The 56,634-nt window shown below is 54.7% G+C and carries 58 protein-coding genes and 3 pseudogenes (2 of these 61 running past the window's edge); 40 read left to right on the forward strand and 21 right to left on the reverse strand.

The window, feature by feature from the left end:
- The 9 genes from RHN82_RS19295 to RHN82_RS19335 form a co-directional block, all read left to right on the forward strand.
- Positions 1-151: the final stretch of a phage minor tail protein L gene (locus RHN82_RS19295; protein WP_022648881.1), read on the forward strand. 608 nt of this gene lie to the left of the window's left edge; 151 of the gene's 759 nt are visible here — the last part of the coding sequence; the start codon falls outside the window, past its left edge; the stop codon is at positions 149-151.
- Positions 152-153: 2 nt separating this feature from the next.
- Positions 154-864, forward strand: a complete 711-nt coding sequence (locus RHN82_RS19300) for a C40 family peptidase (RefSeq protein ID WP_022648880.1) — start codon at positions 154-156, stop codon at positions 862-864.
- Entirely contained in the window at positions 864-1,451 is a 588-nt protein-coding gene (locus RHN82_RS19305; protein WP_032648711.1) for a tail assembly protein, read from the forward strand. The genes RHN82_RS19300 and RHN82_RS19305 overlap by 1 nt, the downstream gene beginning before the upstream one ends.
- A 52-nt stretch (positions 1,452-1,503) precedes the next feature.
- Positions 1,504-5,352 carry a DUF1983 domain-containing protein gene (locus tag RHN82_RS19310; RefSeq protein WP_047051609.1) on the forward strand — a complete coding sequence of 1,283 codons (3,849 nt, stop codon included), beginning with the start codon at positions 1,504-1,506 and terminating at the stop codon, positions 5,350-5,352.
- A gap of 43 nt (positions 5,353-5,395) precedes the next feature.
- Complete coding sequence (locus tag RHN82_RS19315) at positions 5,396-5,710, forward strand: hypothetical protein (RefSeq protein WP_017382568.1); 315 nt, start codon at positions 5,396-5,398, stop codon at positions 5,708-5,710.
- Positions 5,711-6,382, forward strand: a complete 672-nt coding sequence (locus RHN82_RS19320; protein ID WP_006809145.1) for a hypothetical protein — start codon at positions 5,711-5,713, stop codon at positions 6,380-6,382.
- A gap of 107 nt (positions 6,383-6,489) precedes the next feature.
- On the forward strand, positions 6,490-6,723 hold the full coding sequence (locus tag RHN82_RS19325) for a hypothetical protein (protein WP_017382566.1): 234 nt from the start codon (positions 6,490-6,492) through the stop codon (positions 6,721-6,723).
- Between the two features lie 58 nt (positions 6,724-6,781).
- Positions 6,782-8,074 carry a hypothetical protein gene (locus tag RHN82_RS19330; protein WP_047051608.1) on the forward strand — a complete coding sequence of 431 codons (1,293 nt, stop codon included), beginning with the start codon at positions 6,782-6,784 and terminating at the stop codon, positions 8,072-8,074.
- Between the two features lie 8 nt (positions 8,075-8,082).
- Positions 8,083-8,892 (forward strand): tail fiber domain-containing protein, encoded by an 810-nt coding sequence (locus tag RHN82_RS19335; RefSeq protein ID WP_131701136.1) that lies wholly within the window; start codon positions 8,083-8,085, stop codon positions 8,890-8,892.
- On the opposite strand, the gene RHN82_RS19340 is transcribed toward RHN82_RS19335, so the two are convergent.
- Positions 8,889-9,569, reverse strand: coding sequence for a hypothetical protein (locus tag RHN82_RS19340; RefSeq protein WP_227788463.1), 681 nt, complete (start codon positions 9,567-9,569; stop codon positions 8,889-8,891). The genes RHN82_RS19335 and RHN82_RS19340 overlap by 4 nt on opposite strands.
- Positions 9,570-9,717: 148 nt before the next feature.
- On the opposite strand from RHN82_RS19340, the gene RHN82_RS19345 reads away from it, so the two are divergent.
- A complete protein-coding gene (locus RHN82_RS19345; RefSeq protein ID WP_047051635.1) occupies positions 9,718-10,293 on the forward strand; it encodes a recombinase family protein in 576 nt (191 codons plus the stop codon).
- On the opposite strand, the gene RHN82_RS24575 is transcribed toward RHN82_RS19345, so the two are convergent.
- Complete coding sequence (locus tag RHN82_RS24575) at positions 10,290-10,397, reverse strand: YnaM/YnfT family protein (protein WP_350223618.1); 108 nt, start codon at positions 10,395-10,397, stop codon at positions 10,290-10,292. The two genes, RHN82_RS19345 and RHN82_RS24575, sit on opposite strands and share 4 nt — an antisense overlap.
- A gap of 226 nt (positions 10,398-10,623) precedes the next feature.
- Here RHN82_RS24575 and RHN82_RS19350 point away from each other — a divergent pair, with 226 nt between their 5' ends.
- Complete coding sequence (locus RHN82_RS19350) at positions 10,624-11,049, forward strand: hypothetical protein (RefSeq protein ID WP_123906383.1); 426 nt, start codon at positions 10,624-10,626, stop codon at positions 11,047-11,049.
- A gap of 86 nt (positions 11,050-11,135) precedes the next feature.
- On the opposite strand, the gene RHN82_RS19355 is transcribed toward RHN82_RS19350, so the two are convergent.
- From RHN82_RS19355 to RHN82_RS19365, 3 genes and pseudogenes are all read right to left on the reverse strand, one after another.
- Complete coding sequence (locus RHN82_RS19355; RefSeq protein ID WP_017384354.1) at positions 11,136-11,375, reverse strand: DinI family protein; 240 nt, start codon at positions 11,373-11,375, stop codon at positions 11,136-11,138.
- 272 nt (positions 11,376-11,647) lie between these two features.
- Positions 11,648-11,743 (reverse strand): annotated as a pseudogene (locus tag RHN82_RS19360) (hypothetical protein); the annotation flags it as partial.
- Positions 11,740-12,306 carry a hydrolase gene (locus RHN82_RS19365; RefSeq protein WP_017384353.1) on the reverse strand — a complete coding sequence of 189 codons (567 nt, stop codon included), beginning with the start codon at positions 12,304-12,306 and terminating at the stop codon, positions 11,740-11,742. The gene RHN82_RS19365 and the pseudogene RHN82_RS19360, both read right to left, overlap by 4 nt.
- Positions 12,307-12,569: 263 nt before the next feature.
- Between RHN82_RS19365 and aspS the strand changes: the two genes are divergently transcribed.
- The 6 genes from aspS to ruvB all read left to right on the forward strand — a co-directional run bounded on the left by aspS (position 12,570) and on the right by ruvB (position 17,825).
- On the forward strand, positions 12,570-14,342 hold the full coding sequence (gene aspS / locus RHN82_RS19370; protein WP_017384352.1) for an aspartate--tRNA ligase: 1,773 nt from the start codon (positions 12,570-12,572) through the stop codon (positions 14,340-14,342).
- A gap of 1 nt (position 14,343) precedes the next feature.
- The gene (gene nudB / locus RHN82_RS19375) at positions 14,344-14,787 is read left to right on the forward strand and encodes a dihydroneopterin triphosphate diphosphatase (RefSeq protein WP_032653994.1); all 444 of its coding nucleotides are present in this window, start codon (positions 14,344-14,346) and stop codon (positions 14,785-14,787) included.
- A 27-nt stretch (positions 14,788-14,814) separates the two neighbouring features.
- The gene (locus RHN82_RS19380) at positions 14,815-15,555 is read left to right on the forward strand and encodes a YebC/PmpR family DNA-binding transcriptional regulator (RefSeq protein WP_003859747.1); all 741 of its coding nucleotides are present in this window, start codon (positions 14,815-14,817) and stop codon (positions 15,553-15,555) included.
- Between the two features lie 34 nt (positions 15,556-15,589).
- A complete protein-coding gene (gene ruvC / locus RHN82_RS19385; RefSeq protein ID WP_047051606.1) occupies positions 15,590-16,111 on the forward strand; it encodes a crossover junction endodeoxyribonuclease RuvC in 522 nt (173 codons plus the stop codon).
- An 80-nt stretch (positions 16,112-16,191) separates the two neighbouring features.
- The gene (gene ruvA / locus RHN82_RS19390; RefSeq protein ID WP_003859751.1) at positions 16,192-16,806 is read left to right on the forward strand and encodes a Holliday junction branch migration protein RuvA; all 615 of its coding nucleotides are present in this window, start codon (positions 16,192-16,194) and stop codon (positions 16,804-16,806) included.
- 8 nt (positions 16,807-16,814) lie between these two features.
- Positions 16,815-17,825, forward strand: coding sequence for a Holliday junction branch migration DNA helicase RuvB (gene ruvB / locus RHN82_RS19395; protein WP_003859753.1), 1,011 nt, complete (start codon positions 16,815-16,817; stop codon positions 17,823-17,825).
- 59 nt (positions 17,826-17,884) lie between these two features.
- On the opposite strand, the gene znuB is transcribed toward ruvB, so the two are convergent.
- Positions 17,885-18,670 (reverse strand): zinc ABC transporter permease subunit ZnuB, encoded by a 786-nt coding sequence (gene znuB / locus RHN82_RS19400; RefSeq protein WP_006811034.1) that lies wholly within the window; start codon positions 18,668-18,670, stop codon positions 17,885-17,887.
- Positions 18,667-19,422 (reverse strand): zinc ABC transporter ATP-binding protein ZnuC, encoded by a 756-nt coding sequence (znuC, locus tag RHN82_RS19405; protein WP_017384350.1) that lies wholly within the window; start codon positions 19,420-19,422, stop codon positions 18,667-18,669. Before znuC ends, znuB begins: the two co-directional genes overlap by 4 nt.
- A gap of 77 nt (positions 19,423-19,499) precedes the next feature.
- Here znuC and znuA point away from each other — a divergent pair, with 77 nt between their 5' ends.
- The 3 genes from znuA (at position 19,500) to lpxM (ending at position 22,868) form a co-directional block, all read left to right on the forward strand.
- Positions 19,500-20,444 (forward strand): zinc ABC transporter substrate-binding protein ZnuA, encoded by a 945-nt coding sequence (gene znuA, locus RHN82_RS19410; RefSeq protein WP_003859760.1) that lies wholly within the window; start codon positions 19,500-19,502, stop codon positions 20,442-20,444.
- Between the two features lie 15 nt (positions 20,445-20,459).
- Positions 20,460-21,779 (forward strand): murein DD-endopeptidase MepM, encoded by a 1,320-nt coding sequence (mepM, locus tag RHN82_RS19415; RefSeq protein WP_003859762.1) that lies wholly within the window; start codon positions 20,460-20,462, stop codon positions 21,777-21,779.
- A 117-nt stretch (positions 21,780-21,896) separates the two neighbouring features.
- On the forward strand, positions 21,897-22,868 hold the full coding sequence (gene lpxM / locus RHN82_RS19420) for a lauroyl-Kdo(2)-lipid IV(A) myristoyltransferase (RefSeq protein WP_047051605.1): 972 nt from the start codon (positions 21,897-21,899) through the stop codon (positions 22,866-22,868).
- A gap of 43 nt (positions 22,869-22,911) precedes the next feature.
- Here the strand turns inward: lpxM and pyk are convergent, their stop codons facing one another.
- Together pyk and RHN82_RS19430 are read right to left on the reverse strand one after the other, a co-directional pair.
- Entirely contained in the window at positions 22,912-24,354 is a 1,443-nt protein-coding gene (gene pyk / locus RHN82_RS19425) for a pyruvate kinase (protein WP_003859767.1), read from the reverse strand.
- A 114-nt stretch (positions 24,355-24,468) separates the two neighbouring features.
- Entirely contained in the window at positions 24,469-25,338 is an 870-nt protein-coding gene (locus tag RHN82_RS19430; protein ID WP_003859769.1) for a MurR/RpiR family transcriptional regulator, read from the reverse strand.
- Positions 25,339-25,694: 356 nt separating this feature from the next.
- Here RHN82_RS19430 and zwf point away from each other — a divergent pair, with 356 nt between their 5' ends.
- From zwf to kdgA, 3 genes are all read left to right on the forward strand, one after another.
- Positions 25,695-27,170 carry a glucose-6-phosphate dehydrogenase gene (zwf, locus tag RHN82_RS19435; protein WP_045328651.1) on the forward strand — a complete coding sequence of 492 codons (1,476 nt, stop codon included), beginning with the start codon at positions 25,695-25,697 and terminating at the stop codon, positions 27,168-27,170.
- Positions 27,171-27,403: 233 nt separating this feature from the next.
- Positions 27,404-29,215, forward strand: coding sequence for a phosphogluconate dehydratase (edd, locus tag RHN82_RS19440; RefSeq protein WP_047051603.1), 1,812 nt, complete (start codon positions 27,404-27,406; stop codon positions 29,213-29,215).
- A gap of 39 nt (positions 29,216-29,254) precedes the next feature.
- Positions 29,255-29,896 (forward strand): bifunctional 4-hydroxy-2-oxoglutarate aldolase/2-dehydro-3-deoxy-phosphogluconate aldolase, encoded by a 642-nt coding sequence (gene kdgA / locus RHN82_RS19445; RefSeq protein ID WP_003859774.1) that lies wholly within the window; start codon positions 29,255-29,257, stop codon positions 29,894-29,896.
- A 74-nt stretch (positions 29,897-29,970) separates the two neighbouring features.
- Here the strand turns inward: kdgA and purT are convergent, their stop codons facing one another.
- Entirely contained in the window at positions 29,971-31,149 is a 1,179-nt protein-coding gene (gene purT, locus RHN82_RS19450; protein ID WP_047051602.1) for a formate-dependent phosphoribosylglycinamide formyltransferase, read from the reverse strand.
- A 171-nt stretch (positions 31,150-31,320) separates the two neighbouring features.
- On the opposite strand from purT, the gene RHN82_RS19455 reads away from it, so the two are divergent.
- A complete protein-coding gene (locus RHN82_RS19455) occupies positions 31,321-31,971 on the forward strand; it encodes a tellurite resistance TerB family protein (protein WP_032609515.1) in 651 nt (216 codons plus the stop codon).
- A gap of 75 nt (positions 31,972-32,046) precedes the next feature.
- Entirely contained in the window at positions 32,047-34,122 is a 2,076-nt protein-coding gene (ptrB, locus tag RHN82_RS19460) for an oligopeptidase B (protein ID WP_047051601.1), read from the forward strand.
- On the opposite strand, the gene exoX is transcribed toward ptrB, so the two are convergent.
- The 3 genes from exoX to RHN82_RS19475 all read right to left on the reverse strand — a co-directional run bounded on the left by exoX (position 34,104) and on the right by RHN82_RS19475 (position 35,783).
- Entirely contained in the window at positions 34,104-34,766 is a 663-nt protein-coding gene (gene exoX / locus RHN82_RS19465) for an exodeoxyribonuclease X (protein ID WP_047051600.1), read from the reverse strand. The two genes, ptrB and exoX, sit on opposite strands and share 19 nt — an antisense overlap.
- A 24-nt stretch (positions 34,767-34,790) precedes the next feature.
- Positions 34,791-35,441 (reverse strand): carbon-nitrogen hydrolase family protein, encoded by a 651-nt coding sequence (locus RHN82_RS19470; RefSeq protein ID WP_048982489.1) that lies wholly within the window; start codon positions 35,439-35,441, stop codon positions 34,791-34,793.
- Positions 35,442-35,552: 111 nt separating this feature from the next.
- Positions 35,553-35,783 carry a DNA polymerase III subunit theta gene (locus tag RHN82_RS19475; RefSeq protein WP_003859784.1) on the reverse strand — a complete coding sequence of 77 codons (231 nt, stop codon included), beginning with the start codon at positions 35,781-35,783 and terminating at the stop codon, positions 35,553-35,555.
- Between the two features lie 137 nt (positions 35,784-35,920).
- Between RHN82_RS19475 and yobA the strand changes: the two genes are divergently transcribed.
- The 3 genes and pseudogenes from yobA (at position 35,921) to RHN82_RS19490 (ending at position 37,495) form a co-directional block, all read left to right on the forward strand.
- Complete coding sequence (gene yobA, locus RHN82_RS19480; protein ID WP_047051768.1) at positions 35,921-36,292, forward strand: CopC domain-containing protein YobA; 372 nt, start codon at positions 35,921-35,923, stop codon at positions 36,290-36,292.
- Between the two features lies 1 nt (position 36,293).
- A pseudogene (copD, locus tag RHN82_RS19485) lies at positions 36,294-37,140 on the forward strand (copper homeostasis membrane protein CopD).
- Positions 37,141-37,156: 16 nt separating this feature from the next.
- The gene (locus RHN82_RS19490) at positions 37,157-37,495 is read left to right on the forward strand and encodes a YebY family protein (protein ID WP_003859787.1); all 339 of its coding nucleotides are present in this window, start codon (positions 37,157-37,159) and stop codon (positions 37,493-37,495) included.
- Between the two features lie 124 nt (positions 37,496-37,619).
- On the opposite strand, the gene RHN82_RS19495 is transcribed toward RHN82_RS19490, so the two are convergent.
- Positions 37,620-37,817 (reverse strand): hypothetical protein, encoded by a 198-nt coding sequence (locus tag RHN82_RS19495; protein ID WP_032609507.1) that lies wholly within the window; start codon positions 37,815-37,817, stop codon positions 37,620-37,622.
- Between the two features lie 45 nt (positions 37,818-37,862).
- Entirely contained in the window at positions 37,863-38,843 is a 981-nt protein-coding gene (locus RHN82_RS19500; protein WP_047051764.1) for a VirK/YbjX family protein, read from the reverse strand.
- A gap of 167 nt (positions 38,844-39,010) precedes the next feature.
- On the opposite strand from RHN82_RS19500, the gene pphA reads away from it, so the two are divergent.
- A complete protein-coding gene (gene pphA / locus RHN82_RS19505) occupies positions 39,011-39,655 on the forward strand; it encodes a protein-serine/threonine phosphatase (protein WP_047051763.1) in 645 nt (214 codons plus the stop codon).
- 34 nt (positions 39,656-39,689) lie between these two features.
- On the opposite strand, the gene RHN82_RS19510 is transcribed toward pphA, so the two are convergent.
- The 4 genes from RHN82_RS19510 to yebS form a co-directional block, all read right to left on the reverse strand.
- A complete protein-coding gene (locus RHN82_RS19510) occupies positions 39,690-39,929 on the reverse strand; it encodes a YebV family protein (RefSeq protein WP_006811010.1) in 240 nt (79 codons plus the stop codon).
- 106 nt (positions 39,930-40,035) lie between these two features.
- On the reverse strand, positions 40,036-41,499 hold the full coding sequence (rsmF, locus tag RHN82_RS19515; protein WP_047051762.1) for a 16S rRNA (cytosine(1407)-C(5))-methyltransferase RsmF: 1,464 nt from the start codon (positions 41,497-41,499) through the stop codon (positions 40,036-40,038).
- Between the two features lie 56 nt (positions 41,500-41,555).
- The gene (locus RHN82_RS19520) at positions 41,556-44,189 is read right to left on the reverse strand and encodes a PqiB family protein (protein ID WP_047051761.1); all 2,634 of its coding nucleotides are present in this window, start codon (positions 44,187-44,189) and stop codon (positions 41,556-41,558) included.
- Positions 44,158-45,441, reverse strand: a complete 1,284-nt coding sequence (gene yebS / locus RHN82_RS19525; RefSeq protein WP_047051767.1) for a membrane integrity lipid transport subunit YebS — start codon at positions 45,439-45,441, stop codon at positions 44,158-44,160. The genes RHN82_RS19520 and yebS overlap by 32 nt, the downstream gene beginning before the upstream one ends.
- 132 nt (positions 45,442-45,573) lie before the next feature.
- Between yebS and RHN82_RS19530 the strand changes: the two genes are divergently transcribed.
- The 4 genes from RHN82_RS19530 (at position 45,574) to htpX (ending at position 49,997) form a co-directional block, all read left to right on the forward strand.
- On the forward strand, positions 45,574-46,071 hold the full coding sequence (locus RHN82_RS19530; RefSeq protein WP_006811006.1) for a GAF domain-containing protein: 498 nt from the start codon (positions 45,574-45,576) through the stop codon (positions 46,069-46,071).
- Between the two features lie 96 nt (positions 46,072-46,167).
- A complete protein-coding gene (gene proQ / locus RHN82_RS19535) occupies positions 46,168-46,854 on the forward strand; it encodes an RNA chaperone ProQ (protein ID WP_003859895.1) in 687 nt (228 codons plus the stop codon).
- Between the two features lie 19 nt (positions 46,855-46,873).
- Positions 46,874-48,922, forward strand: a complete 2,049-nt coding sequence (prc, locus tag RHN82_RS19540) for a carboxy terminal-processing peptidase (protein ID WP_015570296.1) — start codon at positions 46,874-46,876, stop codon at positions 48,920-48,922.
- A 193-nt stretch (positions 48,923-49,115) separates the two neighbouring features.
- A complete protein-coding gene (htpX, locus tag RHN82_RS19545) occupies positions 49,116-49,997 on the forward strand; it encodes a protease HtpX (RefSeq protein WP_003859899.1) in 882 nt (293 codons plus the stop codon).
- Between the two features lie 51 nt (positions 49,998-50,048).
- On the opposite strand, the gene RHN82_RS19550 is transcribed toward htpX, so the two are convergent.
- On the reverse strand, positions 50,049-51,422 hold the full coding sequence (locus RHN82_RS19550; RefSeq protein ID WP_047051760.1) for an MFS transporter: 1,374 nt from the start codon (positions 51,420-51,422) through the stop codon (positions 50,049-50,051).
- Between the two features lie 178 nt (positions 51,423-51,600).
- On the opposite strand from RHN82_RS19550, the gene kdgR reads away from it, so the two are divergent.
- Complete coding sequence (gene kdgR, locus RHN82_RS19555) at positions 51,601-52,392, forward strand: DNA-binding transcriptional regulator KdgR (protein ID WP_003859903.1); 792 nt, start codon at positions 51,601-51,603, stop codon at positions 52,390-52,392.
- Between the two features lie 63 nt (positions 52,393-52,455).
- Here the strand turns inward: kdgR and RHN82_RS19560 are convergent, their stop codons facing one another.
- A complete protein-coding gene (locus RHN82_RS19560) occupies positions 52,456-52,695 on the reverse strand; it encodes a YobH family protein (RefSeq protein WP_003859905.1) in 240 nt (79 codons plus the stop codon).
- A 160-nt stretch (positions 52,696-52,855) separates the two neighbouring features.
- On the opposite strand from RHN82_RS19560, the gene mgrB reads away from it, so the two are divergent.
- The 6 genes and pseudogenes from mgrB to rlmA form a co-directional block, all read left to right on the forward strand.
- Entirely contained in the window at positions 52,856-52,999 is a 144-nt protein-coding gene (gene mgrB / locus RHN82_RS19565) for a PhoP/PhoQ regulator MgrB (RefSeq protein ID WP_003859906.1), read from the forward strand.
- Between the two features lie 74 nt (positions 53,000-53,073).
- On the forward strand, positions 53,074-53,361 hold the full coding sequence (locus tag RHN82_RS19570) for a YebO family protein (protein WP_017693259.1): 288 nt from the start codon (positions 53,074-53,076) through the stop codon (positions 53,359-53,361).
- 669 nt (positions 53,362-54,030) lie between these two features.
- Positions 54,031-54,175 (forward strand): annotated as a pseudogene (locus RHN82_RS19575) (DUF2627 domain-containing protein).
- A gap of 12 nt (positions 54,176-54,187) precedes the next feature.
- Positions 54,188-54,397: a transcription antiterminator/RNA stability regulator CspE gene (gene cspE, locus RHN82_RS19580; RefSeq protein ID WP_001062678.1), complete on the forward strand. Its 210-nt coding sequence runs from the start codon at positions 54,188-54,190 to the stop codon at positions 54,395-54,397.
- A 216-nt stretch (positions 54,398-54,613) separates the two neighbouring features.
- Positions 54,614-56,359, forward strand: a complete 1,746-nt coding sequence (ftsI, locus tag RHN82_RS19585) for a peptidoglycan glycosyltransferase FtsI (protein WP_047051759.1) — start codon at positions 54,614-54,616, stop codon at positions 56,357-56,359.
- A 39-nt stretch (positions 56,360-56,398) separates the two neighbouring features.
- On the forward strand, positions 56,399-56,634 hold the 5' end (the start) of the coding sequence (gene rlmA, locus RHN82_RS19590; protein WP_047051758.1) for a 23S rRNA (guanine(745)-N(1))-methyltransferase. 580 nt of this gene lie beyond the right edge of the window; 236 of the gene's 816 nt are visible here — the first part of the coding sequence; its start codon is at positions 56,399-56,401; its stop codon lies beyond the right edge, outside the window.

The following is a 56,634-nucleotide window of genomic DNA, read 5'->3' on the forward strand; positions in this document are numbered from 1 at the left end:
CGGCTGGTTCGATAAAGACGGCAACCGGGTGGATGATCCTTCACAGGATGTTTGCTCCGGACTGCTGTCAACGGGCTGCAAACCTCGTTTCGGAGAGAATGAGCAGCTGGATTATGGCGGGTTCCCCGGGGCTTCACTTCTGAGAGGATAATCATGCGCGACAAAACAGTTAGCGCCATTCTGGCGCATGCCGCCGCATCCTTCCCCGAGGAGTGCTGTGGCGTGGTTATTCAGAAGGGGCGGGTGGAGAAATACATCCCCTGCAAAAATAATGCTGAGTCGCCGACTGAGCAATTTGAACTCAATCATGAGGATTATGCGGCCGCCGAAGAGCAGGGAACTGTGGTGGCGATCGTCCACAGTCACCCCGGCGACGGGGCAACAACCCAACCGAGCGAGCTCGACATGCTGATGTGTGATGCCACGGAACTGCCGTGGATTATTGCATCGTGGCCGGAGGGCGACATTCGCACCGTCATGCCTCGCGGAGACCGACCCCTCACAGGGCGCCAGTTTGTTCTCGGATATGCAGACTGCTGGTCTCTCATCATGGACTATTTCCGCATCGAACACGGCATTGAACTGCCCAACTACAGCGTAGATCGCCACTGGTGGGAGCAGGGTGAAAACCTCTATATGGACAACTGGCAGGAATGCGGTTTTCGTGAGTACGACGGTCCCGCTCAGCCAGGTGACATGGTTATCATGCAGGTTCAGTCCACCGTCCCGAACCATGCCGGGATTTTGCTTGATGGCAACATGCTACTGCATCACATGTATGGCCAGCTAAGCCAGCGTATTCCCTACGGTGGCTATTACCGTGACCGTACCATCAAAATTCTGCGTTATAAGGATTTGATGTAATGGAAAGAAAAACCGTTATCAAACTCAGCGGCTCAATGGCTCAGCGATTTGGCAGGACACATCGCCGCGCACTAACGTCGGCCAGCGAAGTGTTCAGGGCACTTTCTAACACCATTGACGGATTTGATGCCTACCTGCGAGAGACCAGAGCGAAAGGGCTGGACTTTGTCATCTTCCGAAACCAAATAAACATAGGCAAGGAAGAGTTTGATCTTCTTGGGCCTGGTGATGAGCTCCGTATTATCCCTGTCATACGCGGTAGTAAAAGGGCGGGGCTCTTTCAAATTGTTACTGCCGCCGCAATTGCGGCCTTTACCTGGTGGAACCCAATAGGATGGGCAGCAAGCACACAAATGGCACTATATGCCGCAGCTGGTTCTATGGCCGTTGGTGGTGTAGTGCAGATGCTCTCTCCTCAGGTTTCAGGTCTGCGAATGCGTCAGGAACCTGATAACAAACCCTCCTATGCGTTTGGTGGTCCCGTTAACACGACAGCATCTGGCAATCCCGTTCCCCTGCTTTATGGGCAACGGGAAATTGGCGGCGCCATTATATCCGCCGGGGTTTATGCAGAAGATCAGCAATAAACCAAACCACGTACTGCAAGCCACCTGACGGTGGCTTTTTTATGGACGCGATATGACGACGACAATCATCAAAGGCCGCGGTAAAGGTGGCAGCAATCAGACCCGAACACCCATTGAAGCACCGGACAGCATTCAGTCCATTGCAAGGGCAAAGGTGCTGATTGCGCTTGGAGAGGGTGAGTTCGCTGGCGGGCTTGATGGTAAAAACATTTTTCTTGGTGACTCATCTTCCTACACGCCTCTTCAGAACGCCGACGGAAGTTATAACTTCAATAATGTGAAATATGAGTTCCGTTCCGGTACTCAGGACCAGGACTACATTCAGGGCTTCCCCGGCATTGAAAACGAACTTCAGGTTTCATACGAGCTGAAACAGGCTGTGCCGTACGTGCGCGCGGTATCCAACACGCAGCTCTCTGCGCTGCGAATTCGCCTGGGATGGCCAACTCTTTTACTCCAGAAAAACAACGGCGATAAAGTCGGCACCCGCGTAGAGTATGCTATCGATCTGTCGGTCGATGGCGGGCCGTATGAAACGGTGGTTAACGGTGCTGTTGATGACAAAACCACGTCGCTTTATGAGCGCAGTCACCGCGTCAATCTTCCGAAAGCCTCGACTGGATGGCAGTTGCGGGTTCGCAGAATCACGCCGGATTCCACGAGCGTGAATATCGTCGACACCATGCGCGTTGTGGCCGTTACTGAAATTATTGACGCCAAACTTCGCTACGTTAACACAGCGCTGCTGTATGTAGAGTTTGACGCAACGCAGTTCCCTAATGGCATTCCTCAGGTTGTGTGTAATCCGAAAGGGCGAATCATCCGTGTACCTGATACTTATGATCCCGAAACCCGCACTTATTCTGGTACATGGGAGGGCGTATTTAAATGGGCATGGACGGATAATCCTGCCTGGATTTATTACGACATCATTCTGAACGAGCGCTTCGGGCTGGGTCAAAGAATTGATGCGACTCAGATAGACAAATGGGAGCTTTATCGCATCGCCCAGTATTGCGATCAACTGGTACCAGATGGCAAGGGCGGAAGTGGGACGGAGCCTCGTTTTCGTTGCAACGTTTATATCCAGGACCGTAATGACGCCTGGACTGTACTTCGTGATCTGGCGGGTATATTTCGCGGCATGACGTACTGGGGCGACAATAAGATGTATGTCCTGGCTGATATGCCACGGGATGTGTGGCACATCTATAACCACGCCAGCGTTGTTGAAGGAAAATTTACCTTTGCGGATCCGAGTGAAACCACCCGAAACACTGCCGCGCTGGTGAACTGGTCAGACCCTGCCAACCACTATAAAGACACGCCTGAGCCTGTTTACGATAACGATCTGGCCATGCGCTTCGATTATCGTCAGCTCGAAATGACTGCGATCGGCTGCACCAGGCAGTCAGAGGCAAACCGGCGGGGGCGCTGGGCGCTGCTCACTAACGGTATCGGCGAGGTGGTGACCTTCAGCACGGGCATGGACGTTCCACCTGTCGGGGAGGTGATCGGCGTGGCTGCTAACGAGCTGGCCGGAAGAACTATCGGCGGCAGGGTGAGTGGGGTTAACGGCCGCAACATAACCCTCGATCGCGCCGCTGATGTGAAGGCCGGGAACCGGCTGTTTTTGAATCTTCCATCAGGCACAGCTCAGGCCAGAACCGTCCAGGCCGTTAACGGAAACACAGTCACTGTCACCACACCCTACAGCGAAACGCCGGAGGCTGAATGTAACTGGGGTGTGGACTCTGACGATCTGTTTATAGCGCTTTTCCGTGTTACGGGAACGCGGGACAACAACGACGGCACTTTCGAGGTCACCGGGACGACTTACAACCCTGATATCTATTCCGCTGTTGATACCGGCGCAAGACTGGACGAGCGGCCAGTCAGTGTCATTCCACCGGGGGTTCAGGCTCCCCCAGGAAATATTGTCGTAGACAGTTACTCTACGGTTAACCAGAACATTGCGATTACCACTATGCGCGTTGCCTGGGATTCTGTTCAGGGTGCAGTTGCGTACGAGGCGGAATGGCGGCGTGACAGCGGCAACTGGATTAGTGTGCCCCGAACGTCTTCTCTCGGCTTTGAAGTGCAGGGTATCTACTCGGGTCGCTATCTGGTCCGTGTCAGGGCGGTGAACGCCAGCGACGTTTCATCAGTATGGGTGACATCATCAGAAGTAAATCTTACGGGTAAAGTGGGCAATCCGCCGAAACCGGTCGGCTTCATCGCTTCTGATAATGTGGTTTTCGGTATCGAGCTTAGCTGGGGATTCCCGGCGAACACCGACGACACGCTGAAGACGGAAATTCAGTACAGCCTGACCGGGACGGAAGACGATGCGATGCTGCTGGCAGACGTACCCTATCCGCAGCGCAAGTATCAGCAGATGGGCCTTAAGGCAGGGCAGACTTTCTGGTACCGGGCGCAGCTCGTAGATCGAAGCGGAAACGAATCAGGGTATACAGACTTTGTGCGCGGGCAGGCCAGCATTGATGTATCCGATATCACCGATGCGATCCTGGAGGAGATTAAAGATTCCGAGGTATTTAAGGATCTGATTGAAAGTGCTGTAGACAGTAACGAGAAACTGGCCGAGCTTTCTGATGCAATTAAGGAGAACGCCGATGGGCTGGCTGCCGCCGTAGGTTCGAATAAGCAGACAGCAGAAGCAATCATCGGCAACGCGCTGGCTATTGCCGATGTTATCGTGCGCCAGACAGCCCAACAGGGCGCTAACTCTGCGACATTCGAACAGCTCCGGGAGGTGATCGCTACTGAAACGGAGGCGCGCGTAACGGATGTTACCCGTCTTGAGGCAAAAACTGCGCAGAACGAGGCAGGAGTTACCGAGGTAAGGCAGGCTCTGTCAGATGAAGCTCAGGCAAGGGCTACTGCTGTTGACCAGCTCACTGCGAGTACTCAGGTCATTTCTGATAAAGCTGATTCGGCTTCGAGTAAAGCTGACGCTGCATCAGGTAAGGCAGATGCGGCCGAGCAAGCCAGCTCGCAAAATACTGCTGATATCACCACGTTGCGACAGGTTGTCACCGACACGACTTCATCAATGGCATCCCGTCTGGAGGAACTGGGAGCAAGAACCGATACTGCCAGCGGCGGCATCCAGAATAACGCTATCGCGCTAATAACGAGTACGCTGGCGCAGGTTGATCAGCGGGTGAGACTCAGCGCGCAGTACGGTGACAGCAAGGCCAGCATCGATCGTCTTGATAACGTCATGGCAAGCGACAGGGAGGCAACGGCGCGTTCGCTGCTGAGTTTGCAGACTGACGTGAACGGCAACAAGGCATCCATCAACAGCCTGAACCAGACCTTCTCCGATTACCAGCAGGCCACCGCCACGCAGATAAACGGCATCACGGCGACCATCAACGGACATACCTCAGCGATCACCACCAACGCGCAGGCCATTGCGAACGTCAATGGCGACCTGAAGGCGATGTACAGCATCAAGGTCGGGTTATCCAGCAATGGCCAGTATTATGCGGCAGGGATGGGGATCGGTGTAGAGAATACGCCGTCCGGCATGCAGTCGCAGGTCATCTTCCTGGCTGACCGCTTCGCCGTCACTCACCAGGCCGGAGCCACGGTGACCTTACCGTTCGTTATCCAGAACGGGCAGGTAATTATCAGGGATACGGTAATAGGTGATGCCACTATCACCCGAGCGAAACTGGCTGAAACAATCAGCTCGGTTAATTACGTTCAGAACCAGGCTGGGCTGTCCATAAACTTCAGAACGGGCACGCTTGAGAACTACGGTTCAACCGCTGGGGAAGGGGCGATGAAGCAGACTAATCAAACGATCAGTGTCAAGGATGCCAACAATGTGTTGAGGGTTCAGATCGGGAGAATCACGGGAACATGGTAACGGGAGGCCTCTTACGGAGCCTCTTTTTTTTCAGGAGGACTGGATGGCGGAATATGGAGTTCAGACATGGGACGCCTCAGGCAAGGTAAACAACTATGGCGTTAAGCCTGTCAGCGTTTGTGGCTATCTCCAGCTGGCCCAGAACCAGAAAACAGGCTCTTACACCGTAGCGCTTCCACCGGGTTGCAGGCTGACCTATTTTCAGAGCATGAACGGCGATCAGTTTGGTACGAGTCGGAGGAAGATCACCATTTCGGGGGGAACAGCAACAGTGTCAGCAGCAGGTGATACCGACTACTCAGCAGGTACTGAGCCTGCGGCGGCGGCTTATCTCATTTTCCAGATCGAGAGGGCATAAATGGCGGAGTATGGCGTTTTACTGACGACCACGAGCGGGGAAGTATGGGTGACCGCTAACAGCTCGCCAATCGCTCTACAGGCGCGAAAGACAGCGGCACTTCAGGGAACATCGGGGTTTAATACCAAAGTGACGCACACATTCCCCGCAGGTCAGCCTGTTGTCGCGTTCGTTCATTGTACGGTTGAGGTCGAAATCACCCAGACGATAAGCGGTAACACCATCACGATTGATTTTCTCAGACCGAATGCAACCGGCACAGCGTACGTTTATTTTTTCTCTATTTTCCCGCAGACAAAGCCAGACTACGGGCTGGCCGTGTGGGATGCTTCAGGGACGCTGATTTTAACAAACGAAACGCGCACGCTGAGCGATGTTGTCACCCTCGGTACCGCCGGGGTGGATGCCAGCTCAGGATACAACATCAATACAACTCTGGCGGGGAAGTGGGCCTGTATGCCTGCCATGCTGGGGCTAATTACCGGGGTTGTATCCGCCGGCGGTCAGCCGCAACCCTACTCGGCCATATACAAGAGCATGGCAAAGCTTGAGGGAAGCAATACGCGGATATTCGCCAGGCCGCAGACAACCCCCGGCGGCAACCTTCAGAACGTTGCGTATTCGAATCTGAGGAACGTGATTATGGCCATTAACTGCGCCAACTATGATTGATCGTTTTGAACGATCAATTTCGAATAATTGATCTACCAAATCAATTATATCCCGTTGATTCATATTGTTATTGTGTAGTTTCATGAATGCCCTGGGATATAACCACTATGAAAAATATGATTCTTTGCCTGGCGGTAGCGGTATTGCTCTCCGGTTGCGCTGGCGTTATTGAGAAGCAGCAACCCGTATGCACCGGAACAGCCCTGGTCGGCGGACAGGAAAGCAGCGTCCAGATCTACGGAGTCCGCAAGCAAAACAATCAGACGCAGTACCGCGCCGGTTATCCCTTTAACTGGTCATGGGTGAGCGCCAACACGTTCACCAGCACCACCTGCCACTAACCCATTCAATTTTGAACAAACCCCGCTCCGGCGGGGTTTTTTATTGCCTGGAGAAAATATGCTTTATAACACCGGCACTATCGCCATTAACGGAAACACCGCAACCGGCACCGGCACAAACTTCACTGCTGCTGGTTCTCTTATTCGTAACGGCTGTACCGTTATTGCAATGACCAGCCCTGTGCAGGTATTTCAGATTACCACCATCGGCAGCGCAACAAGTCTCACCGTAACGCCAGCGGCTAACCCAGCAGTTCCCGCCGGAACCCGATTTGCCATTCTTCTGAGTGACAGTCTGAGCGTGGATGGTCTGGCGCAGGATATTGCTGAAACCTTCACGATGTACCAGCGCTACATGAGCGGGTTCGCTGATGTAATGAACGGGACATCTGATGTCACCATCACTATCAACGGCACTGTCGTTACCGTGCCGGGTCAAAAATCTCTGGCGAAGAAAGGGGCTAACAGCGACATTACCAGCCTTTCTGGGCTGAAAACAGCTCTCAGCATTGGGCAGGGCGGGACCGGGGCAACGAATGCCGCTGACGCTCGCACAAACCTCGGTTTGGGAACATCAGCCATACTTAATGCGCGGTCCAACGAGACTTACCCAGCTGATGGTGTGCTAACTGTAGGACAGTTTGGGATAGGCGCGGATTGGTTGCCCCTGACTACTGATTTTAAGACTATTGAAAAAGGTGGCATTTATGCTGGCGGTGGCGCTACAGGAGTTAATTTCTTTAACCCGTACGCGCCTGTTCTCGTCATGTGCAGATATGCCACCTCCGCAATGCAAGCTCTACAGGCTGATAACACTACCCTTGCATTCAACGTGAAGGATGCAAATGGCTGGAGGGGTTGGGTTAAGCTTTATAGCGAATACAATACAATTCGCGCCAGCGACGGAACGCTCAAGGCTGCATCGCCGGTGATCAAAGTATTTTCAGATGGAACATACCAGACTAACGATGAATCTGAGGGCTGCACTGTAACCCGTCTGGCCACAGGCCAATATCTGGTGGAAGGGTGTCAGGGGCTGAACTCAGACGCAGCATGGGGCGGCATCGATGGAGGTTTTGACATCCCTACCGATCGCAACAAGCAACCGCTTATCTGGCTGGATTATGAGGTTAACGCCGTTGGTTCGGTACTGGTGAAAACCTATCACCGTACTCACCCTGATGCGCCTGCATTCGCCAGAAACGAACTGGAAGGCGTGGGTGACGGTGATCCTGTCGACATTCCCCGTGACCAGTTTGTGTCGGTACGTGTCGAAATGCCAGCCGATTCTTTATACAACCAAAAAATCAGAGCAGCAGAGCTGGCCATGACTGCTGATGCGGGTGAATAAAGGTCGGTTTGGGAGATGAGGTTACAGCAAACTTTGCAAGCCTCGAAATTGGAGCCAAAAAACCCTCTTCTGCAAGCTTTGTTGATTTCCATTTTCTGGGTACGAACGACTACGATGGACGAATTTTGTGTAGCTCTGGTATCTCAGGAACCGCAGGCGCCGGAGCAATGACATATTACGGGGGATCTCACCGCTTTGTAGGTTCCGTCTCGTTCGATCACTCTGCCACCTTCAATTCTTCTGTTGACGCAAAAGGGATCGTTGCAGGTGTAACGTCCCTTAACGTACGAGCTTCGAGCGACACCCAATATTCTCACGTCTGGTTCTATGGTGCGTCAGGTCCATCACGTGGGGTTATCTATGCTGTCAAGGATGGTTCTATCCGACTCAGGCCCGATAACAACGATAATGGTGGCGCGAATGGCTATAGCTTCAGTTTCGGAGCTGATGGTAAGTTTACCTGCGTCACGATGAATCAGACCTCAGACGAGCGCGTGAAATTCGATAAAGAGCCCGTCAGTAAAGCACTGGAGAAGATTTGTTCCCTGACGGGTTATACGTTCGGCATTCAGCTCACAGAATCGGAGTCGGTACGCAGCGCAGGCATCATCGCCCAGGATCTGGAAAAGGTTCTGCCCGTTGCTGTAAGTTCTGGCGGGACTGGCACTACGCCAGCAGGAGAGGAAATTAACGACCTTAAAACCGTGGACTACAGTGCTATGAGCGCCCTGTATGTTGAGGCCATCAAGGAGCTGACCGAACGGTTAAAAATCATCGAAAAAGAACTGGCCGACCTTCGCGGTGCGACAGTTGTCTAACTCTCTTCATCACTTTGCAGACGCTGCTGTGAACGTTTGAAAACTGAATCCGTCGGCATATCCAGGCGAACATCGATCCAGCTACTCACCGGCACGTCCATTGGTTCTCCTTTCGTTTTGACGATCTCGCCGCCATCGCTCAGCATGTATTTCTGCTTATACAGGCGGATAATTAGTCCGCCGCTTTCAGTTTGCTCCGCTTCAACAACCCCCATCTCGCCCATGCCGCCAGGGTCCATTGGCGGCAGTAACTGCCATCCATCAGACGCCAGGCCTGCCGAACCGGTGAGTTCGTAAACCCCCGTGTCAAGGCGAGAAATAGATACTCCCTCTGCCTCGGCGTTAACCGTGCCGCAGCCGCACCATGTGAATCCATCATTTTCAACATCCGTACGCCGGTTCTCTTCCTGAGACTTAACGATTCTGGCAATGGGAGAAGCCTGCTTAATGGTTCCGTCAGAAGTTACTGTCGTATTTGAGGTTGTCCAGAATGTGAAATAACCGTCCTTAAAAGTGGGCAGATAGGTCACGCAAGTATTATTTCCGCCTTCCCATTGCCGTGCAGCAATGAAGGTTTTGTTACCCTCACTACCGAATGTAACTACCCGGCCGTAAGTGCCGTTTGGCTGGGCAGTCGACCATAAAGTAATTTGTGGATATGCTGCGGTAATTTTCAAAGGGCCAGTGAAGTTTTTCTCTCCTGAAATGGACTGGTTTCCTTCGGTATTTACTGTTTTGTCTAAACCGACGTTTTATAGATTGCCCTGCGGCAGCCATGCCGATAACGTCACCTGATTTTTTTGCAGAAAATATTGGGTGAAAAACATGCAAATTGGCTACGTAAGGGTGTCAACAAATGACCAAAATACGGATCTCCAGCGACAAGCTCTCGAACGCGCAGGATGTGAACAGGTTTTTGAGGAAAAAATGAGCGGGACGGTAGCGAACCGGCCAGCGCTTAAAAAGCTTCTTCGAACGCTGAATGAGGGCGACACGCTTGTGGTGTGGAAGTTGGATCGCCTTGGGCGAAGCATGCGGAACCTGGTACTGCTGGTCGACGAACTCCGGCAGCGCGGCATTCACTTCAAAAGCCTTACTGACAGCATCGACACTTCCAGCCCAATGGGGCGTTTCATTTTCCACATAATGTCAGCATTGGCCGAGATGGAGAGGGAGTTGATCGTGGAACGTACCCGGGCAGGATTGGCGGCAGCCCGGGAGAAGGGACGGATAGGTGGCAGGCGCCCGAAATTAACCCCAGAGCAATGGGCTCAGGCTGGCAGGTTGATCGCAAACGGAGTGGATCGGAAGCAGGTGGCGATCATTTACGATGTGGCCGTTTGTACTCTATATAAAAAATTCCCAGTAAATAAAGACGTTACACGAACTTCAACACATTAAAATTCATCCGGGTTATTCGATGTGCTTATGCCAATTTTGATCAGGCTCAATACTATCAAGCCAAGAGCAACAACTACGGTACTTGCGATTATAAACGTTGCCATGTTGAACCTTTTTTATGAACTTTTCATTTAGACAATACGGAACTGCAAACGTTCAGAACAAAAAATTCTTAGTATGAGAGCAGGATGTTTGATGTTTCGGACAGCCATATGTAAAAATGAGCTACGGTTGCTGGGCACTGTTCGGTAATTCGAATATTGAATGTTACAACCATGAAGATTCTGTTTGTACATAAGCTTCATGTAACAAGAGGATCTACTGAAAGGAATGATGAGAGATGTGTGGGGGCTTACCGTAGTTGAATTTATTGCTATCAAGCGGAATCTTGAGAATATTTCTGATACATGGTCAGATCTCTGGGCAATGTTGTATCTGAGTCAGGCTAAGCCCGGACAGCTTCTTGGGGCAAAGTTTGATGATGTGAGCCATGATATTCTTGTTCTTTCAGCCACAAAAGGACTGAGGGAAAGATGCATTGCTCTTAAGCCAGGAGTTAAAAGAATTCTCCACTCCCGCAGGGAGAAGTATCCTGAAGATGTGTTTTTGTTTCAGAGCCATTCACATCGTACCAAGACAACTCCAAGACCGGTAACGTTAGTTGCATTTAATGCGGCACTGAAAAGGGCATCTATTGGAGTGACCGCAAAAACAGTGAGTAGTAAAAGTGCTTATTATTTAACGCCACTAAGATGAAGTGCCGTTCAATATCGGAAAAGTACGATGGGTAGTGGTGCATGTCTGCGTAGTTGAAGGTATGCACGAAGCGAACACGGGCTTTGCTAATCATTCACCAGCCACATATTTGCGTCTTCAAACATTTCCTCCAGCATGCGGTTCAGCTTTTCCCGATCGCTTTTGCTGGCATCGCTATTCAAGCCGTTCGCCTGCATCGGCTTCACCCTCACTTCGGCATCAGGGAAGATCTGGTGCACTCGCTTCGTCAGCTCTGCCAGAATAATCTCTCTGGCGCCAACCAAACCATCAACATTACGCTTGTCATAGACCAGCTCAACGAACATAAAGACCTCCGGAAACGACTGTATTTTTAAAGAGAATTTATACTGGTTATTTGTACAGTGTCAACGGTTAGGTATATAGCATTTCAGAAGAGAGCTATGGGGCATGGATGGGGCAAAAAAATTGTTTTTGAGACGGTTTGGGGCATGAGTGGGACATTTTTACTCATATGAACTTTGGTGATTTTCATATGAAGTTAATTTTATGTCATTGATAATCATAAAGAATACACATGCTCTTGGGCGTTCTTTAGTGATTTTTAAAATTGCCGCGTCACGCAGTTAAAGTGTCGGGCATACTCTTCAAGGCTGGTAATACCCAGGCGCACCCATTTCGGGTGCGACCACTGGGGCAGGCCCACGTACATCATAGCGCGCTGAGGATCTCATCCGTGCTGCGCACGCGACCGATACGCGGGAAGATATGGGTCATGCTGCCCTGATGCTGATCCGCAGAGGCTGCGCTGCACGCATCTTCCGCGATCACCAGGTTAAAGCCCAGCTCCCAGGCGTTACGGGCGGTGGATTCCACTCCGATGTTGGTGGAGATCCCGCACAGAATAATCGTGTCGATCCCGCGACGGCGCAGCTGGAGCTCCAGGTCGGTGCCGTAGAATGCGCCCCACTGGCGTTTGGTTACTTCTATATCGCTGTCGCGTTTACCGAGCGAGACAGGGTATGTCCACCAGTTGTCCGGCAGCGCCTGCGCCGGGGCCTGGGCATCAACCGGCTGTTTTAACGCTTCGGCGAAATCAGCGGACCAGCCGACGCGCACCATAACAACAGGCGAGCCGCTGGCGCGGCATTTTTCTGCCAGGCGCGCAGCGCGGCTGACCACATCGTCAGCGGTGTGCGGACCACCGGCAAAAGGCAGAATGCCCTCCTGTAAATCAATGACCACAAGGGCGGTTTTGGTGGCATCCAGTGTAAACATCGTCACTCCCGTCAAATGAATTGCTTTTCTACACCTTACGACGTGATGGCCTGTTATCGGTCGGATAATTTTGTTAATTTTTGTGAGAATAGGCAATAAGAGTTCAGCAAACGCGCGTCAGGCCGTGCTTCGCTCTTATCGTGCGGCAGAATTTCCAGTATAATAGCCGCCTTTTTTCATCCAGTTGTGACATACAGAAAGCTGCGACATCGTAGCCTGCGAGACAGGCGACAATCAGCCTGCGGCTAATTAAGGGATATCTCATGCGTACAGAATATTGCGGGCAGCTGCGTCAGTCCCACGTCGGGCAGCAGGTCACCCTGTGTGGTTGGGTCAATCGTCGTCGCGATCTTGGTAGCCTTATCTTTATTGATATGCGTGACCGCGAAGGTATCGTTCAGGTGTTCTTCGATCCGGATCGCGCTGATGCGTTGAAGCTGGCTTCTGAGCTGCGCAATGAGTTCTGCATTCAGGTGACGGGCACCGTGCGTGCGCGTGACGAGAAAAACGTCAACGCCGACATGGCGACCGGCGCTATCGAAGTGCTGGCGTCCGATCTGACGATCATCAACCGCGCGGAAGCGCTGCCGCTGGACTCCAACCACGTCAACACCGAAGAAGCGCGTCTGAAATACCGCTACCTGGATCTGCGTCGTCCGGAAATGGCTCAGCGCCTGAAAACCCGTGCGAAAATCACCAGTCTGGTGCGTCGCTTTATGGATGATCACGGTTTCCTCGATATCGAAACCCCGATGCTGACCAAAGCCACGCCGGAAGGCGCGCGCGACTACCTGGTGCCATCCCGCGTCCATAAAGGCAAATTCTACGCGCTGCCGCAGTCACCACAGCTGTTCAAACAGCTGCTGATGATGTCCGGCTTCGATCGCTACTATCAGATCGTGAAATGCTTCCGCGACGAAGACCTGCGCGCTGACCGTCAGCCAGAATTCACCCAGATCGATGTGGAAACCTCCTTCATGACCGCCGAGCAGGTGCGTGAGGTGATGGAAGCCCTAGTGCGTAGCCTGTGGAACGACGTGAAAGGCGTTGAGCTGGGCGATTTCCCTGTCATGACCTTCGCGGAAGCCGAGCGTCGCTACGGCTCCGACAAACCAGACCTGCGTAACCCGATGGAGCTGGTGGACGTGGCAGACCTGGTGAAAGCCGTTGAGTTCGCGGTCTTTGCTGGCCCGGCTAACGATCCGAAAGGCCGCGTGGCTGCCCTGCGCGTTCCGGGCGGTGCTGCCCTGAGCCGTAAGCAGATTGACGACTACGGCAACTTCATCAAGATCTACGGCGCGAAAGGTCTGGCCTATATTAAAGTAACCGAGCGTGCAAAAGGTCTGGAAGGCATCACCAGCCCGGTGGCGAAGTTCCTGAATGCGGACATCGTGGAAGCGATCCTTGAGCGCACCGGCGCGCAGGACGGCGACATGATCTTCTTCGGTGCAGACAACAAGAAAGTGGTTGCGGATGCGATGGGCGCGCTGCGTCTGAAGCTCGGCAAAGACCTGAACCTGACCGACGAAAGCAAATGGGCGCCGCTGTGGGTGATCGACTTCCCGATGTTTGAAGACGACGGTGAAGGCGGCCTGACCGCAATGCACCACCCGTTCACCTCGCCAAAAGAGATGACGGCGGCAGAGCTGAAAGCGGCGCCGGAAGACGCGGTGGCAAACGCCTACGATATGGTCATCAACGGCTACGAAGTGGGCGGCGGTTCCGTGCGTATTCACAGCGGTGAAATGCAGCAGACCGTGTTCGGCATTCTGGGCATTAACGAGCAGGAGCAGCGCGAGAAGTTTGGCTTCCTGCTGGACGCCCTGAAGTACGGTACCCCTCCGCACGCGGGTCTGGCCTTCGGTCTTGACCGTCTGACCATGCTGCTGACCGGTACCGACAACATCCGTGATGTGATCGCCTTCCCGAAAACCACCGCAGCGGCGTGTCTGATGACTGAAGCGCCAAGCTTTGCCAACCCGGCCGCGCTGGCCGAGCTGGGCATTGAGGTGGTGAAGAAGGAAGAGAAAAACTGATATGGCATATAAGCGTCCCGTTTCGGTTCTGGTGGTCATTTATGCAGAAGACACGAAGCGGGTGCTGATGTTGCAGCGGCGCGACGATCCGGATTTCTGGCAGTCGGTTACCGGCAGCCTGGAAGAGGGGGAGACCGCGCCGCAGGCCGCCGCGCGTGAAGTAAAGGAAGAGGTCGCCATTGACGTTGCTCGCGAGCAACTGACCCTGAAGGACTGTCAGCGCACGGTGGAGTTTGAAATTTTTAGCCATTTACGTCATCGCTATGCACCGGGAATTGAGCGCAATACGGAATCGTGGTTCTGCCTTGCGCTTCCCCATGAGCGGGAGATCGTGTTCACGGAACACCTGACCTACCGCTGGGTGGATGCGGCGGATGCCGCCGCACTGACCAAGTCGTGGAGCAACCGGCAGGCGATTGAAGAATTTGTAATTAACGCTGCCTGAGAAGGCGCGATTTTTGGAGAACTTTTTATGGCAGGTCATAGTAAGTGGGCCAACACCAAACACCGCAAAGCGGCACAGGATGCCAAACGCGGTAAAATCTTTACCAAAATCATTCGTGAGCTGGTGACAGCGGCGCGTCTGGGCGGCGGCGATCCGGCCTCTAACCCACGTCTGCGCGCAGCGGTGGATAAAGCCCTGTCTAACAACATGACGCGTGACACCCTGAACCGTGCCATCGCACGTGGCGTGGGCGGTGATGAAGACGCGAACATGGAAACCATCATTTATGAAGGTTACGGTCCTGGCGGTACGGCGGTAATGGTTGAGTGCCTGTCCGACAACCGTAACCGTACCGTTGCGGAAGTGCGTCACGCGTTCACCAAAACCGGCGGCAACCTGGGCACTGACGGTTCCGTAGCGTACCTGTTCAGCAAAAAAGGCGTCATCTCCTTCGAGAAAGGCGACGAAGATGCGATCATGGAAGCGGCGCTGGAAGCCGGTGCGGAAGACGTGGTGACCTACGACGACGGTGCTATTGATGTTTACACCGCATGGGAAGAGATGGGTGCCGTGCGCGATGCGCTGGAAGCGGCTGGCCTGAAGGCGGATAACGCTGAAGTCTCCATGATCCCGTCTACCAAAGCGGACATGGACGCGGAAACCGCACCGAAACTGCTGCGTCTGATCGACATGCTCGAAGACTGCGACGACGTGCAGGAAGTGTATCACAACGGTGAAATCTCTGATGAGGTTGCAGCGACTCTCTGATGAGAGCCTGTAAACCGTTTACGGGAGACGCGTGATGTCGATTATTCTCGGGATTGACCCCGGCTCACGCGTCACCGGCTATGGCGTTATCCGTCAGGTGGGACGCCAGCTAACCTACCTCGGCAGCGGCTGTATTCGCACCAAAGTGGACGATCTGCCGTCGCGCCTGAAGCTCATCTATGCGGGCGTGTCAGAGATCATCACCCAGTTTCAGCCGGACTATTTCGCCATCGAGCAGGTCTTTATGGCGAAAAACGCTGACTCGGCGTTAAAGCTCGGTCAGGCGCGCGGCGTGGCGATTGTTGCCGCCGTGAACCAGGATCTGCCGGTGTTTGAGTACGCGGCACGTCAGGTTAAGCAGACGGTGGTGGGCATTGGTAGCGCGGAGAAAAGCCAGGTGCAGCACATGGTGCGTACCCTGCTGAAGCTCCCTGCGAACCCGCAGGCCGACGCCGCGGATGCGCTGGCCATTGCGATTACCCACTGTCACGTCAGCCAGAATGCGATGCAAATGAGCGACTCGCGGCTCAATCTGGCGCGAGGCAGGTTACGATAATGACAAATCAGGCTGGATGTTTATCCAGCCTTTTTTTATTATGTCGGCAGATAATTTCTTCCAGAACGCAGGAGCGTCACGTGATAGGCAGACTCAGAGGCATCATCATTGAAAAACAACCCCCGTTAGTACTGCTGGAAGTGGGTGGCGTGGGCTATGAAGTCCATATGCCAATGACCTGCTTCTATGAGCTGCCGGAGGCGGGCAAAGAGGCGGTTGTCTTTACCCAGTTTGTGGTGCGTGAAGACGCTCAGCTGCTGTACGGCTTCAATAACAAACAGGAACGCACCCTGTTCCGCGAATTAATCAAAACCAACGGCGTCGGGCCGAAGCTGGCGCTGGCGATTCTGTCCGGTATGTCAGCGCCACAGTTTGTGAATGCCGTTGAGCGGGAAGATCCGGCTGCGTTAATTAAGCTTCCGGGCATCGGGAAGAAAACCGCCGAGCGCTTGATTGTCGAGATGAAGGACCGCTTCAAAGGTCTGCATGGCGATCTGTTCACTCCGGCAGCCGATCTGGTGCTGACTTCCCCGGGCGCGCCTGCATCGGATGATGATGCCGAGCAGGAAGCGGTTGCCGCGCTGGTGGCGCTGGGCTATAAACCTCAGGAGGCCAGCCGGATGGTGAGCAAAATTGCTAAACCGGATGCCAGCAGTGAAACTCTGATTCGTGAAGCGCTGCGCGCTGCATTGTGAGGTAAAGGATGATTGAAGCAGACCGCCTGGTATCGGCAGGCACTATTCAGCCAGATGATGTGGTGGATCGCGCGATCCGTCCCAAACTGCTGGATGAGTACATCGGCCAGCCGCAGGTTCGTTCTCAGATGGAGATTTTCATCCAGGCGGCAAAGCTGCGCGGCGATGCGCTCGATCACCTGCTGATTTTTGGTCCGCCGGGGCTAGGCAAAACCACCCTGGCGAATATCGTCGCCAACGAAATGGGCGTTAACCTGCGTACCACCTCCGGCCCGGTACTGGAGAAAGCAGGGGACCTGGCGGCGATGCTGACCAACCTCGAACCGCATGACGTGCTGTTTATCGACGAGATCCACCGCCTGTCGCCGGTGGTGGAGGAAGTGCTCTATCCGGCAATGGAGGATTACCAGCTGGATATCATGATCGGTGAAGGCCCGGCCGCGCGCTCGATCAAAATCGATCTGCCACCGTTTACCCTGATTGGCGCCACGACGCGCGCCGGCTCGCTGACCTCACCGCTACGCGACCGTTTTGGTATCGTGCAGCGTCTTGAGTTTTATCAGGTGCCCGACCTTCAGCATATTGTGGGGCGCAGCGCGCGCTACATGGGGCTGGATATGAGCGAAGAGGGGGCGTTTGAAGTAGCGAAGCGCTCCCGCGGTACGCCGCGTATCGCCAACCGCCTGCTGCGCCGGGTGCGTGACTTTGCCGAGGTGAAGCACGACGGCACTATATCGGCCGAGATTGCTGCCCAGGCGCTGGATATGCTGAACGTCGATGCCGAAGGCTTTGACTATATGGACCGTAAGCTGCTGCTGGCGGTGCTGGATAAGTTCTTTGGCGGGCCGGTAGGGCTGGATAACCTGGCGGCGGCAATTGGCGAAGAGCGTGAGACTATCGAGGACGTGCTGGAGCCGTATCTGATCCAGCAGGGCTTTTTGCAGCGTACCCCGCGTGGTCGTATGGCGACGGTGCGGGCGTGGAACCATTTCGGCATTACGCCACCGGCAATGCCGTAATGCATTGTTCCCTCTCCCTGTGGGAGAGGGCCAGGGTGAGGGCATCAGCGCCCTCGATGTTAATTTGCAGTCTTCTTCATCATACTGAAAATAAACAACACCGCCGCGCACAATACCACCGACGGCCCTGCTGGCGTGTCATAAAACGCCGAGAAGGTTAACCCGCCCGTCACCGCAATCATTCCGATAATCACCGCGATACCGGCCATCTGCTCCGGCGTACGCGCAAAACGGCGCGCCGTGGCGGCAGGGATTATCAGCAGCGACGTGATGATCAGCGCGCCAACAAACTTCATCGCCACGCCGATGGTTAACGCCGTCACCAGCATCAACAGCAACTTCACGCGCTGAAGCTTCACGCCATCGACAAAGGCCAGATCCGGGCTGACGGTCATAGCCAGTAAATTCCGCCACTGCCACAGCAGGATCCCGAGCACCACCGCCACGCCAATGGCAATGGAAATGAGATCTTCGGGCGTGACGGCCAGCAGATCGCCAAACAGGTAGGCCATCAGGTCCACGCGGATGTTTGACATCAGGCTCACCACCACCAGGCCCAGCGACAGGGCGCTGTGCGCCATAATGCCGAGCAGGGTATCAATTGCCAGGTGAGGGCGTTTTTCCAGCCAGACCAGACCGGCAGCCAGCAGCAGCGTGACGACAATCACCGCATAAAACGGGTTCACGTCCAGTAACAAACCAAACGCGACACCCAGCAATGAAGCATGGGCCAGCGTATCGCCGAAATAGGACATTCTGCGCCAGACGACAAACGAGCCGAGTGGACCCGCGGCGCAGGCAAGCATAATCCCGGCCAGCCAGCCGGGCAGTAACAGTTCAATCATGAGTGTCCATTTCCCCGACGCAGGACAATTCGTCCCTGTAAATCATGGCGGTGATTGTGATTATGACGATAGATGCCCAGCTGTTCGGCGCCGCGATGGCCAAACATAGAGATAAATTCCGGATGCATTGACACCACTTCCGGCGTGCCGGAACAACAAATGTGATGGTTCAGGCACAGCACTTCGTCGGTTTTGGCCATCACCAGATGCAGATCATGGGACACCATCAGCACCGCGCAGTTTAGCTCCCGACGGAGCTGGTCAATCAGATCGTACAGCGCAACCTGGCCGTTGACGTCAACACCCTGCGTCGGCTCGTCCAGGACCAGCAGCTGAGGGCTGCTGAGCAGGGCGCGGGCAAGCAATACGCGCTGGGTTTCACCGCCCGACAGCTTTTGCAAGGGCGCCTCAACAAGATGTCCCGCCTGAACGCGTTTCAGCGCCGGGAGGATATCCGCTTTACGCGTACCGGGGCGGAGGCGCAGGAAGCGGCTCACCGTCAGGGGGAGGGTGGCATCGAGGTGTAATTTTTGCGGCACATAGCCGATACGCAACTTGTCTTGGCGGACGATAACACCTGCGTCAGGGGCTACCAGGCCTAATACGACGCGTACCAGCGTCGACTTGCCTGCACCGTTAGGGCCGAGCAGCGTGAGTATTTTGCCGGGCTTCAGATTCAGCGACACGTCAGAAAGGACGCGGCGCTGGCCGAATGAGACCGAAACATTTTCAAGAGAAACTAAAGTCGTCATGTCAATTTAAGCTTGCAGAAGTCATCGAATGTTATAATATCACATTCCACGCATTCATTACGATGATTAGTCGCATTATGTTACAGAAAAATACGCTTCTTTTCGCAGCTTTATCCGCTGCTCTTTGGGGTACAACAGCACAAGATGTTAACGCCGCCGTTGTCGCTTCGCTTAAACCGCTTGGATTTATCGCCTCCGCCATCGCGGATGGGGTCACCGAGACCCAGGTTCTGCTGCCTGACGGGGCTTCCGAGCATGATTATTCCCTGCGGCCATCTGATGTAAAACGCTTACAGAACGCGGACTTAGTCGTCTGGATTGGTCCTGAGATGGAAGCGTTCATGCAGAAGTCAGCCAGACAGCTTCCGGCTGAGAAACAGGTGACGATTGCCGGGCTGTCCGGCGTGAAACCGTTGCTGATGAAAGGGGCTGAGGACGAGGGTGACGAACACGACCACGACCATGCTCACGGTGAAAAAGGTGACGACCATCACCATCATGGCGAATACAACATGCATCTCTGGCTCTCCCCAGAGATAGCGCGGCTTACAGCGGTTGCAATCCACGACAAATTAGTGGAACTTATGCCGCAAAGTCGAATCAAACTCGACGCCAACCTGAAGGATTTTGAGGCTCAATTAGCCGCAACCGACAAACAGGTGGGTAACGAGCTCGCACCGCTTAAAGGAAAAGGGTACTTCGTTTTTCATGATGCCTACGGGTATTACGAGAAACATTACGGTCTGACCCCGCTGGGGCATTTTACCGTCAACCCTGAAATTCAGCCTGGTGCGCAGCGTTTACATGAAATCAGAACACAGTTGGTTGAGCAAAAAGCGACATGCGTTTTTGCTGAGCCACAGTTCAGGCCAGCGGTCGTAGAAGCCGTGGCCAGGGGAACATCCGTGCGCATGGGAACCCTTGACCCGCTAGGTACGAACATCCAGTTGAGCAAAGCGAGCTATTCGCAGTTCCTCAGCCAACTGGCGAATCAGTATGCGAGCTGCCTGAAAGGAGATTAACGAGGAAGTGAATACGTGCAACAGATAGCCCGCTCTGTCGCCCTGGCATTTAACAATCTGCCTCGACCCCACCGCGTTATGCTGGGGTCGCTTACAGTTCTCACGTTAGCGGTCGCCGTCTGGCGGCCCTATGTTTACCACCCGAGTTCCGCCCCCATCATCAAAACCATCGAACTGGAGAAGAGCGAAATCCGCTCTCTGCTGCCTGAGGCCAGCGAGCCTATCGATCAGGCTGCTCAGGAAGATGAAGCGATTCCCCAGGATGAGCTGGATGACAAGATCCAGAATGAAGCTGGCATTCATGAATACGTTGTTTCTACTGGCGATACGCTGAGCAGCGTCCTGAACCAGTACGGTATCGACATGGGCAACATCAGCCAGCTCGCCGCATCCGATAAAGAGCTGCGTAACCTGAAAATTGGTCAGCAGCTTTCCTGGACCCTAACGCCCGACGGCGATCTGCAACGTCTGACCTGGGAGATGTCCCGTCGCGAAACCCGCACCTACGATCGCACGGCAAACGGTTTCAAAATGACCAGCGAATTGCAGCAGGGCGACTGGGTTAACAGCGTCATGAAAGGGACCGTCGGCGGCAGCTTTGTTTCCAGCGCACGTGATGCCGGCCTGACCAGCGCTGAAATCAGCTCGGTGATCAAAGCCATGCAGTGGCAGATGGATTTCCGCAAACTGAAAAAAGGCGATCAGTTCTCTGTCCTGATGTCTCGCGAAATGCTGGACGGTAAGCGCGAGCAGAGCCAGCTGGTGGGTGTTCGTCTGCGTTCAGACGGCAAAGACTACTACGCCATTCGCGCGGAAGACGGTAAGTTCTATGACCGCAGCGGTACGGGTCTGGCAAAAGGCTTCCTGCGTTTCCCAACGGCGAAACAGTTCCGCGTCTCCTCCAACTTCAATCCGCGTCGTCTGAACCCGGTAACTGGCCGCGTAGCGCCGCACCGTGGCGTTGACTTCGCCATGCCGCAGGGCACGCCAGTGCTGGCGGTAGGGGATGGTGAAGTGGTCATGGCGAAACGCAGCGGTGCTGCTGGCTATTACGTTGCTATTCGTCACGGTCGTACGTACACCACCCGCTACATGCACCTGCGTAAACTGCTGGTCAAACCGGGCCAGAAGGTGAAACGTGGCGATCGCATCGCGCTGTCCGGTAACACCGGCCGGTCGACGGGCCCGCACCTGCACTACGAAGTGTGGATCAACCAGCAGGCGGTCAACCCGCTGACGGCGAAACTGCCGCGCACCGAAGGGCTGACCGGGAAAGATCGCAAAGATTACCTGGCGCAGGTGAAAGAGGTGATGCCGCAGCTGCGCTTCGACTAAGCTCTCCTGATTTAAAAAGCCGGCGTCAGTATGCGCCGGCTTTTTCTTTTGTGCGCGGGCAGCAGCCTCGCTACACTATCCGCATATATTTTTGCGTCACCAGACCCTGGAACCCGCATGGAAACCAAAAAAAACAATATTGAGTACATTCCCGAGTTTGAAAAATCTTTTCGCCACCCGCGTAACTGGGGCGCCTGGATTGGCGTATACGCGTTTGCTGGCATGGCGTTGCTACCTGCTTCACTCCGCGATCCGGTGCTCGGTAAAGTGGGGCGCCTGGCAGGGCGCTTAGGTAAAAGTGCGCGCCGCCGCGCGCAAATAAACCTGTTGTACTGTTTCCCGGATAAAAGCGACGCCGAACGCGAAGCAATCATTGATGACATGTATACCACCGCGCCACAGGCCATGGCGATGATGGCGGAACTGGCGCTGAAAGGGCCGGAGAAGATCGTCGAACGCGTTGACTGGCAAGGGCTGGAGATCATCGACGAGATGCGTCGCAATGATGAAAAGGTGATTTTCCTGGTGCCGCACGGCTGGGGGGTCGACATTCCGGCGATGTTGATGGCGTCGCAGGGCCAGAAAATGGCGGCGATGTTCCATAATCAGGGAAACAAAATCTACGATTTCGTCTGGAATACCGTGCGCCGTCGCTTTGGCGGACGTTTGCATGCCCGAAACGATGGCATTAAGCCTTTCATTCAGTCGGTACGTCAGGGTTACTGGGGCTACTATCTGCCCGATCAGGACCACGGCCCTGAGCACAGCGAGTTTGTCGATTTCTTCGCAACCTATAAAGCCACGCTACCTGCGATTGGACGTCTGATGAAAGTCTGCCGCGCCCGCGTGATCCCACTGTTCCCGACTTATGACGGTAAAACGCATCGCCTGAGCATTGAGGTACGTCCGCCGATGGACGATCTGCTGACCGCAGACGATCACACCATCGCACGCCGCATGAATGAAGAGGTGGAAGTGCTGGTGGGGCCGCATAAGGAGCAATATACGTGGATCCTGAAGCTGCTCAAAACGCGTAAACCTGGCGAAACAGAGCCGTACAAGCGTAAAGAGCTTTTCCCGAAGAAATAGGAAACCTTCACCCCTCTCCCCTTAGGGGAGAGGGGATCGGAGCTTACTCTACGGTCAGTACGCGAGTGGTATTGGTTGAGCCGATGGTGCTCATCACGTCACCCTGCGTCACGATAACGATATCACCGGATACCAGATAACCTTTGTCGCGCAGCAGGTTCACGGCATCGTGCGCGGCGGCCACGCCGTCGTTGGTGCTGTCGAAGTATACTGGCGTCACGCCGCGATACAGCGCCGTCAGGTTCAGCGTACGCTCGTGACGGGACATGGCGAAGATCGGCAGACCGGAGCTGATACGGGACGTCATTAGCGCGGTACGGCCAGATTCGGTCATGGTGATGATCGCCGTGACCCCTTTCAGGTGGTTGGCTGCGTACATCGCGGACATCGCAATCGCTTCTTCCACATTGTCGAACTGGATATCCAGGCGGTGCTTGGAGACGTTAATACTTGGGATCTTCTCCGCACCCAGGCAGACGCGCGCCATGGCGGCCACGGTTTCCGCCGGATACTGGCCCGCTGCGGTTTCCGCTGACAGCATCACCGCATCGGTACCATCCAGCACGGCGTTCGCCACGTCCATGACTTCCGCACGGGTCGGCATTGGATTGGTGATCATGGATTCCATCATCTGGGTGGCGGTGATCACCGCCCGGTTCAGCTGACGCGCGCGACGGATCAGCGCTTTCTGGATACCGACCAGTTCAGGGTCGCCAATTTCCACGCCCAGGTCACCACGGGCAACCATCACCACGTCAGACGCCAGGATCACGTCGTCCATCGCGTCCTGATCGCAGACCGCTTCAGCGCGTTCCACTTTCGCAACGATTTTCGCATCGCAGCCTGCATCGCGCGCCAGGCGGCGAGCATAGTTCAGATCTTCGCCGCAGCGCGGGAAGGAGACGGCCAGATAATCCACGCCGATCTGCGCTGCGGTCACGATATCCGCTTTGTCTTTATCGGTCAGCGCTTCGGCAGACAGGCCACCACCGAGTTTGTTGATGCCTTTGTTGTTGGAGAGCGGGCCGCCGACGGTCACTTCGGTGAACACCTTCATACCCTGAACTTCCAGCACTTTCAGCTGTACGCGTCCGTCGTCCAGCAGCAGGATGTCGCCAGGCACAACGTCAGCAGGCAGACCTTTGTAGTCGATACCCACTTTTTCCTTATCGCCTTCGCCTTTGCTCAGGTTGGCATCCAGCAGGAATTTATCGCCGATGTTGAGGAAGACTTTGCCTTCTTTAAAGGTCGATACGCGGATTTTTGGACCTTGCAGGTCACCGAGGATAGCAACATGGCGGCCCAGTTTAGCTGCGATTTCACGCACTTTGTCGGCACGTAATTTATGGTCTTCTGGCGTACCGTGAGAGAAGTTCATGCGCACCACGTTGGCACCCGCGGCGATAATCTTTTCGAGGTTATTATCGCGGTCGGTGGCCGGGCCTAAGGTGGTGACGATCTTGGTTCTGCGAAGCCTTCTGGACATGTAATACTCCGTTGACTGAAACAACTTTGGTGTTGCGTGAACATAGAATCGGCCTTCATCTATCGCAAGGCAGTAGCGAGGGGACCGAATGCCGTAAATCGTACATCGTAGTTATTAGGGAACATCGCTCTTTATAAGCAATTCTTTATCAAAACGCGATTCTTTCAGGGCTTCCTTGACCCGCTTCAAGTTATCCCGGAATTTTGCGCCCCGGCGTAAGGTAAAACCGGTCGCCAGCACGTCGATGACCGTCAACTGCGCCAGGCGGGAGACCATCGGCATGTACATGTCGGTGTCCTCCGGTACGTCCAGGGTAATGGCGAGCGTCGCTTCCCGGGCCAGCGGCGTACCTGCCGTCGTCAGGGCGATGACCATCGCATCGTTGTCACGCGCGAGCTGCGCCAGCTCCACCTGGCTCTTGGTGCGGCCCGTATGGGAGATGAGTACCACGACATCATCTTCACTACAATTCATACAGCTCATGCGTTGCAGCACAATGTCATCGGAGTAAATCACCGGCACGTTAAAGCGAAAGAACTTATTCATGGCGTCATGCGCCACGGCGGCGGACGAGCCAAGGCCAAAGAAGGCAATCCGTTTGGCCTGCGTAAGAAGATCGACCGCGCGATTCACTGAACTCATGTCCAGAGACTGGCGAACGTGGTCGAGCGTGGCCATAGCCGATTCAAATATTTTTGCGGTGTAAGCATCAACGCTGTCGTCTTCATCGACATTGCGATTAACATACGGGGTGCCGTTTGCCAGACTCTGAGCCAGATGCAGTTTAAAATCAGGAAAGCCGCGCGTGTCCAGACTACGACAGAATCGATTGACCGTCGGTTCGCTGACGCCCGATTCCTGTGCCAGAGCGGCGATGCTTGAATGAATCGCCTGAGCGGGCGCGGCGAGAATAACTTCAGCCACTTTGCGCTCGGATTTGCTAAGGTGTTCCAGTTGAAACTGGATTTTTTCCAGCATGTTCATTGTTAACAAGACGCTCATGAGGGCATAAACGATTTCATAAAGAGATGAAACCTTGATTCGATTTAGCCGATATTACCCCCGGGACTCCCGAAAGGGTAATCGTCGACAAGAAATGTTGTTGTTTTTTTTCATTACTTGATCGACGTCGGGTTTTGCTCTGACCCTGTTGCGCAAAGAATCGACGTTTGTTGCGTCATCAGACGGGCGTAATGGCCCAGGCGACGAAAAATCACCGTATCGCACGCGACGTTAAGCGCTAATGGTTTCAGGAAACGCGTAAAAGCAGTACAGTGCATTGTAATAAAATTACAACGATACCTGGCAGAGTACCAGGCGATCTAACTGAGGAGAATGACATGGCGGTAACGCAAACAGCCCAGGCATGTGACCTGGTCATTTTCGGCGCGAAAGGCGATCTTGCACGCCGAAAATTGCTGCCTTCCCTGTATCAGCTCGAAAAAGCGGGCCAGATCCATCCCGACACCCGAATCCTTGGGGTAGGGCGCGCCGACTGGGATAAGGAGGCTTATACCAAAGTCGTGCGCGAGGCGCTCGAAACGTTCATGAAAGAGAAAATCGATGAAAGCCTTTGGGATAAGCTGAGCGGGCGTCTCGATTTCTGCAACCTGGACGTCAACGATGTAGCCGCCTTTACCCGTCTGGGTGAAATGCTTGACCAGGAAAATCGTGTCACTATTAACTATTTCGCCATGCCGCCAAGCACCTTTGGCGCCATCTGCAAAGGTCTGGGCGAAGCGAAGCTGAACGCCAAACCGGCGCGCGTGGTGATGGAGAAACCGCTGGGTACGTCGCTGGCGACCTCGCGTGAAATCAACGACCAGGTGGGCGAGTTCTTTGAGGAGTGTCAGGTTTACCGTATTGACCACTATCTGGGCAAAGAGACGGTACTGAACCTGCTGGCGCTGCGTTTTGCCAACTCCCTGTTCGTGAACAACTGGGACAACCGCACTATCGACCACGTGGAAATTACCGTGGCGGAAGAGGTGGGCATCGAAGGCCGTTGGGGCTACTTCGACCAGGCTGGCCAGATGCGTGACATGATCCAGAACCACCTGCTGCAAATTCTGTGCATGATTGCCATGTCTCCACCGTCAGATCTGACGGCCGACAGCATTCGTGATGCCAAAGTGAAAGTGCTGAAATCACTGCGCCGTATTGACCGCTCCAACGTGCGTGAGAAAACCGTGCGCGGCCAGTACACCGCAGGTTTTGCCCAGGGGAAAAAAGTTCCAGGCTATCTGGAAGAAGAGGGCGCGAACAAGTCCAGCAACACCGAGACGTTTGTGGCGATCCGCGTGGATATCGACGACTGGCGCTGGGCCGGTGTGCCGTTCTACCTCCGTACCGGGAAACGTCTGCCGGCAAAATGCTCCGAAGTGGTGGTCTACTTCAAAAATCCGGAACTGAACCTGTTCAAAGAATCCTGGCAGGAACTGCCGCAGAACAAACTGACCATCCGTCTGCAACCGGACGAGGGTGTGGATATTCAGATCCTGAACAAAGTGCCGGGTCTTGATCACAAACACAACCTGCAAACCACCAAGCTCGACCTGAGCTACTCTGAAACCTTCAACCAGACGCATCTCGCCGATGCTTACGAGCGTCTGCTGCTGGAAACCATGCGTGGTATCCAGGCGCTGTTCGTCCGCCGCGATGAAGTGGAAGAGGCGTGGAAGTGGGTCGACTCCATCACCGAAGCGTGGGCAGCCGATCAGGACGCGCCAAAACCGTATCAGGCGGGAACATGGGGACCTGTCGCCTCCGTTGCGATGATCACCCGTGATGGACGCTCCTGGAACGAGTTCGAATAACCCCCCTTTCTAGCCCAAAGGTGTTATTTTACCGGTAACATGATCTAACACAGCAAGTGGCATAATTTTTATCTTTTAAGCTCCGCGTGGATTCACCCGCGGAGCTTTTTTTATTACACTCCCTTCAGACATTTTGCCCCTGCGCTCCGGATAACAGGCGTTTCAGCGTTGTTAACAACCGTCAGAAACTGTGTAAACTCCCGAGCCTGGACAGATAAATTAGAGGAGCTTTTATGAATCCGACATTGTTACGCGTAACACAGCGCATCGTTGAACGCTCGAAAGAGACCCGTGCTGCCTACCTTGCCCGCATCGAACAGGCGAAGAGTGAAACTGTCCATCGCTCTCAGCTGGCCTGCGGGAATCTGGCCCACGGCTTTGCGGCCTGCCAGCCTGGTGATAAAGACGCGCTGAAAAGCATGTTGCGTAACAATATCGCCATCATTACCTCCTATAACGACATGCTTTCAGCCCACCAGCCGTATGAGGTCTACCCGTCTATCATCCGCAATGCGCTGCACAGCGTGAACGCGGTGGGCCAGGTTGCAGGCGGCGTGCCGGCCATGTGTGATGGCGTAACCCAGGGCCAGGACGGTATGGAGTTGTCCCTGCTGAGCCGCGAAGTGATCGCCATGTCAGCGGCAGTGGGCCTGTCTCACAATATGTTTGATGGCGCGCTCTATCTGGGCGTGTGCGACAAAATCGTCCCGGGGCTGGTGATGGCCGCGCTGTCGTTTGGCCATCTGCCAGCGATTTTTGTGCCGTCAGGCCCGATGGCTAGCGGTCTGCCAAATAAGGAAAAAGTCCGTATCCGCCAGCTGTATGCCGAAGGAAAAGCGGACCGTCAGGCGCTGCTGGAAGCGGAAGCCGCGTCCTATCACGCGCCGGGCACCTGTACGTTCTACGGTACGGCCAACACCAACCAGATGGTGGTAGAGTTTATGGGGATGCAGCTGCCGGGCTCGTCGTTCATCCAGCCAGATGCGCCACTGCGTAAAGCGCTGACCGAAGCCGCAGCCCGTCAGGTGACGCGCCTGACCGGTAACGGCAACGAGTGGATGCCAATGGGCAAAATGGTGGATGAAAAAGTCATCGTCAACGGGATTGTCGCCCTGCTGGCGACCGGCGGTTCAACCAACCATACCATGCACCTTGTTGCGATGGCGCGCGCGGCGGGCATTCTGATCAACTGGGATGACTTCTCCGAAATCTCCTCCGTGGTACCGCTGATGGCGCGTCTGTACCCGAACGGTCCGGCGGACATCAACCACTTCCAGGCCGCGGGCGGCGTGCCGGTACTAATGCGCGAGCTGCTGAAAGGCGGCCTGCTGCATGAGGATGTCAACACGGTGGCGGGCTTTGGCCTGCATCGCTATACCCTTGAACCCTGGCTGAACAACGGTGAGCTGGACTGGCGCGAAGGGGCGAGCGCTTCGCTCGATCCTCAGGTTATCGCAACCTTCGAACAGCCGTTCTCTCCTCACGGCGGTACCAAAGTGCTGAGCGGTAACCTTGGACGTGCCGTGATGAAAACTTCTGCCGTGCCGGAAGAGAATCAGGTGATTGAAGCCCCGGCGGTGGTGTTTGAAAGCCAGCACGACGTTTTACCTGCCTTTGACGCGGGTCTGCTTGATAAAGACTGTGTGGTCGTGGTGCGTCATCAGGGACCAAAAGCGAACGGGATGCCAGAATTACATAAACTTATGCCGCCGCTTGGTGTATTATTGGACCGCCGTTTCAAAATTGCGCTGGTAACCGATGGACGCCTCTCGGGGGCATCCGGTAAAGTGCCTTCAGCGATTCATGTCACCCCGGAAGCCTACGACGGCGGCCTGCTGGCGAAAGTGCGTGATGGTGACATGATTCGCGTTAACGGTCAGACAGGCGAGTTAACCCTGCTGGTGGATGAAGCAGAGCTGGCGGCGCGTCAGCCACATATTCCTGACCTGAGCGCGTCACGCGTGGGTACCGGACGCGAAATGTTTGGTGCGTTGCGTGAGAAACTCTCCGGTGCGGAGCAGGGCGCAACCTGTATTACGTTTTAAGACGACTTGATTTTAACGATCTGGCGAGAGAAAACTCTGATGAAAAACTGGAAAACAAGTGCAGAAGCAATCCTGACCACTGGCCCTGTCGTGCCGGTTATTGTGGTAAACAAACTGGAGCATGCTGTCCCAATGGCGAAGGCGCTGGTTGCGGGTGGCGTTCGCGTTCTGGAAGTGACCCTGCGTACGGCCTGTGCGATGGATGCGATCCGTGCTATCGCCAAAGAAGTGCCGGAAGCGATCATCGGTGCAGGTACGGTTCTGAATGCGCAGCAGCTGGCGGAAGTGACCGAAGCGGGCGCACAGTTTGCCATTAGCCCGGGGCTGACTGAGCCCCTGCTGAAAGCCGCAACCGAAGGTTCTATTCCGCTGATCCCGGGTATCAGCACCGTTTCTGAACTGATGCTGGGCATGGACTACGGTCTGAAGGAGTTTAAATTCTTCCCGGCTGAAGCGAACGGCGGCACCAAAGCGTTGCAGGCGATTGCGGGCCCATTCTCCCAGGTGCGTTTCTGCCCAACGGGCGGCATCTCTCCGGCCAACTACCGTGACTACCTGGCGCTGAAAAGCGTGCTGTGCATCGGCGGCTCCTGGCTGGTTCCGGCGGATGCGCTGGAAGCAGGCGACTGGGATCGCATCACTAAGCTGGCTCGCGAAGCGGTAGAAGGCGCGAAACAGTAAGTTTGTTTGCCGGGTAGCGGCTGCGCCTTACCCGGCCTGCCAGACAGTTATAACGGGCCTTTCGGCCCATTTTTTTATCCTGCTACGCTGACGTTCGCAGCCGCTTTTTTCGCTCTGGCGACGGCTTCGTCCACGTTTTCACCGGTTGCTAATGCCACGCCCAGACGACGGCTTCCGTCGATCTCCGGTTTGCCGAACAGCCGGACCTGCAAGCCTGCGCCAACCGCACCTTCGATGTTATCAAAGGTGATATTCTGGCTGGTCAGCTGCGGCAGGATCACCGCCGAGGCTGCCGGGCCGTACTGACGGATGCCGCCAACCGGCAGGCCGAGGAAAGCGCGTACGTGCAGCGCGAACTCGGAGAGATCCTGTGAAATCAGCGTTACCATCCCGGTATCGTGCGGACGAGGGGAGACTTCACTGAAGATCACCTCGTCGCCGCAAACAAACAATTCCACGCCGAACAGGCCGTAGCCGCCCAGCGCCAGCACCGTCTTGCGGGCGATCTCCTGCGCGCGTGCCAGCGCCAGCGCGCTCATCTGCTGCGGCTGCCAGGATTCACGATAATCGCCGTCTTCCTGGCGATGACCAATCGGGTCGCAGAAATAAACGCCATCCACGGCGCTGACGGTGAGCAGGGTAATTTCAAAATCAAACTTCACCACGCCTTCCACGATGACGCGCCCGGCCCCGGCTCGGCCGCCCTGCTGGGCATAGTCCCAGGCTTTGTCCAGCGTGCTGCTGTCGCGGATAAAGCTCTGCCCTTTGCCGGAGGAGCTCATTACCGGCTTAATGATGCACGGGTAGCCAATCTCCTCTACGGCCTGGAGAAACGCAGCTTTATCCCCGGCAAAACGGTAGCTGGAGGTCGGGAGCTGTAATTCTTCTGCCGCCAGGCGACGAATGCCTTCCCGGTTCATGGTCAGTTTTGCCGCAGTGGCGCAGGGGACCACGCGCTGGCCTTCCTGTTCAAGGGCAACCAGCATCTCAGTGGCAATGGCCTCAATTTCAGGTACCACGAAATCCGGTTTTTCGTCGGCAATTAACCCCCGCAGGGCATTACCATCAAGCATATCGATGACGTGCGAGCGATGCGCGACGTGCATGGCGGGCGCATTCGCGTAACGGTCCACCGCAATCACTTCCACACCCAAACGCTGGCATTCAATGGCCACTTCTTTACCCAGTTCACCCGATCCCAACAGCATGACGCGCGTCGCGGCGGGACGCAGCGCGGTTCCTAAACGAGTCATAAAAATCCCCCTGAAAAAGATGCGGGCAGTATAAACGAAAACGTTTGCGTCTGTCTTGTATGGGGATAACCGGACAGGGGGGAAATTTGCGCTTCTTTAGTACTGACAGACATTTCCTGACACCCGCTCGCTTAGGCTGTGAAGGTTACGCACTGTTACGTGAGGAAAAATATGTCAGGCTGGATGAATCAACTGCAATCCCTGTTGGGACAAAAAGGCTCGTCGTCGGGCGAGCAGGGTCTGAGCAAGCTGCTGGTGCCGGGTGCGCTCGGCGGGCTGGCCGGTTTGCTGGTTGCCAATAAATCATCGCGGAAACTGCTTACCAAATACGGTACCGGCGCGCTGCTGGCGGGCGGAGGGGCTATTGCAGGCTCCGTCTTATGGAACAAATACAAAGACAAGGTGCGCAGCGCGCATCAGGATGAACCGCAGTACGGGAAGCAGGTATCGCCGTTAGATTTACGCACCGAGCGGCTGATCCTCGCTCTGGTCTTTGCGGCCAAGAGCGACGGGCATATTGATGCCAGTGAACGTGCCGCAATTGAACAGCAGATGCGGGAAGCGGGCGTTGAGGAGCAGGGCAGGGCGCTGGTGGCGCAGGCCATTGAACAGCCGCTCGATCCGCAGCGTCTGGCGCAAGGCGTGAAAAACGAAGAAGAGGCGCTGGAACTATATTTTCTGAGCTGTGCCGCCATCGATATCGATCACTTTATGGAGCGCAGCTACCTGAACGCCCTGGGCGATGCGCTGAAGATCCCCCAGGACGTTCGCGAGGGGATTGAGCAGGATATTCAGCAGCAGAAGCAGACCCTCGCGGGCTAGAAGGCCATGTTTCGCTTGCATCATACGCGTGTTTTGCCAACCTTATAGGATGTAAAACGAAAAAGTAAGAATGCCATGCCTCCAAAAGCCCGACGTACTCCTTATGCGATCACCACGCATGGCGATACGCGTATCGATAACTACTACTGGCTGCGGGACGATTCACGTTCCCGGCCAGAGGTGCTGGACTATCTGCACGAGGAAAACGACTATGGCCGCCAGGTCATGGCCAGTCAGCAGGCGCTTCAGGATCAGCTCCTGAACGAAATGGTGCAGCGTATCCCCCAGCGTGATGTCTCTGCCCCGTGGTGCAAAAACGGTTATCGCTATCGCCATATTTATGAGCCGGGAAACGAATATCCCATCTACCAGCGCCAGTCTGTGCTGAGCGCCGAGTGGGATGAATGGGAGATCCTGCTGGATGCCAACAAACGTGCTGCCCACAGTGAGTTTTATACGCTGGGCGGCATGTCCATTTCCCCCGATAACGCCATTATGGCGCTGGCTGAGGATTACCTCTCCCGCCGCCAGTACGGTTTGCGTTTCCGCAATCTTGAAACGGGAAACTGGTATCCCGAAATGCTGGATAATGTCTCCCCCGATTTCGTCTGGGGTAACGATTCAGAAACGGTCTACTACGTTAAAAAGCATGTCTCAACGCTGCTGCCTTATCAGGTCTGGCGTCATACGGTGGGGACCGATTCCGCCGACGATGAACTGGTGTATGAGGAAAAAGATGAGACGTTCTATGTCAGCCTGCACAAAACGTCGTCTCGCCACTATGTGATCATTTTCCTCTCCAGCGCCACCACCTCAGAAGTGCTGCTGCTGGATGCAGAGCTGCCGGATGCGCAGCCGCTGTGCTTCCTGCCGCGCCGTAAAGATCATGAGTACAGCCTGGATCACTTCCAGCACAGCTTTTACCTGCGTTCGAACCGCGAGGGCAAAAACTTTGGCCTTTATAAAACCAAAGTGCGTGATGAACGCAAATGGGAGGTGTTAATTCCCGCGCGCGATCAGGTGATGCTGGAGGGGTTCACCCTGTTTACCGACTGGCTGGTGGTGGAAGAGCGTCAGCGCGGACTGACCAGTATCCGCCAAATCAACCGCAAAACCCGCGAAGTGGTGGGCATTGCGTTCGATGACCCGGCTTACGTGACGTGGATCGGCTTTAACCCGGAACCGGAATCGTCCCGACTGCGGTACGGCTATTCGTCGATGACCACCCCGGATACGTTGTTTGAACTGGATATGGACACCGGGCAGCGTCAGGTGATTAAACAGGCGGAGGTTCGGGGGTTTGAGTCGGAAAATTATCGCAGTGAGCACCTGTGGGTGACCGCACGCGACGGCGTCGAAGTCCCTGTGTCGCTCGTCTATCACAAGGCGCACTTCAACAAAGGTAAAAACCCCATCCTCGTCTATGGCTATGGCTCTTATGGATCCAGTATGGACGCCGATTTCAGCAGCAGCAGGCTGAGCCTGCTCGACCGTGGTTTTGTTTATGCGATTGCCCATATTCGCGGCGGCGGCGAGCTGGGTCAGCACTGGTATGAAGACGGAAAATTTCTCAAAAAGAAAAATACCTTTAATGACTACCTTGATGTCTGCGATGCGCTGATCGCGCAGGGTTATGGCGATCCGCAGCTCTGCTTTGGCATGGGGGGCAGCGCCGGGGGTATGCTTATGGGCGCCGTGATCAACCAGCGGCCTGAACTGTTTAAAGGCGTTATCGCCCAGGTGCCGTTTGTGGACGTGGTGACGACCATGCTGGATGAGTCCATTCCGCTGACCACCGGGGAGTTTGAGGAGTGGGGGAACCCGCAGGATGAAACCTATTATCGCTACATGAAAGAGTACAGCCCGTACGATAACGTCGAGGCGAAAGCCTATCCGCATATGCTGGTGACCACCGGCCTGCACGATTCCCAGGTACAGTACTGGGAGCCCGCGAAATGGGTGGCGAAGCTGCGTGAGCTGAAAACTGACGATAATCTGCTGCTGCTGTGTACCGATATGGACTCGGGGCACGGCGGGAAATCAGGGCGATTTAAATCCTATGAAGGGGTGGCGCTGGAGTACGCCTTTTTGATTGGCCTGGCGCAGGATACGCTGCCAGGCCGGGCGGGGACTCAGGCTTCGCCTAAATAATGCTTCAGCGTCAGGCGCAGTTCCGGGCTCATTCTGTCGAGGTTGTTGTACAGCCAGCGCAGATAGCCCGGATCTTTGTCCGCCACTTCCGATACTGGCTTCCCCCGATATTTACCGAACGTAAAGGTGGTCAGTAGTGCGGGGCGCCCGGTAATGGTCGCCATATCGTCTGGCGTCCAGCCGGAAGTGTTCATGATATCAATCAGGAGCGCTGCGGTGATGTAGCAGTCATAGAGGGCACGGTGATGATGCAGCCCTTCCGACGTCCGCACGCTAAGTTTGCGCGACTTATACAGCGCCATATTGCTGTATTTGATCCCCGGCCACAGACGGCGCGCCAGCTTCATGGTGCAAATCCATTCGCCGGGCATCTCCGGCAGCACGCGGCGGTCAAAGCTGGCGTTATGGGCGACATACCACTGGCTACCGTGGTAAAGAGGGATGATCTCTTCAATCCACGGCTTGTCCGCCACCATCGATTCCGTAATGCGATGTATCGCCATCGCCTGCGCACTGATGGGACGATCCGGGCGCACCAGATGGCTCATTGGGTTGACTATCTTTCCGTCAATCACGTCGACAGAAGCGACTTCCACAATTCCACCCTGCAAATCACAGGTTTCGGTATCGATAACGCGCAGCATTGATCGCTCCTGATCCTAAAATGCCTAGCCTAATGGAATGATATCGCCTTGCCAACCCTGTTGGCCTAAAGAACCGGTTAGCAGCAGTTCTCCCTTATCGGCACGTACAATCAGCTGACCTTTTTCATCCCATAGTGCGCTACCGCCTCGCGCGTTCGCCATTAATACCGCGATGGCGTACTTGTGCGCGAAGCGTTGTAACGAACCGATGGATTGCCGCCAGCGATGCTCGCCCACGGCCAGGCTGCTGGTGAACAGCGTTGCCTCCGGGTCCAGCTCCGGGGCGTCAGCCTGGTTATCCACGATGGTTAACCGTTTATCGCCAGGAATAACACCCGCACCGTTGCCCTGCGGATAACGCCGGATGGTCGACAGGTTAGGGGTGAAAAGCGCGAGTCCTTTCTGGCGCTGGCCGTGTTGCTGGAGCGTAATACCAGCAATCACCGTGATGAAACGTGACTGGGCGGCATGAAGGAGGGGGGCAAGCTGCAAATCGTCAGGGGGTGGGGGTAAGGTTGTTCCGACAGGGCCGGTAAGCGAAAGCTCCGGAAAGACGATTAAATCGCACCCATGCCCGGCAGCCTCGGCAATAAAGTGCAGGTGATGTTTTACGTGCTCATCAACACAGTTGTGCCGCGGGGCATACTGAGCCGCGGCAATATTCCATCGTGACATCGTGACTTCCTTATACACTAAGTCGCTGGGATTTTAAGATTACACCTAAACTTATCAGGGTTTTCTTATCCTGCCACATAACGCGTAAGGAAGTGTAACGAGACGTTAAGCTTATTTAACTTTAGGTTCGTACGGCAGGCGCGAGAGATTGACGGAGGCGAGGCGATGCGCAATGAGACGTTCGCGAAACCAGTCGCGCAGATGCGCGGGTTGTTCACGCTCTACCACTTCAGCCACGACGGGCATGTTGTAACGCTCTTTGAATGCGACCCCCGCGGCGGCGAGATCGACATTCACTTTGTCCATCTCGTCCTGAGGAAGGGCGGCCAGGTTAACGTTCATTTCCTTCTCCTTTTTCTGCGGCGGCAACGTTACCGCGATTGTTCAACGATGACAAGGGAGCAAAGGATGTTCCTCGACTCGTTAATTATACAGAGTTATTCTTTAGCATTCAGGCATAACGAAAAGGAATGATTGTGATGCATTTTACCCCTTCCCGTGTCGCGTGCGCGCTGGCATTTCTGCTCTCTTCAGCCATCACGCCCTCAGTACTGGCCCATGCGCATCTTAAGCAGCAATCCCCGCAGGAAAATACCGTCGCGGTGGCACCAGAGGTCATTACGCTGAACTTCTCGGAAGGCATTGAGCCAGCCTTCAGCGGCGTGGTGGTGACGGACGCGCAGCAGCACAAGATCCAGACGGGCGCGGTGAAGCGTGACGAGAAGGATAACGCAAAGCTGATTGTTCCTCTTGAGAAACCGTTGACGACCGGCACCTACACGGTGGACTGGCATGTGGTCTCCGTGGATGGCCACAAAACCAAAGGCAGCTATCACTTTAGCGTGAAATAGCATGCTGGCCCTGAGCTACGTCGCGTTACGCTTTATCCATTTTGCTGCGCTGATGCTGCTTTTTGGCAACGCGCTTTACAGCGTCTGGTTTGCGCCGTCTTCGTTGCAGCGTCTCATGACCCGGCGTTTCCAGCGGCAGCAGAAACTCGCGGCCTTAATCAGCCTGATGGCGGCTCTGCTGATGTTCGCCCTGCAAAGTGGCTTGATGGGCAACGGCTGGGGCGATGTCATTCGCCCGGCGGTCTGGCGCAGCGTGCTGGGAACGCAATTTGGCGGCGTCTGGTTATGGCAGATGGTACTGGCCGCGGTGACGGCGGGCGCTGCCTGGCTTACCCCGCAACGCGATGGGGCAGCTGGTGCTGCTGGCGGGCGTGGGACATGCCGCGATGAACGGTGGCGCACCGGGAGCGTTGCATCGTCTCAACCATGCGCTTCACCTGCTCTGCGCCGCGACCTGGGTGGGTGGTTTACTGCCGCTGCTGTTTTGTATGCGTCTGGCGAAAGGCCGCTGGCAGCCAGCCGCTATCTTTACCATGATGCGCTTCTCCCGCGTGGGGCATTACGCCGTGGCAGGCGTGCTGCTGACCGGGATAATCAATACGCTCTTTATTGTTGGCATAAACGTGCCGTGGCAGGCGCCTTATGTCCAGCTGTTGTTGTTCAAATGTGCGCTGGTCATGATGATGGTGGCAATTGCGCTGGCGAATCGGTATTTTCTTGTGCCACGCTTTCGCCCGGAGGCCGGGCGGGAACAACAGATTTTTATCAGGATGACACAGGCAGAGGTGGTGCTGGGCGCGCTGGTACTGGCGGCCGTCAGCCTGTTCGCGACCTGGGAACCCTTCTGACAAGGTTAAATAACATATGAAAAAGACACTGCTTTCTCTTTTACTTCTCACCTGTGCCAGCAGTGCGTTAGCCGCGCCGCAGGTCATCACCGTCAGCCGGTTTGAGGTGGGTAAGGACAACTGGGCATTTAATCGTGAAGAGGTCATGCTTACCTGCCGTCCCGGTAACGCGCTGTATGTCATCAATCCCAGTACGCTCGTGCAGTATCCGTTAAATGACGTAGCGGAGCAGCAGGTGGCCAGCGGGAAAAGTAACGGACAGCCTGTCAGCGTGATCCAGGTGGATGACCCGGCAAACCCCGGGCAGAAGAAGAGTCTGGCGCCGTTTATTGAGCGCGCTGAAAAGCTCTGTTAGCCGTCAGGTTTCCAGTAAAAAAAACCGCAGGTGCTTGTAAAAGCTCTGCGGTTTTTCACATTTAGTGATGTTCTGACGCTTTTTTTCAGACCACTTTTGCTGTGGACTGGAAAACCTGACGTCGTCATCTATTCTTAAAGGGCAGGGCGATTGAGCCTGCATTAATGCCAACTTTTAGCGCACGGCTCTCTCCCAAGAGCCATTTCCCTGGACCGAATACAGGAATCGTATTCGGTCTCTTTTTATCTGCATGAAAATAAACGATAAAATCCGGTTTTCGTCTCAGCAGAAGGTTCACTTCCTGTGCGCCTGCTTCAAACATACCACAACCCGGCAGGCGTAAGTCCAGTCCTTTTTGGCTGTTTTGTTAAATTTTTGTTTGTTTTTTGCCTGAGACGACTGCGGGATCAATGCGCGCCTGTACGCAAGCCGCAATATCATCAAGTAACGCAAAGCGGCGACGGTATTCGGCGCGTTTTTTGCTGGCAATCTCCTCCAGCGCTTTACGCTCCATCTGGAGCGGCAACTGCCAGCAGAAGGGGGAGAGTTTCTTTCCGTTCAGGCCTTCCCAGAACTCGTCGTAGCTGGCGTGAAAATGACGGCCTTTGCTCAGACGGTAGCGCAGCGCGCGGAAAACATGGCCTTCATCGCTGACGGCAAAAATCGCGCTGATGTTCGAGCGTGAGGCCAGCTGGAAGATCACCTCCATCAGCACGCGTTTCGGGAAAAGCCCATGGCAGGCACGGGTAGCCTGCTTAATCACCTCCCGTGAAACATGACGACGTGGACCCTGAAGGCCGCCGATCACCAGCACCATACGGCCGTTACTGCGTGCGACACAGAACGTCAGGCTGGCAAGCAGCGTATTGTCATTGTCGTGCAGCCAAAGCGTGCTTTCGCCTTCGCGTTCGGCCTTACCTGCGGACGAGGCGTGGACGGTATAGATTTCGCCGTTTTTTGCCTCGAACCGGACAACCGGCACCTCTTGCGGGCTGGTCAGCGCGTGGGCGAGGGCGATATTTTTCAGACTATCAATCCACTGATAGTGGCTGACGATAGCATCGGCCCGATCGTTTGAGTTCAGGCCGCGCATCAGATACTGGCGGTGAGTTTTGCTCGGCAAGGTAATTTGAGAGGTGAGCAGCCTGTCGAAATCATCGCGCCCGGATAGCGCCTCCAGCATGCGATGGGTGGAGGACCAGAATAAAAGCGAGCGCAGTAGGAACTTTAACCGGTAATCACGTTTGTGCCAGATTGGGCCGGGAACGCGTTTTCCTCTCACCAGTTCAGAAATAATATTTGTGCGATGCGGATAAAAAACATCGTTTTGCAGGTGTATGTTTGACACGTGAAAATCCCTCTTTTTATTCCGCGCTATTTTAAAGGCCAGGGAATAAGGGATTAATAGCGCAGCGATCTTTATTTCCGGCTGGTTTATGGTTTGTTTGGATTCGCGATATCCAACGCCGGCTCATGACATTTTCTGTGGCAGCTATACTTCTTACAGGAGGCGTTATGTATCAGAAAATAGAGGGAGAACACTGGCGTCATGTCTGGGTTGTCAGCGATATTCATGGTTGCTATCAGTGGCTTATGGATGAGCTGAAACGACGGCATTTTAATCCTGATATGGATCTGCTGATCTCGGTGGGGGATATTATCGACCGCGGACCTGACAGCGTAAAATGTTTACAACTGATGCAGGAAAACTGGTTTTATGCGGTACGCGGTAATCACGAGCAAATGGCGTTAGATGCGCTTGAAAATAATGAGTTTAGTCTCTGGTCGATAAATGGCGGTAACTGGTTTACCGGGCTTACGGTCGCTCAACAAAAGCAGGCGAAGGGTTTACTCGACGCGTGTCAGGACTTGCCGCACATTATTGAAATAACCTGCAAAAACGGTCTCAACGTGATTGCTCATGCAGATTATCCCTCCGCCGAATATGGCTGGCATAAGCCGGTGGATGTCCGGCGCGTGCTGTGGGATCGCGACCGGTTAATGGGCTTTATGGTGGGTAAAGGGCAGGGCATTAGCGGCGCGGATCACTTCTGGTTCGGGCATACGCCTCTGGACAAACGCTACGATTTTAACAATCTGCACTACATTGATACGGGGGCGGTGTTCGGGGGCTTTCTGACGCTGGCACAGCTTCAGTAATAAATAACCCGCCTTCGGGCGGGTTCTCTTTGGGTCAGGCAAGACGCAAGACCCAGGCATCGGTTTTACTGTCGTAATGCTCACGGTACAGAACGGAATGTTCCCCATCAAGGATCGCCGGGACGCTGGTATCGGCATCCCAGGCGTCCAGCTGCATGCACAAATCCGGATCGGATTTGCAGGGAATACTTAACGTTCGTTCGCCTTGTGCTTCGCCGCGCAATTCAGCGTCGTCGATTTCAAAAGCGCCAATGCGTACGCTGGTTTTCGTCATAATGCTCTCCGGTTTGTTGCCCAAAATCTGGTATGACCAGTGCAGCCACCCATTTTTGATCCTAGACAAGGAGAGCGAAATCGCCAGTAAAAAAATGCGCTTTTTTTCAGGCGCTGCGGTTGTTACCGGTAAACAGGCGGCCATCGCGTACCAGTTCGCGCGGATAGCTGTTTTTCAGCCGCGAGCCGACTTTTTTCGCCAGCCCCAGCGGATAGCCCTGATACGTCACGATGACTTCATCCTGTGACGGGCCGTCTTCCGGGTAAACGTCACGACCGCGATACCACTCTTCCGCTTCCTGATGCGTCAGGGCGAAGGTGTTCTCACTGCCGGCCAGCGCAATGACCGCTTCGTGCTGCCAGCGATAGCCTTTGTTGTGGATCTCCGCCAGGCGAATACCGAGGCGGGAGAAACGCACTTTACCAATCAGCGGTTCGATGTTGACCGGGAACAGCCACAGCTCTTTGTCACGCATCCAGAGGCGCAGGCTCTCATCCCAGTGCAGGCCCACTTTGCTCGCAGCCGCTTGCGCCTGTGCCGCCTCACGGCCTTTGACCGGCGCGAACGGGAAGTTGCCGACCTTAAACTTAGGGGCAGGCTGAGGATCGACGGCGCGGGTTTTACGCAGACGGGCAACAAAGAAGCCTTCGCAATCGTAAATCTGCGGGAAGACATGCAGGAAGCCTTCAGGGGTGGCCGCGTATCTTGCCGAATCGAAGAGGGAGTCCAGCGGCAGAAACTCGACGGCATCCGCATAGCGTTGCTTGAGCCACAGGCAGACGTCCTCGTTCTCATCGCGATTCAGGGTGCAGGTGGAATAAACCAGCGTCCCGCCTGGGCGCAGGGCATGAAACGCGCTGTCGATCAGTTCACGCTGCGTGGCGGCGATCTCCAGGTTGCTTTCAACGGACCAGTTTTTTAACGCATCAGGATCTTTTCGCACCACGCCTTCGCCGGAGCAGGGCGCGTCAAGCAGGATGGCATCAAAGGCTTCCGGCAGGGCAGCGCCAAACACGCGACCGTCGAAGTGCGTTAACGCGACGTTGTGGATCCCGCAGCGGCTGATATTGGCGTGCAGGACTTTGACGCGGCTGGCGGAAAATTCGTTGGCGAGGATCGCGCCGCGGTTGTTCATCCGGGCGGCAATCTGCGTGGTTTTAGAGCCCGGCGCCGCCGCGACATCCATAACCCGCTCAGGCTGGTTCCCGTCGGCAAACAGCGCGGCAACCGGCAGCATGGAGCTGGCTTCCTGAATATAAAACAGCCCGCTAAGGTGCTCGGCGGTGCTGCCGAGCGGCAGGCTCTCCTCGTCATCCCGTTCGATCCAGAACCCCTCTTCGCACCACGGCACCGGCGTCAGCTGCCAGCCGTAGGGGGAGACAAGATCCAGAAACGCCCCGACGCTGATTTTCAGCGTATTGACGCGAATACTCCGGCGCAAAGGGCGCTGGCAGGCGGCGACGAAATCGTCGAAAGAGAGATGAGCAGGAAGCGCCTCGCGCATCTGTGCGAGGAATTGTTCGGGAAGAAATACGGAGTTTTGAGCCACTGGCACACCACAGGGAAACATTCAGGCGCGCAGTGTAACATAAAGGCTCCGGCGCGTTGACACCGGAGCCTGCGAGATTAACGCGGCAGCGCCGTTCCCCATTCGCGCCACTCTTTCGGTTCACTTTCCAGCAGCAGGAAGTGTTTACCTGCCTGCGCCTTAGGCGCCAGAGGCGTGCCAGGCGGCGTCGCGAAGGCAATGCCGCCGCGAATGAACTGATTAAAGGTCCCCGTCTTGACCACGCCACCGGTCAGGCCGAAGTCCAGCGAGTAGCCTGAAGCGAGCCAGAACACCGAGTTGTTGCGCACCAGATGCTGATAACGCTGGCTGATGCGCAGGCCAACCATCACGCGATCGGACAGATTACCCAGCGTCAGGCTTGTTACTGTCCCCACTTCAATGCCGCGGAACAGGACCGGCGTACCGATGCCCAGCGAACCGGCCTCCGGCACTTCAACCACAATGCTCAGACCGTCCAGATAACGGGAGTCGGTGATGGTGGCCTCCTGCAACTCAAATTCACGACGCGCGTTGCCGCGACCCGGTTCAACGTTTATGTACGGCTGAAGTATGGTGTCGAGATGCTCAACCCCTGCGGCAGAAATTTGCGGCGTAACCACCGAGAAGCGCGAGCCTGCCCGGGCGAACGTCTGCACATATTCCGGATAAAGCACGGCGGTCGCCTGCACTTCATTGCGAGCGGTGATCAGCGTCAGCTTCTGGACCTGCCCGATATCAATGCCGAGATAGCGGATGGGCATGCCTTCTGCCAGTTTACCGGCATCAAAGGTGTGCAGGGTTATCTGCCCCCCGACGGCGCGCGCCGCGGTTTCGGACGGGAAGAGGATCCGCTTGTCACCTTTACGCATGTTGCCGCCCGCGCCGCTCAGGTTATCGAAGCTGATCGCACCGCGCAGGGCACGGGAGAGAGGCGAGGCCTGTACGGTCAGCCCGCTGCCGTTGAGCTGCACTTTCGCGCCGCCTTCAGCCCAGAACACGCTGTTTGGCGTGAGCAGCTTGCGGTACTCCGGCTTGATATGCAGTTCGATATCAAACGCGTCCGCACGAGGACGAACGGTGATCACTTCCCCCACCTCAAACTTACGATAAAGTACGACGGAGCCTGCCTGGACATCCGGCAGCGTTTCAGCGCTTAAGGTCAGCGTGGTGGTCGGCAGGTCGCCGAGGCTGTTTTCAATGGCTTTGTCGAGATTGGCGAACAGCGGATAACTCTCGCGCAGCGCACCTTTGCTGCCCGGCAGAATGCGGATCCCGCCGTTAACCCACTCGCTGGCGCTGGCGCCGAGGAACTCAACCCCGTCCAGACCCACCTTCACGTCGACCCGGCTGTTAACCACAAATTTACTGTCGCCGTGGACCAGGTTGCCATACTGCGGATCGATGGCGGCGGAGAAGGAGACCCCTTTTTCCGACAGCTTACGTTCGAGGACCTGGCCCACCTGCACACCGTGCAGGATCAGCGGTTGCCCGGCCTCGATACCGTAGCTTTCCGGCGCATTCAGCGTAACCGTCAACACGCCCGGTTTTTGCAGCAGGGCTTTATCCGCCGGCGCGATAACAAAGTTTTTGTTCGGCGCGCCTTCACCGGGGATCAGCTCAAAAGTGCTTCCCGTCAGCAGGGAACTGATGCTGGCGTCGCTGAGGGAGAGCTTCGGATTACGCAGTTCAATGCGCGTTTTATCCCGCAGGAGATCCACCACGCTCGGATCCACCGTCATTTCGCCGGTAACGGAGCCGCCCGCATTGAGGGTTAATTTTGTCAGTTGCCCGACCTCTAAACCCTGGTACATCAACGGGGTCGAACCGGCTTTCAGGCCTTTGGCATCCGGCAGGGTCAGCTTGACGATGACACCGCGCTGGCTGTGCGCCAGGTCGGCGTACAGGCCAAAGGTGTCTTCTGCGGCGGCAGGGCTGGAGTCAGCAGGTGAGTCGAAGGCGATAGCGCCATTCACCAGCGCCGCCAGGCTCTCAAGCTTCACTTTCGCACCGCTTAAGCTCAGGTCGGCATCGACGCCGGAGACGTTCCAGAAGCGGCTGCCTTTTTTCACCAGGTTGGTAAAACGGCGCTCGATGAGTACATCAATGGTCACGCCATCTTTGTTCGGGTTAATGGCGTAGTCGTAAACGCGGCCAACCGGAATTTTGCGGAAATAGACCAGAGAACCACTGTTCAGCGAGCCGAGATCCGGCGCGCGGAGGTGGATCATCAAGTCGCCGTTATTCAGCCGATATTTCGGCTGGGTATCCAGCGCAACAAAGTGATCCTGTGGCTCGCCTTTGCCGGGCATCATGCCGATATAGTTACCGCCCACAAGCGCATCCAGCCCGGAAACGCCGGCCAGGGAGGCTTTAGGCGTGACCAGCCAGAACTGCGTTTCGGCGCGCAGGGCATCCTGCATATCAGACTTAATGCTCGCCCGGACCTGGATTTTGTTCAGCCCTTTGCCGAGGGAAATATCCTGCACGGTACCTACTTCCACCCCCTGGAAGCGAACGGGGGTACGTCCGGCGACAATGCCGTCCGCAGACTGGAAATCAATCGTGATGGTACTTCCGCGATCTTCATAGCTTGTCCAGATAAGCCAGCCTGCGATCATCAGCGCGATGACAGGCAGCAACCAGAATGGCGAAATGCGGCGTTTTGTTTTAATTCTCGCTTCAGTCGGCGAAGCGGGCGTTTCCTGACTCATGTGCGTCCCAAAGTAAGCGGCTGTCCAGCCATTCCACTGCAAGAATAGTCAATATCACCGCAGAGCCGAAATAAAAAGCTGCGGGTCCCATGGTAAAAGCAAGTAACTGATCGCGATTGATGAGCGACATCATCAGCGAAATCACGAACAGATCCAACATCGACCAGCGACCAATCCAGGTCACGAATCGCAGAAGCAGGATGCGGGTGCGTAGTCCTTGTTCGCATTTAAAGTGAATGCTGATAAGCAGCGTAAACATCACCACCACTTTGGTAAAGGGCACCAGAATACTGGCGATGAAAACAATGGCGGCGACCCCGACGTTACTGTGCGCCAGAGAGATAATCCCCGAAAGGATAGTATCTTCCTGACGGGCGCCGTTCACATAAATTACGGAGATCGGCAGCATGTTGGCCGGGAACAAAAATACCAGGGAGGCGATAAGCGCCGCCCAGCATTTTTGCAGGCTGTTGTTGCGTCGCAATCTTAACGGAATGTGGCAGCGTGGGCACCTCCCGCGTTTATCCGGAAAACCGGTGTAATGGCACCCCAGGCAGACGCGCAGGTTTTCATCAGGCCGGGTCGCGGGGCGCTGCGGGTAAAATCGCTCCCAAAGCTGTTCAACATTGAGATGAATCAGGGTCAGAATACTCAGCAGGACCAGTGAAATAAACGCAAAAAGTCCAATGCCGGGTTGTAAAAACGCATAATCCTGCACTTTGATGGAGGCCACGCCGACGCCCACCAGATAGATGTCCAGCATCACCCACTCCTTGAGCTTTTCCAGCATGAGCAGGACGGGGCGCAGGTTCATCCCCAGTATGTTGCCAAACCACAGGTAGGCAATTGCCGCGACCAGCACCAACGGCGCGCCGACGACGCAGAACAGCACCATGGCGGCCGTAAGCGGATCGCCCTGGCGCGTCATCTGCCAGATCCCCTGCAACACGTTAGCGTCAATACGCACACCAAGCAGGTAGAGCTTTAACAGCGGCTCGGTCCAGGCGAAGGGCATCAGCAGCAGCATGGTGACCGCCATTGCCGCCAGACGCGTCAATGACCAGTCCCGGCCATCGCGAATTTTGGCATCACAGCAAGGACAAAAAGCACTTTGGTGCGATTTCATCTTCGGCAACATAAAAAGCGTATCGCACTGGGGGCAACGCTGATAATGTGCACGGGGCAGAGCCTGGCTTACCGTACGGACAACGATCTTTCGTGTCGGCGTAATTTGGGGTGTTTTTAGGGCCATCAGTCGCACACAGATTAGTATTGTTGAAAGTTATAATAACTCATGAACGGATTCATCTTGAGCATGAGCGCATTTAATGCTTATTTTAATAGGCTATGCGGTAACTATGTAAGATAACTAAGTGATTGAATAATGAACAAAACAGAATTCTACGCGGATCTGAATCGCGATTTTAAGGCATTAATGGCAGGGGAAACCAGTTTCTTAGCCACTCTGGCAAATACCAGTGCGTTACTGTTCGAACGCCTTTCTGACGTGAACTGGGCGGGCTTTTATCTGCTGGAAGGCGACACGCTGGTGCTCGGGCCTTTCCAGGGTAAACTCGCCTGCGTACGCATCCCGGTAGGTCGCGGCGTGTGCGGTACCGCAGTGGCGACTCGTCAGGTTCAGCGTGTCGAAGATGTTCATGCGTTTGACGGCCACATTGCCTGCGATGCCAGCAGCAATTCTGAAATCGTACTGCCGCTGGTGGTTAAAAATCAGATTATTGGCGTTCTGGATATCGACAGCACGGTCTTCAGCCGCTTTACTGCCGAGGATGAGCAGGGACTGCGCGCGCTGGCCGCAAACCTGGAAAATGTTCTGGCAGAGACCGATTATCATAAATTCTTTGCGAGCGTCGCAGGATAATCAACGGATAACGTAGCATTTACTGATAGCGTCATTATAATGTCGCCTGTTCATGCCTGCGCTTGTTGGCAACGTCCGTTGTAATCAGGAAATTTCATGGAAAATCAACCTAAGTTGAATAGCAGTAAAGAAGTTATCGCATTTCTGGCCGAGCGTTTCCCGCAGTGCTTCAGCGCTGAAGGTGAAGCGCGTCCTCTGAAAGTCGGTATCTTTCAGGATCTGGTCGCGCGCGTTGAGGGGGAGATGAACCTCAGCAAAACGCAGCTTCGTTCTGCCTTGCGCCTTTATACCTCGAGCTGGCGTTACCTGTACGGTATCAAGCCGGGTGCGACCCGTGTCGACCTTGACGGCAACCCGTGCGGTGAGCTGGACGAGCAGCACGTAGAACATGCGCGTAAGCAGCTTGAAGAAGCCAAAGCTCGCGTGCAGGCACAGCGTGCGGAACAGCAGGCGAAAAAACGCGAAGCCGCAGCGGCAAACGGTCAGGAAGACGCTCCTCGTCGCGAGCGTAAACCGCGCCCGGCACCGCGTCGTACTGAAAATAACGATCGCAAACCGCGTGCTGACAAACCAGCAGCTAAAGCCCCACGTGCGCCGCGCGAAGAGCCGCGCCACACCCCGGTTTCTGACATCAACGCGCTGAGCGTAGGTCAGTCACTGAAGGTGAAAGCGGGTAACAACGCGATGGACGCCACCGTACTGGAAATCACCAAAGATGGCGTTCGTGTACAGCTGACTTCTGGTATGTCAATGATTGTACGCGCAGAACACTTGTTGTTCTGAAACGGAGGCCGAGCCTGGCATGAACACTTTTTTTAAGCTCACCGCGCTGGCTGGCCTGTTTGCTATAACAGGCCACGCTTTCGCTGTGGACGATATTACGCGTGTTGATCAAATTCCGGTTCTCAAGGAAGAGACTCAGCACGCGACGGTGAGTGAGCGCGTGACGTCGCGCTTTACTCGTTCGCACTATCGTCAGTTCGATCTCGATCAGGCCTTTTCGGCCAAAATCTTTGACCGTTATCTGAACTTGCTGGATTACAGCCATAACGTACTGCTGGCCAGCGATGTCGAACAGTTCGCTAAACGCAAATCCGAAGTGGGTGATGAGCTGCGCTCCGGAAAACTCGATCTGTTCTACGATCTGTACAATTTATCGCAAAAGCGCCGTTTTGAGCGTTATCAATACGCGCTGAAAGTGCTGGAACGTCCGATGGACTTCACCGGCAACGACACCTTTAATCTGGACCGCAGCAAAGCGCCATGGCCGAAAGACGAGGCTGAACTGAATGCGCTGTGGGACGGAAAAGTCAAATATGACGAACTGAGCCTCAAGCTCACAGGCAAAGACGAGAAAGAGATCCGTGAGACGTTAAACCGTCGCTACAAGTTCGCTATTCGTCGTCTGGCGCAGACCAACAGTGAAGATGTTTTCTCGCTGGCGATGACCGCGTTTGCGCATGAAATTGATCCGCACACCAATTATCTCTCTCCACGTAACACCGAACAGTTCAATACCGAAATGAGCCTGTCTCTGGAAGGTATCGGTGCTGTGCTTCAGATGGACGATGACTACACCGTAATCAACTCCATGGTGGCTGGTGGCCCTGCGTCGAAAAGCAAAGCGATCAGCGTAGGCGACCGTATTGTCGGTGTGGGCCAAACCGGAAAGAGCATGGTGGACGTGATTGGCTGGCGTCTTGATGACGTTGTTGCGCTGATCAAAGGGCCGAAGGGCAGCAAAGTTCGCCTGGAGATCCTGCCAGCCGGTAAGGGGACCAAAACCCGTATCGTTACTCTGACCCGTGAGCGCATCCGCCTGGAAGATCGCGCGGTGAAAATGTCGGTGAAAACCGTGGGTAAAGAGAAGGTTGGCGTTCTGGATATCCCTGGTTTCTACGTCGGGCTGACCGATGATGTGAAAGTGCAGCTCCAGAAGCTTGAAAAGCAGAATGTCAGCAGCGTCATCATTGACCTGCGCAGCAACGGCGGCGGGGCATTGACCGAGGCCGTCTCGCTTTCCGGGCTGTTTATCCCGTCTGGCCCGGTGGTACAGGTGCGCGATAACAACGGTAAAGTGCGTGAAGATGCCGATACCGATGGCGTGGTCTACTACAAGGGGCCGCTGGTGGTGCTGGTCGATCGCTTCAGCGCCTCTGCATCGGAAATCTTCGCTGCTGCCATGCAGGATTACGGCCGGGCGTTAATCGTCGGCGAACCGACGTTTGGCAAGGGCACCGTTCAGCAGTACCGCTCTCTGAACCGTATTTACGACCAGATGCTGCGCCCTGAATGGCCTGCGCTGGGCTCAGTACAGTACACCATTCAGAAGTTTTACCGCGTCAACGGCGGCAGTACGCAGCGCAAAGGCGTGACGCCGGATATCATGATGCCGACAGGTACCGAAGAGACGGAAACGGGCGAGAAGTTTGAAGATAACGCGCTGCCGTGGGATAGCATTGATGCCGCGACATTCGTGAAATCGGGTGATATGAAACAGTTCGGACCGGAACTGCTGAAAAATCACAACGATCGCATCGGGAAGGATCCGGAATTCCAGTACATCATGAAGGACATCGCGCGTTTTAACGCTCTGAAAGCGAAACGGAATATTGTGTCTCTGAACTACGCCCAGCGTGAAAAAGAGAACAATGAAGATGACGCGACACGTCTGGCGCGTATCAACGATCGCTTCAAACGTGAAGGCAAGCCTCTGCTCAAAAAACTGGACGATCTGCCTAAGGATTACCAGGAGCCCGATCCGTATCTGGACGAGACGGTGCATATCGCGCTTGATCTCGCGAAGCTGGAAAAAGAGAAACCTGCCCTGCAACCTGCTCCGACAAAATAATCCCCCAACAGGCACAAGAATTTGTGCCTGTTTCTTTTTGTACCTCCTCCTTCCGTCAGGCAGATTTCCAATTGTGTAAAGTTGTGTCTTTCTGGTGACTTACGCCGTCTGGATGCTTGAAAATAGCCGTAATACCCATACGATGTGGGTAATCGCATAGTGCGTTTTGTTAAACTGAGGTTAAAAGAATATTATGATGCGAATCGCGCTCTTCCTGCTCACCAACCTGGCGGTGATGGTGGTATTCGGGCTGGTGCTAAGCCTGACGGGAATTCAGTCGAGCAGCGTTCAGGGTCTGTTGATTATGGCGCTGCTGTTTGGTTTCGGTGGCTCTTTCATTTCACTGCTGATGTCCAAGTGGATGGCGCTGAAATCCGTGGGTGGTGAAGTTATTGAGCAACCGCGTAACGATATGGAGCAGTGGCTGATGAGCACGGTTGCTCAGCAGTCGAAGCAGGCGGGCATTGCCATGCCGCAGGTAGCCATCTACCACGCGCCGGATATCAACGCGTTTGCTACCGGTGCGCGTCGTGACGCGTCCCTGGTGGCCGTCAGCACCGGTCTGCTGCAAAACATGAGCCGTGACGAAGCAGAAGCGGTTATTGCTCACGAGATCAGCCACATCGCTAACGGCGATATGGTCACCATGACCCTGATCCAGGGCGTGGTGAACACCTTCGTTATCTTTATTTCCCGTATTCTGGCGCAGATTGCTGCCGGGTTTATGGGTGGCAACCGTGATGAGGGTGAAGAGAGCAACGGCAACCCGCTGATCTATTTTGCTGTTTCAATGGTGCTGGAGCTGGTGTTCGGTATCCTGGCAAGCATCATTACCATGTGGTTCTCCCGTCATCGTGAGTTCCACGCGGATGCCGGTTCCGCGAAACTGGTGGGTCGTGAGAAGATGATTGCTGCGCTGCAACGTCTGAAAACCAGCTACGAGCCGCAGGAAGCAAACAGCATGATGGCCTTCTGCATCAACGGCAAGTCAAAGTCGCTGAGCGAGCTGTTTATGTCTCACCCGCCGCTGGATAAACGTATTGAAGCGCTGCGTAGCGGCGAATATCTGAAGTAACGTAATCGGGTTGAAAAGAACCGGGCTGGAGTCCTTCTCCGCCCGGTTTTTTTATGCCTGCGCCTTTGGCTGGGTGACACGAAGGCCGCTAATGACAGCTGCGAGGGTCGCCAGTGACCCTGCGGTAATCAGCGCAACGTGCGTCGCATTCTGCCCGGCCAGGTTAAACATCAACGCCACCAGTGCGGCCCCGGTGCTTTGCCCTAACAGTCTTGCCGTGCCCAGCATCCCGCTGGCGCCACCGCTGCGATGACGTGGGGCAGAGGTGATAATCGTGTGGTTATTAGGGGACTGAAACAGACCAAAACCGGCCCCACACAGGATCATGCGCCAGATAATATCCAGATCCCCTGGCGAGGAGGGCAGGAGCGCCAGTGCAAACAGGCCCACCGCCATGACGACCAGTCCAATCGCCCCCAGAAGCCCGGCGTGGACGCGCTCAATAAGGTAACCGGCCAGCGGGGCCATCACCATGGTTGCCAGAGGCCAGGGCGTGAGCAGCAAGCCTGTCTCCACTTCTGAACGGCCAATCACGCTCTGCAAAAAGAACGGCAGCGCAACCAGCGCCAGCATCTGGGCACAGAACGAGCAAATGGAGGTACAAATGGATAGCGAAAACAGCGGAATACGTAGCAAATCCACCGGCAGTAACGGCACGGGCAGCGCCAGCTGACGTCGTACAAAGAAAAAGCCGATGATAAGCATGGCAACGATTTCTGTGGTAATGAGCGACAGAGACTGTCCCTGCGCAAATCCGCTCAGCGCGGTAATCAGCAGGCCAAAGGTCAGCGCGTTCATCACAGCGCTGGGCAGATCGAAACGTGGCATGGTGCTTTTCGGACCATTTTCCGGAAGATAGCGCAGGGCGAAGAAGATCGCCACAATGCCCAGCGGCACGTTAATGGCAAACAGCCACTGCCACGAGGCAACGGACAGGATGGCGGCGGCAATCGTCGGCCCGGCGGCGGACGACACGGCCACAATAAAGGAGTTAATGCCCATCCCGCGCCCCAGGTGGCGGTGAGGGTAGATAAGCCGTATCAGGGCCGTGTTCACGCTCATTAGCGCCGCCCCGCCAAAACCCTGGGCGATACGCGCCAGCGTAAGGGTGTGCAGTGAATCTGAAAGGGCACAGAAGAGCGAGGTGAGGGTAAAGACCACCAGCCCGCACTGGTAAACCCGGCGATAACCAAACATATCACCCAGGAAAGAGAGCGACAGAAGAGAAATCACAATCGCTATCTGGTACGCGTTGACAATCCAGATAGAGCTGGCCGGCGAAGCATTCAGGTCTTTGGCAATGGTCGGAAGCGCCACGTTGGCAATCGCACCGTCAAGGACAGCCATCGAAATACCGATGACAATAGTGGCAATTGCCCCGTACCGCTGCGGTAAGGGCAGGCCATCAGAAACGTTTTTTTGCATGGGAAAAGAATGACTCAGCGTGAAATTATTTTCAGAGTAACTATTTTAGCATCGTTATTTCGGTTTTATGTCGCAGATTTGTAACGAAGTAAACCCAGATAGATTGCAGCACGCATCACACGAATTTATAATAAAAACCGGTTCTGATTTTTATAAAACACTCTCCATGAGGTGATAAATGGCAATCGCAGATTTGGATAAGCAGCCAGATTCTGTTTCTTCCGTGCTGAAGGTGTTTGGCATCTTGCAGGCGCTCGGAGAAGAGCGTGAAATTGGTATTACAGAGTTGTCGCAGCGTGTGATGATGTCGAAAAGCACCGTTTATCGCTTTTTGCAGACGATGAAATCATTGGGTTATGTCGCGCAGGAAGGAGAATCAGAAAAATATTCTCTAACCCTGAAACTGTTTGAACTGGGTGCCCGCGCCTTGCAGAACGTGGATCTGATCCGCAGCGCTGACATTCAGATGCGTGAACTTTCACGACTGACGAAAGAGACAATTCACCTCGGTGCGCTGGATGAAGACAGCATTGTTTACATCCACAAAATTGACTCCATGTACAACCTGCGCATGTATTCACGCATCGGTCGTCGTAACCCGCTCTACAGCACCGCAATTGGTAAAGTACTGCTGGCCTGGCGCGATCGCGAAGAGGTGAAGCAGATCCTTGACGGGGTGGAGTACAAACGTAGCACCGACCGCACCATTACCAGTACGGATGAGCTGCTGAGCGTGCTGGATAACGTGCGTGAGCAGGGTTACGGGGAAGATAACGAAGAGCAGGAAGAGGGACTGCGTTGCATCGGTGTACCGGTATTTGACCGCTTCGGCGTTGTCATTGCGGGCCTGAGTATTTCGTTCCCAACGCTGCGTTTCTCTGAAGAGCGTCTTCATGAATATGTGGCGATCCTGCATACCGCAGCGCGCAAAATTTCAGAGCAGATGGGCTATAACGATTATCCGTTCTGATCGACGCTTCCAATAAAAACGCCGCAACAGTGCGGCGTTTTTGTAAGCGAAATTCAGCGCTGATTAACCGTTATCAATCACATCAGACGATTTACGCAGCACAGGACAGTTGGTTAACCCGATGATCCCGCTGTCGGAATGGATGTACTGAGCCGTGCTTACCCCCCGGGCTGTAAGATATTTACACTGGATACCCAGACCCGCGGCATTTTCTTTGCTCCCCATTAATACGCCGTACCCACTTAATAACAGGCCGATCCACACAATGGCCAGTACAATTACTGTACGAATAAGTAAACGCATCGCTGCCTCTTTTTTCTTTGTTGTCATGGAGTAAGCGTAACGGGTTTACGCAGTGAAACAAGTGCACGATTCCGAAAAGCGTCTGTTGAAGGTACAGTTAGCCCCTGTTTAAGATAACCGTGATAACCTGGCTGCATCAGGTCATAAGACGGAGTGTGGAGTGAAAAAAATACGCTGGGTAATTCTGATTATAGTGTTGATAGCATGCGTGGTGCTGTGGACGCAGACTATCAATGTGATGTGCGATCAGGATGTACAGTTCTTTAGCGGCATTTGTTCAATCAATAAGTTTATCCCCTGGTAGAGGCCATTTTTACGCTGAGTGATGTCCTTACGTGGCGGCAGTGGTAAAATGACCGTTTTTACTGAGGTGGTGAAATGGGTGAGTTACTGAATTCGGGGCTGCTGAGCATTGCATCCCTGGTAATGTCTTTGGTGGTGCTGGTCGTTGGGCTGGTGCTGTGGTTCTTCGTTAACCGCGCCAGCTCCCGCACAAACGAGCAGATTGAACTGCTGGAAGCATTGCTCGATCAGCAGAAACGGCAGACTGCGTTGCTGCGTCGTCTGTGCGAAGCCAACGAGCCGGAGGAGAAAGCGGTACCGAAGGACGCTGTTGCTCAACAACAGGACGAGGAAGACTTCATTCGCCTGGTAGCCGAACGATAGTCTGCCCGGAAAGGGAGGTAGCCTGACGTACGGCGTAAATCCCCTCCCTTATCAAATGTGATCCACACCATCCCAACATATAATTAAGCAGCAGTTAACTATTGTTTCAGCATACTGAAAACTGGCGAATATTTATCCTTATTCAATAATTACCGTTTCGTTGAATAAATTGTGTGTTTTATCTTTCCTGAAGTGTTTTATTTTTATCGAAACGTTTTGCTTGCCTTGTTTTGAGGCAGAGTCATAAAAATTTCATTATTTTGGTGCAGAATAACGCTAATTAAATGGTGGATTTTAATACAATTAGCAAAATGTAATTAACATCGTATATTCCCCTGACACATGTCGGTGCGTTGCAATGTTTTCAGCATAACTTTTCACAAAATGTTCTAACTCAGTCATTCTTTTAAAGAAAATCAGGGATTGGGATGGACGCTTTGAAATGATTGAGCTATGTTTAAAAAGTCTTTGATTACAGGGCGCGGCAACGCACCCTGCGGGCAGTGAGGTCAGGTGGCGCTTCATTTGACAATTCGCATAACTGTGCAGATTGTTATGGAGTAACACCTGAATTTGTGCGGCGGATCGAGACACGTTTAAAAATGGCTTGCCATATTAAACGTTGTGTGTGATAACACGTTTTGGGTCAAACGAGGTACAGTTCTGTTTATGTGTGGCATTTTCAGTAAAGAAGTCCTGAGTAAACACGTTGTCGTTGAATACCGCTTCTCTGCCGAACCTTATATTAGTGCCTCAAGCAGTAATGTCTCAGTTTTATCTATGTCAAAGCCCGCGGGCTAAGAAAACACTCTAAGGAATTTTGCAAATGGCAAAGATTAAAGGTCAAGTTAAGTGGTTCAACGAGTCTAAAGGTTTTGGTTTCATTACTCCTGCTGACGGCAGCAAAGACGTGTTCGTACACTTCTCTGCAATCCAGGGTAACGGCTTCAAAACTCTGGCTGAAGGCCAGAACGTTGAGTTCGAAATTCAGGATGGCCAGAAAGGCCCAGCTGCGGTTAACGTAACTGCTATCTGATCGAATCACTGCTGACTGAAGCGCTCAGCGCTTCGATCTCAGACATAAGCCTCGCCGATGCGGGGCTTTTTTATTCGCTTATTTTTCAAAATATTACGTAATCCTCCGCTGTTATTATCTTGTTGCAAACCCGCGAGATTATTAGCATTGTTTTCCCGCCTTATTATCTGCTTTTCCCGTTAAATCAGGGCGTTGATCAACAACCCTGGGGTTAAGGTGAAAAAAAAGACAATAACGACCACCGGAAACTTTACTCCGGCACGTTTTGCACTTCTGTGTCTCGCCATCTTTTGTAGTCTTGCGTTTCTGCTGGGCCGAGTGGCGTGGCTGCAAATTATCAAACCGGATAATCTGGTGAAGCAGGAGGATATGCGCTCCCTGCGCGAAGTGGCGATAGACGCCCCGCGTGGGATGATTGTGGACCGTGAAGGGCGACCCCTTGCGGTGAGCGTACCTGTCCAGGCCGTCTGGGCCGATCCCAAAACAGTGCTGGAAAAAGGGGGGATCGGTTATGACTCGCGCTGGCAGGCCCTGGCAAATGCCTTACACCTTTCTCTGAGCACGCTCGCATCGCGCATCAACAGTAACCCGCACGGGCGATTTATTTACCTTGCCCGTCAGGTTGATCCCGCCCAGGCAAAGTGGATCGATAAGCTGCGTCTTCCCGGTATCAACCTTCGCAATGAGTCCCGCCGCTTTTATCCTGCCGGGCACGTGGCGGCGAACCTGATTGGCTTCACCAATATTGATGGTCAGGGCATTGAGGGCGTCGAGAAAAGTTTTAACACACAGCTTACCGGGAAGGCAGGCGTGCGGCTGGTCAGGAAAGATCGCTACGGACATGTGGTGGAGAACCTCACGGAGGTGGCTCCCGTACCGGCACATAATATCCAGCTGAGTATCGATGAACGCCTCCAAACTATCACCGAAGACGCGCTGGATAATGCCGTGGCGTGGAACAAAGCCGAATCAGGCGCGTCGGTGCTGATTAATATCCAGACGGGCGAAATTCTGGCGATGGCGAGCTTCCCCGACTTCAACCCCAATAACCGGGAAGGGGCAACGCTGGATGATTTTCGCAATCGCGCGATCAGCGACACCTTTGAACCTGGCTCGACCGTTAAGCCTCTGGTGCTGATGACGGCGCTACAGCAGGGGCTGGTACGGCCTGACAGCGTCATAGACACGCATCCCTACACCATTGATGGCCATCGTATCCGCGATGTGGGCTACTACCCCGAGCTGACGATGACCGGGATCCTGCAAAAATCCAGTGACACGGGCGTGTCGCGTCTTTCGCTGGCGATGCCCGTGCAACGGTTGCTGGATACCTATAAACACTTTGGTTTTGGAGAGAGTACCGGGCTTGGCTTAACGGGAGAAAGCGCAGGTTTACTGCCGCAGCGAAAATTCTGGAGCCAGTTAGACCGGGCGACCTTTGCCTTTGGGTATGGCCTGATGGTCACCCCCCTCCAGCTGGCGCATGTGTATGCCACCATCGGCAGCTATGGCATTGAACGGCCTCTGTCCATCACCCGAATCGACCCGCCGGTGATTGGCAAGCGGGTGATGCCCGAGGAAATTGTTCACGAGGTGGAGCACATGATGGAGAGCGTTGCGTTACCCGGCGGTGGCGGGATCAAAGCGGCGGTGCGTAACTATCGCGTGGCGATAAAAACCGGGACGGCCAAAAAAATCGATGAACACGGTAAGTATGTGGATAAATACGTCGCCTATACCGCAGGCGTTGCGCCTGCCAGCGATCCCCGTTTTGCGCTGGTGGTGGTGATCAACGATCCGCAAAACGGTGCCTATTACGGCGGGGCCGTTTCCGCGCCCGTGTTCAGCGAAATTATGGGTAACGTTCTGCGTCTGGAAAACGTGAAGCCAGACGGGCTGCCGGCAGATTCTGACCATCTGATCGTGATGCGTCACCCAGCCGTTTATAACCCTGGCGAATAGCGGTACACTTCGCCTTTTGGTTTACGCCCTGGAGCTGTCATGTCTTTCAGTTGTCCCCTTTGCCACGCGCCGCTGACGCGCGCGGAGAAAACGTTTATCTGTCCACAGGGACATCAGTTTGACCGGGCGAAAGAGGGCTATGTAAATCTTCTGCCGGTACAGCACAAGCGCTCCCGGGACCCGGGTGACAGCGCGGAGATGATGCAGGCGCGCCGGGCGTTTCTCGATGCCGGGCACTATCAACCGCTCAGGGATGCCGTTGTCGCCTTACTCCG

It is taken from the genome of Enterobacter cloacae complex sp. EB5 (assembly GCF_031432835.1).
Taxonomy (GTDB): domain Bacteria; phylum Pseudomonadota; class Gammaproteobacteria; order Enterobacterales; family Enterobacteriaceae; genus Enterobacter; species Enterobacter hormaechei_C.

Coding starts and splice junctions, on each gene's coding strand:
- RHN82_RS19320 (WP_006809145.1), top strand. CDS start 5,711: ATGGCGGAGTATGGCGTTTTACTGACGACCACGAGCGGGGAAGTATGG.
- nudB (WP_032653994.1), top strand. CDS start 14,344: ATGGCATATAAGCGTCCCGTTTCGGTTCTGGTGGTCATTTATGCAGAA.
- RHN82_RS19455 (WP_032609515.1), top strand. CDS start 31,321: ATGTCAGGCTGGATGAATCAACTGCAATCCCTGTTGGGACAAAAAGGC.
- RHN82_RS19560 (WP_003859905.1), bottom strand. CDS start 52,695: ATGCGTTTACTTATTCGTACAGTAATTGTACTGGCCATTGTGTGGATC.
- RHN82_RS19300 (WP_022648880.1), top strand. CDS start 154: ATGCGCGACAAAACAGTTAGCGCCATTCTGGCGCATGCCGCCGCATCC.
- kdgR (WP_003859903.1), top strand. CDS start 51,601: ATGGCAATCGCAGATTTGGATAAGCAGCCAGATTCTGTTTCTTCCGTG.
- RHN82_RS24575 (WP_350223618.1), bottom strand. CDS start 10,397: ATGGCAACGTTTATAATCGCAAGTACCGTAGTTGTTGCTCTTGGCTTG.
- RHN82_RS19355 (WP_017384354.1), bottom strand. CDS start 11,375: ATGTTCGTTGAGCTGGTCTATGACAAGCGTAATGTTGATGGTTTGGTT.
- znuB (WP_006811034.1), bottom strand. CDS start 18,670: ATGATTGAACTGTTACTGCCCGGCTGGCTGGCCGGGATTATGCTTGCC.
- edd (WP_047051603.1), top strand. CDS start 27,404: ATGAATCCGACATTGTTACGCGTAACACAGCGCATCGTTGAACGCTCG.
- yebS (WP_047051767.1), bottom strand. CDS start 45,441: ATGGCCCTAAAAACACCCCAAATTACGCCGACACGAAAGATCGTTGTC.
- zwf (WP_045328651.1), top strand. CDS start 25,695: ATGGCGGTAACGCAAACAGCCCAGGCATGTGACCTGGTCATTTTCGGC.
- lpxM (WP_047051605.1), top strand. CDS start 21,897: ATGGAAACCAAAAAAAACAATATTGAGTACATTCCCGAGTTTGAAAAA.
- RHN82_RS19495 (WP_032609507.1), bottom strand. CDS start 37,817: ATGTTTGAAGCAGGCGCACAGGAAGTGAACCTTCTGCTGAGACGAAAA.
- exoX (WP_047051600.1), bottom strand. CDS start 34,766: ATGCTGCGCGTTATCGATACCGAAACCTGTGATTTGCAGGGTGGAATT.
- znuA (WP_003859760.1), top strand. CDS start 19,500: ATGTTACAGAAAAATACGCTTCTTTTCGCAGCTTTATCCGCTGCTCTT.
- prc (WP_015570296.1), top strand. CDS start 46,874: ATGAACACTTTTTTTAAGCTCACCGCGCTGGCTGGCCTGTTTGCTATA.
- pyk (WP_003859767.1), bottom strand. CDS start 24,354: ATGTCCAGAAGGCTTCGCAGAACCAAGATCGTCACCACCTTAGGCCCG.
- ruvC (WP_047051606.1), top strand. CDS start 15,590: ATGTCGATTATTCTCGGGATTGACCCCGGCTCACGCGTCACCGGCTAT.
- RHN82_RS19310 (WP_047051609.1), top strand. CDS start 1,504: ATGACGACGACAATCATCAAAGGCCGCGGTAAAGGTGGCAGCAATCAG.
- RHN82_RS19530 (WP_006811006.1), top strand. CDS start 45,574: ATGAACAAAACAGAATTCTACGCGGATCTGAATCGCGATTTTAAGGCA.
- RHN82_RS19470 (WP_048982489.1), bottom strand. CDS start 35,441: ATGTCACGATGGAATATTGCCGCGGCTCAGTATGCCCCGCGGCACAAC.
- purT (WP_047051602.1), bottom strand. CDS start 31,149: ATGACTCGTTTAGGAACCGCGCTGCGTCCCGCCGCGACGCGCGTCATG.
- RHN82_RS19350 (WP_123906383.1), top strand. CDS start 10,624: ATGATGAGAGATGTGTGGGGGCTTACCGTAGTTGAATTTATTGCTATC.
- RHN82_RS19325 (WP_017382566.1), top strand. CDS start 6,490: ATGAAAAATATGATTCTTTGCCTGGCGGTAGCGGTATTGCTCTCCGGT.
- RHN82_RS19345 (WP_047051635.1), top strand. CDS start 9,718: ATGCAAATTGGCTACGTAAGGGTGTCAACAAATGACCAAAATACGGAT.
- RHN82_RS19365 (WP_017384353.1), bottom strand. CDS start 12,306: ATGTTTACACTGGATGCCACCAAAACCGCCCTTGTGGTCATTGATTTA.
- RHN82_RS19550 (WP_047051760.1), bottom strand. CDS start 51,422: ATGCAAAAAAACGTTTCTGATGGCCTGCCCTTACCGCAGCGGTACGGG.
- RHN82_RS19510 (WP_006811010.1), bottom strand. CDS start 39,929: ATGACGAAAACCAGCGTACGCATTGGCGCTTTTGAAATCGACGACGCT.
- proQ (WP_003859895.1), top strand. CDS start 46,168: ATGGAAAATCAACCTAAGTTGAATAGCAGTAAAGAAGTTATCGCATTT.
- aspS (WP_017384352.1), top strand. CDS start 12,570: ATGCGTACAGAATATTGCGGGCAGCTGCGTCAGTCCCACGTCGGGCAG.
- RHN82_RS19305 (WP_032648711.1), top strand. CDS start 864: ATGGAAAGAAAAACCGTTATCAAACTCAGCGGCTCAATGGCTCAGCGA.
- ruvB (WP_003859753.1), top strand. CDS start 16,815: ATGATTGAAGCAGACCGCCTGGTATCGGCAGGCACTATTCAGCCAGAT.
- yobA (WP_047051768.1), top strand. CDS start 35,921: ATGCATTTTACCCCTTCCCGTGTCGCGTGCGCGCTGGCATTTCTGCTC.
- htpX (WP_003859899.1), top strand. CDS start 49,116: ATGATGCGAATCGCGCTCTTCCTGCTCACCAACCTGGCGGTGATGGTG.
- RHN82_RS19315 (WP_017382568.1), top strand. CDS start 5,396: ATGGCGGAATATGGAGTTCAGACATGGGACGCCTCAGGCAAGGTAAAC.
- RHN82_RS19570 (WP_017693259.1), top strand. CDS start 53,074: ATGGGTGAGTTACTGAATTCGGGGCTGCTGAGCATTGCATCCCTGGTA.
- kdgA (WP_003859774.1), top strand. CDS start 29,255: ATGAAAAACTGGAAAACAAGTGCAGAAGCAATCCTGACCACTGGCCCT.
- RHN82_RS19380 (WP_003859747.1), top strand. CDS start 14,815: ATGGCAGGTCATAGTAAGTGGGCCAACACCAAACACCGCAAAGCGGCA.
- ptrB (WP_047051601.1), top strand. CDS start 32,047: ATGCCTCCAAAAGCCCGACGTACTCCTTATGCGATCACCACGCATGGC.
- RHN82_RS19430 (WP_003859769.1), bottom strand. CDS start 25,338: ATGAACATGCTGGAAAAAATCCAGTTTCAACTGGAACACCTTAGCAAA.
- cspE (WP_001062678.1), top strand. CDS start 54,188: ATGGCAAAGATTAAAGGTCAAGTTAAGTGGTTCAACGAGTCTAAAGGT.
- rsmF (WP_047051762.1), bottom strand. CDS start 41,499: ATGTTTCCCTGTGGTGTGCCAGTGGCTCAAAACTCCGTATTTCTTCCC.
- RHN82_RS19520 (WP_047051761.1), bottom strand. CDS start 44,189: ATGAGTCAGGAAACGCCCGCTTCGCCGACTGAAGCGAGAATTAAAACA.
- pphA (WP_047051763.1), top strand. CDS start 39,011: ATGTATCAGAAAATAGAGGGAGAACACTGGCGTCATGTCTGGGTTGTC.
- RHN82_RS19490 (WP_003859787.1), top strand. CDS start 37,157: ATGAAAAAGACACTGCTTTCTCTTTTACTTCTCACCTGTGCCAGCAGT.
- RHN82_RS19330 (WP_047051608.1), top strand. CDS start 6,782: ATGCTTTATAACACCGGCACTATCGCCATTAACGGAAACACCGCAACC.
- znuC (WP_017384350.1), bottom strand. CDS start 19,422: ATGACGACTTTAGTTTCTCTTGAAAATGTTTCGGTCTCATTCGGCCAG.
- RHN82_RS19475 (WP_003859784.1), bottom strand. CDS start 35,783: ATGAACGTTAACCTGGCCGCCCTTCCTCAGGACGAGATGGACAAAGTG.